60 protein-coding genes (2 of these 60 cut by a window edge) are annotated in these 56,291 nt (G+C 61.9%); 30 read left to right on the forward strand and 30 right to left on the reverse strand.

The window, feature by feature from the left end:
* Positions 1-709 carry the 5' portion of a tRNA (N6-isopentenyl adenosine(37)-C2)-methylthiotransferase MiaB gene (gene miaB / locus H8S34_RS04630; RefSeq protein ID WP_243207910.1) on the reverse strand. 695 nt of this gene lie to the left of the window's left edge, so 709 of the gene's 1,404 nt are visible here — the first part of the coding sequence; its start codon is at positions 707-709; its stop codon lies off the left edge, out of view.
* Between the two features lie 190 nt (positions 710-899).
* On the opposite strand from miaB, the gene H8S34_RS04635 reads away from it, so the two are divergent.
* The 6 genes from H8S34_RS04635 to H8S34_RS04660 are packed head-to-tail and all read left to right on the forward strand — an operon-like array spanning position 900 to position 6,453.
* Positions 900-1,967 carry an alanine racemase gene (locus tag H8S34_RS04635; protein ID WP_186963175.1) on the forward strand — a complete coding sequence of 356 codons (1,068 nt, stop codon included), beginning with the start codon at positions 900-902 and terminating at the stop codon, positions 1,965-1,967.
* Between the two features lie 30 nt (positions 1,968-1,997).
* Positions 1,998-2,441, forward strand: coding sequence for a D-aminoacyl-tRNA deacylase (gene dtd, locus H8S34_RS04640; RefSeq protein ID WP_101692490.1), 444 nt, complete (start codon positions 1,998-2,000; stop codon positions 2,439-2,441).
* 26 nt (positions 2,442-2,467) lie between these two features.
* Complete coding sequence (locus H8S34_RS04645) at positions 2,468-3,079, forward strand: MBL fold metallo-hydrolase (protein ID WP_186963176.1); 612 nt, start codon at positions 2,468-2,470, stop codon at positions 3,077-3,079.
* Positions 3,080-3,118: 39 nt separating this feature from the next.
* Positions 3,119-4,615 carry a coproporphyrinogen dehydrogenase HemZ gene (gene hemZ / locus H8S34_RS04650; RefSeq protein ID WP_101692492.1) on the forward strand — a complete coding sequence of 499 codons (1,497 nt, stop codon included), beginning with the start codon at positions 3,119-3,121 and terminating at the stop codon, positions 4,613-4,615.
* Positions 4,616-4,636: 21 nt separating this feature from the next.
* On the forward strand, positions 4,637-5,584 hold the full coding sequence (locus tag H8S34_RS04655) for a uridine kinase family protein (protein ID WP_186963177.1): 948 nt from the start codon (positions 4,637-4,639) through the stop codon (positions 5,582-5,584).
* 44 nt (positions 5,585-5,628) lie between these two features.
* Positions 5,629-6,453, forward strand: a complete 825-nt coding sequence (locus tag H8S34_RS04660; protein ID WP_101692494.1) for an Mrp/NBP35 family ATP-binding protein — start codon at positions 5,629-5,631, stop codon at positions 6,451-6,453.
* Positions 6,454-6,532: 79 nt separating this feature from the next.
* Here H8S34_RS04660 and H8S34_RS04665 read toward each other — a convergent pair whose 3' ends face one another.
* The 4 genes from H8S34_RS04665 to H8S34_RS04680 form a co-directional block, all read right to left on the reverse strand.
* Positions 6,533-7,990, reverse strand: coding sequence for a M20/M25/M40 family metallo-hydrolase (locus tag H8S34_RS04665; protein ID WP_186963178.1), 1,458 nt, complete (start codon positions 7,988-7,990; stop codon positions 6,533-6,535).
* Positions 7,991-8,021: 31 nt separating this feature from the next.
* Complete coding sequence (locus H8S34_RS04670) at positions 8,022-8,582, reverse strand: MntP/YtaF family protein (RefSeq protein ID WP_101692496.1); 561 nt, start codon at positions 8,580-8,582, stop codon at positions 8,022-8,024.
* 107 nt (positions 8,583-8,689) lie between these two features.
* Positions 8,690-9,106 carry a hypothetical protein gene (locus H8S34_RS04675; protein WP_186963179.1) on the reverse strand — a complete coding sequence of 139 codons (417 nt, stop codon included), beginning with the start codon at positions 9,104-9,106 and terminating at the stop codon, positions 8,690-8,692.
* Between the two features lie 233 nt (positions 9,107-9,339).
* A complete protein-coding gene (locus H8S34_RS04680) occupies positions 9,340-11,106 on the reverse strand; it encodes an ABC transporter ATP-binding protein (RefSeq protein ID WP_186963180.1) in 1,767 nt (588 codons plus the stop codon).
* A gap of 156 nt (positions 11,107-11,262) precedes the next feature.
* Between H8S34_RS04680 and H8S34_RS04685 the strand changes: the two genes are divergently transcribed.
* Positions 11,263-12,201: an AEC family transporter gene (locus H8S34_RS04685; RefSeq protein ID WP_186963181.1), complete on the forward strand. Its 939-nt coding sequence runs from the start codon at positions 11,263-11,265 to the stop codon at positions 12,199-12,201.
* A gap of 57 nt (positions 12,202-12,258) precedes the next feature.
* Here H8S34_RS04685 and H8S34_RS04690 read toward each other — a convergent pair whose 3' ends face one another.
* A complete protein-coding gene (locus H8S34_RS04690) occupies positions 12,259-12,546 on the reverse strand; it encodes a DUF1294 domain-containing protein (RefSeq protein ID WP_101692500.1) in 288 nt (95 codons plus the stop codon).
* Between the two features lie 137 nt (positions 12,547-12,683).
* On the opposite strand from H8S34_RS04690, the gene H8S34_RS04695 reads away from it, so the two are divergent.
* Together H8S34_RS04695 and H8S34_RS04700 are read left to right on the forward strand one after the other, a co-directional pair.
* Positions 12,684-13,769: an S-layer homology domain-containing protein gene (locus H8S34_RS04695; protein ID WP_186963182.1), complete on the forward strand. Its 1,086-nt coding sequence runs from the start codon at positions 12,684-12,686 to the stop codon at positions 13,767-13,769.
* Positions 13,770-13,975: 206 nt separating this feature from the next.
* The gene (locus tag H8S34_RS04700; protein WP_186963183.1) at positions 13,976-14,422 is read left to right on the forward strand and encodes a hypothetical protein; all 447 of its coding nucleotides are present in this window, start codon (positions 13,976-13,978) and stop codon (positions 14,420-14,422) included.
* A 50-nt stretch (positions 14,423-14,472) separates the two neighbouring features.
* On the opposite strand, the gene H8S34_RS04705 is transcribed toward H8S34_RS04700, so the two are convergent.
* From H8S34_RS04705 to H8S34_RS04750, 10 genes are all read right to left on the reverse strand, one after another.
* Complete coding sequence (locus tag H8S34_RS04705) at positions 14,473-16,338, reverse strand: DEAD/DEAH box helicase (RefSeq protein ID WP_186963184.1); 1,866 nt, start codon at positions 16,336-16,338, stop codon at positions 14,473-14,475.
* Between the two features lie 173 nt (positions 16,339-16,511).
* Positions 16,512-16,670: a hypothetical protein gene (locus tag H8S34_RS04710; RefSeq protein ID WP_180956819.1), complete on the reverse strand. Its 159-nt coding sequence runs from the start codon at positions 16,668-16,670 to the stop codon at positions 16,512-16,514.
* 56 nt (positions 16,671-16,726) lie between these two features.
* Positions 16,727-17,569: a hypothetical protein gene (locus H8S34_RS04715; protein WP_186963185.1), complete on the reverse strand. Its 843-nt coding sequence runs from the start codon at positions 17,567-17,569 to the stop codon at positions 16,727-16,729.
* 206 nt (positions 17,570-17,775) lie between these two features.
* On the reverse strand, positions 17,776-18,465 hold the full coding sequence (locus H8S34_RS04720) for a methenyltetrahydromethanopterin cyclohydrolase (RefSeq protein WP_186963186.1): 690 nt from the start codon (positions 18,463-18,465) through the stop codon (positions 17,776-17,778).
* Between the two features lie 15 nt (positions 18,466-18,480).
* The gene (locus H8S34_RS04725) at positions 18,481-19,443 is read right to left on the reverse strand and encodes a methenyltetrahydromethanopterin cyclohydrolase (protein WP_186963187.1); all 963 of its coding nucleotides are present in this window, start codon (positions 19,441-19,443) and stop codon (positions 18,481-18,483) included.
* A 209-nt stretch (positions 19,444-19,652) separates the two neighbouring features.
* A complete protein-coding gene (locus H8S34_RS04730) occupies positions 19,653-20,405 on the reverse strand; it encodes a GntR family transcriptional regulator (RefSeq protein ID WP_186963188.1) in 753 nt (250 codons plus the stop codon).
* 17 nt (positions 20,406-20,422) lie between these two features.
* Positions 20,423-20,926: a shikimate kinase gene (locus tag H8S34_RS04735; RefSeq protein ID WP_101692508.1), complete on the reverse strand. Its 504-nt coding sequence runs from the start codon at positions 20,924-20,926 to the stop codon at positions 20,423-20,425.
* A 19-nt stretch (positions 20,927-20,945) separates the two neighbouring features.
* The gene (locus H8S34_RS04740; protein ID WP_101692509.1) at positions 20,946-22,331 is read right to left on the reverse strand and encodes an MATE family efflux transporter; all 1,386 of its coding nucleotides are present in this window, start codon (positions 22,329-22,331) and stop codon (positions 20,946-20,948) included.
* Between the two features lie 5 nt (positions 22,332-22,336).
* Positions 22,337-22,921 (reverse strand): HD domain-containing protein, encoded by a 585-nt coding sequence (locus H8S34_RS04745; RefSeq protein WP_186963189.1) that lies wholly within the window; start codon positions 22,919-22,921, stop codon positions 22,337-22,339.
* A 143-nt stretch (positions 22,922-23,064) separates the two neighbouring features.
* Positions 23,065-23,907, reverse strand: a complete 843-nt coding sequence (locus tag H8S34_RS04750; RefSeq protein ID WP_186963190.1) for a DegV family protein — start codon at positions 23,905-23,907, stop codon at positions 23,065-23,067.
* A 286-nt stretch (positions 23,908-24,193) separates the two neighbouring features.
* Between H8S34_RS04750 and spoIIP the strand changes: the two genes are divergently transcribed.
* The 4 genes from spoIIP (at position 24,194) to H8S34_RS04770 (ending at position 28,899) form a co-directional block, all read left to right on the forward strand.
* On the forward strand, positions 24,194-25,369 hold the full coding sequence (gene spoIIP, locus H8S34_RS04755; protein WP_186963191.1) for a stage II sporulation protein P: 1,176 nt from the start codon (positions 24,194-24,196) through the stop codon (positions 25,367-25,369).
* Between the two features lie 90 nt (positions 25,370-25,459).
* On the forward strand, positions 25,460-26,638 hold the full coding sequence (ytvI, locus tag H8S34_RS04760) for a sporulation integral membrane protein YtvI (protein ID WP_180956820.1): 1,179 nt from the start codon (positions 25,460-25,462) through the stop codon (positions 26,636-26,638).
* A gap of 79 nt (positions 26,639-26,717) precedes the next feature.
* Complete coding sequence (locus H8S34_RS04765; protein WP_101692514.1) at positions 26,718-28,085, forward strand: S1C family serine protease; 1,368 nt, start codon at positions 26,718-26,720, stop codon at positions 28,083-28,085.
* A gap of 307 nt (positions 28,086-28,392) precedes the next feature.
* The gene (locus tag H8S34_RS04770; RefSeq protein ID WP_101692515.1) at positions 28,393-28,899 is read left to right on the forward strand and encodes a CarD family transcriptional regulator; all 507 of its coding nucleotides are present in this window, start codon (positions 28,393-28,395) and stop codon (positions 28,897-28,899) included.
* Positions 28,900-28,961: 62 nt separating this feature from the next.
* Here the strand turns inward: H8S34_RS04770 and H8S34_RS04775 are convergent, their stop codons facing one another.
* The 7 genes from H8S34_RS04775 to lexA are packed head-to-tail and all read right to left on the reverse strand — an operon-like array spanning position 28,962 to position 33,343.
* Complete coding sequence (locus tag H8S34_RS04775; RefSeq protein WP_101692516.1) at positions 28,962-30,200, reverse strand: uroporphyrinogen decarboxylase family protein; 1,239 nt, start codon at positions 30,198-30,200, stop codon at positions 28,962-28,964.
* 13 nt (positions 30,201-30,213) lie between these two features.
* Positions 30,214-30,423, reverse strand: a complete 210-nt coding sequence (locus H8S34_RS04780; protein ID WP_186963250.1) for a DUF896 domain-containing protein — start codon at positions 30,421-30,423, stop codon at positions 30,214-30,216.
* A gap of 42 nt (positions 30,424-30,465) precedes the next feature.
* The gene (locus tag H8S34_RS04785) at positions 30,466-31,272 is read right to left on the reverse strand and encodes a YlmH family RNA-binding protein (RefSeq protein ID WP_186963192.1); all 807 of its coding nucleotides are present in this window, start codon (positions 31,270-31,272) and stop codon (positions 30,466-30,468) included.
* Positions 31,269-32,027 (reverse strand): exodeoxyribonuclease III, encoded by a 759-nt coding sequence (locus H8S34_RS04790; protein WP_101692518.1) that lies wholly within the window; start codon positions 32,025-32,027, stop codon positions 31,269-31,271. Before H8S34_RS04790 ends, H8S34_RS04785 begins: the two co-directional genes overlap by 4 nt.
* Before the next feature lie 3 nt (positions 32,028-32,030).
* Entirely contained in the window at positions 32,031-32,267 is a 237-nt protein-coding gene (locus H8S34_RS04795; protein WP_101692519.1) for a permease of phosphate ABC transporter, read from the reverse strand.
* Positions 32,264-32,722, reverse strand: coding sequence for a methylated-DNA--[protein]-cysteine S-methyltransferase (locus tag H8S34_RS04800; protein WP_101692520.1), 459 nt, complete (start codon positions 32,720-32,722; stop codon positions 32,264-32,266). Before H8S34_RS04800 ends, H8S34_RS04795 begins: the two co-directional genes overlap by 4 nt.
* Before the next feature lie 3 nt (positions 32,723-32,725).
* On the reverse strand, positions 32,726-33,343 hold the full coding sequence (lexA, locus tag H8S34_RS04805) for a transcriptional repressor LexA (protein ID WP_101692521.1): 618 nt from the start codon (positions 33,341-33,343) through the stop codon (positions 32,726-32,728).
* Between the two features lie 267 nt (positions 33,344-33,610).
* On the opposite strand from lexA, the gene H8S34_RS04810 reads away from it, so the two are divergent.
* The 5 genes from H8S34_RS04810 (at position 33,611) to ychF (ending at position 39,761) form a co-directional block, all read left to right on the forward strand.
* A complete protein-coding gene (locus H8S34_RS04810; protein WP_145996852.1) occupies positions 33,611-34,081 on the forward strand; it encodes a MarR family winged helix-turn-helix transcriptional regulator in 471 nt (156 codons plus the stop codon).
* Between the two features lie 21 nt (positions 34,082-34,102).
* Positions 34,103-35,878 (forward strand): ABC transporter ATP-binding protein, encoded by a 1,776-nt coding sequence (locus H8S34_RS04815; RefSeq protein WP_186963193.1) that lies wholly within the window; start codon positions 34,103-34,105, stop codon positions 35,876-35,878.
* On the forward strand, positions 35,878-38,052 hold the full coding sequence (locus tag H8S34_RS04820) for an ABC transporter ATP-binding protein (RefSeq protein WP_101692524.1): 2,175 nt from the start codon (positions 35,878-35,880) through the stop codon (positions 38,050-38,052). The genes H8S34_RS04815 and H8S34_RS04820 overlap by 1 nt, the downstream gene beginning before the upstream one ends.
* 172 nt (positions 38,053-38,224) lie before the next feature.
* Positions 38,225-38,539: a hypothetical protein gene (locus H8S34_RS04825; protein WP_101692525.1), complete on the forward strand. Its 315-nt coding sequence runs from the start codon at positions 38,225-38,227 to the stop codon at positions 38,537-38,539.
* Positions 38,540-38,669: 130 nt separating this feature from the next.
* Complete coding sequence (ychF, locus tag H8S34_RS04830; RefSeq protein WP_186963194.1) at positions 38,670-39,761, forward strand: redox-regulated ATPase YchF; 1,092 nt, start codon at positions 38,670-38,672, stop codon at positions 39,759-39,761.
* Between the two features lie 474 nt (positions 39,762-40,235).
* On the opposite strand, the gene H8S34_RS04835 is transcribed toward ychF, so the two are convergent.
* The gene (locus H8S34_RS04835) at positions 40,236-40,901 is read right to left on the reverse strand and encodes a Crp/Fnr family transcriptional regulator (protein WP_186963195.1); all 666 of its coding nucleotides are present in this window, start codon (positions 40,899-40,901) and stop codon (positions 40,236-40,238) included.
* 112 nt (positions 40,902-41,013) lie between these two features.
* Between H8S34_RS04835 and H8S34_RS04840 the strand changes: the two genes are divergently transcribed.
* Entirely contained in the window at positions 41,014-41,721 is a 708-nt protein-coding gene (locus H8S34_RS04840; RefSeq protein ID WP_186963196.1) for an ATP-binding protein, read from the forward strand.
* Between the two features lie 105 nt (positions 41,722-41,826).
* Entirely contained in the window at positions 41,827-42,084 is a 258-nt protein-coding gene (gene spoIIID / locus H8S34_RS04845) for a sporulation transcriptional regulator SpoIIID (protein WP_101692558.1), read from the forward strand.
* A gap of 64 nt (positions 42,085-42,148) precedes the next feature.
* On the opposite strand, the gene H8S34_RS04850 is transcribed toward spoIIID, so the two are convergent.
* The 6 genes from H8S34_RS04850 to rpmH form a co-directional block, all read right to left on the reverse strand.
* The gene (locus H8S34_RS04850) at positions 42,149-42,490 is read right to left on the reverse strand and encodes a hypothetical protein (RefSeq protein WP_186963197.1); all 342 of its coding nucleotides are present in this window, start codon (positions 42,488-42,490) and stop codon (positions 42,149-42,151) included.
* A gap of 251 nt (positions 42,491-42,741) precedes the next feature.
* Positions 42,742-43,515, reverse strand: a complete 774-nt coding sequence (gene jag, locus H8S34_RS04855) for an RNA-binding cell elongation regulator Jag/EloR (protein ID WP_186963198.1) — start codon at positions 43,513-43,515, stop codon at positions 42,742-42,744.
* 3 nt (positions 43,516-43,518) lie between these two features.
* Complete coding sequence (locus H8S34_RS04860; protein WP_101692561.1) at positions 43,519-44,952, reverse strand: YidC/Oxa1 family membrane protein insertase; 1,434 nt, start codon at positions 44,950-44,952, stop codon at positions 43,519-43,521.
* 69 nt (positions 44,953-45,021) lie between these two features.
* Positions 45,022-45,240 (reverse strand): membrane protein insertion efficiency factor YidD, encoded by a 219-nt coding sequence (gene yidD, locus H8S34_RS04865; RefSeq protein WP_101692562.1) that lies wholly within the window; start codon positions 45,238-45,240, stop codon positions 45,022-45,024.
* The gene (gene rnpA / locus H8S34_RS04870) at positions 45,237-45,584 is read right to left on the reverse strand and encodes a ribonuclease P protein component (RefSeq protein ID WP_101692563.1); all 348 of its coding nucleotides are present in this window, start codon (positions 45,582-45,584) and stop codon (positions 45,237-45,239) included. Before rnpA ends, yidD begins: the two co-directional genes overlap by 4 nt.
* 144 nt (positions 45,585-45,728) lie before the next feature.
* The gene (gene rpmH / locus H8S34_RS04875; protein WP_087261554.1) at positions 45,729-45,863 is read right to left on the reverse strand and encodes a 50S ribosomal protein L34; all 135 of its coding nucleotides are present in this window, start codon (positions 45,861-45,863) and stop codon (positions 45,729-45,731) included.
* 394 nt (positions 45,864-46,257) lie between these two features.
* On the opposite strand from rpmH, the gene dnaA reads away from it, so the two are divergent.
* The 10 genes from dnaA to rnhA form a co-directional block, all read left to right on the forward strand.
* Positions 46,258-47,586, forward strand: a complete 1,329-nt coding sequence (gene dnaA / locus H8S34_RS04880; protein WP_101692564.1) for a chromosomal replication initiator protein DnaA — start codon at positions 46,258-46,260, stop codon at positions 47,584-47,586.
* Positions 47,587-47,907: 321 nt separating this feature from the next.
* A complete protein-coding gene (dnaN, locus tag H8S34_RS04885) occupies positions 47,908-49,020 on the forward strand; it encodes a DNA polymerase III subunit beta (protein ID WP_186963199.1) in 1,113 nt (370 codons plus the stop codon).
* A gap of 59 nt (positions 49,021-49,079) precedes the next feature.
* Entirely contained in the window at positions 49,080-49,292 is a 213-nt protein-coding gene (locus tag H8S34_RS04890; RefSeq protein ID WP_101692566.1) for an RNA-binding S4 domain-containing protein, read from the forward strand.
* Positions 49,289-50,395, forward strand: a complete 1,107-nt coding sequence (recF, locus tag H8S34_RS04895; RefSeq protein WP_186963200.1) for a DNA replication/repair protein RecF — start codon at positions 49,289-49,291, stop codon at positions 50,393-50,395. The genes H8S34_RS04890 and recF overlap by 4 nt, the downstream gene beginning before the upstream one ends.
* Positions 50,396-50,421: 26 nt before the next feature.
* Positions 50,422-50,745: a Tat pathway signal protein gene (locus H8S34_RS04900; RefSeq protein ID WP_101692568.1), complete on the forward strand. Its 324-nt coding sequence runs from the start codon at positions 50,422-50,424 to the stop codon at positions 50,743-50,745.
* Between the two features lie 4 nt (positions 50,746-50,749).
* Positions 50,750-51,016: an extracellular matrix regulator RemB gene (gene remB / locus H8S34_RS04905; RefSeq protein ID WP_101692569.1), complete on the forward strand. Its 267-nt coding sequence runs from the start codon at positions 50,750-50,752 to the stop codon at positions 51,014-51,016.
* A 123-nt stretch (positions 51,017-51,139) separates the two neighbouring features.
* Positions 51,140-53,083, forward strand: a complete 1,944-nt coding sequence (gene gyrB, locus H8S34_RS04910; RefSeq protein WP_101692570.1) for a DNA topoisomerase (ATP-hydrolyzing) subunit B — start codon at positions 51,140-51,142, stop codon at positions 53,081-53,083.
* Between the two features lie 67 nt (positions 53,084-53,150).
* Complete coding sequence (gene gyrA / locus H8S34_RS04915) at positions 53,151-55,703, forward strand: DNA gyrase subunit A (RefSeq protein ID WP_279287836.1); 2,553 nt, start codon at positions 53,151-53,153, stop codon at positions 55,701-55,703.
* A gap of 6 nt (positions 55,704-55,709) precedes the next feature.
* Positions 55,710-56,108 (forward strand): SHOCT domain-containing protein, encoded by a 399-nt coding sequence (locus H8S34_RS04920; protein ID WP_101692571.1) that lies wholly within the window; start codon positions 55,710-55,712, stop codon positions 56,106-56,108.
* 11 nt (positions 56,109-56,119) lie between these two features.
* Positions 56,120-56,291 carry the 5' end (the start) of a ribonuclease HI gene (rnhA, locus tag H8S34_RS04925; RefSeq protein WP_101692572.1) on the forward strand. 266 nt of this gene lie beyond the right edge of the window, so the window shows 172 of its 438 coding nt (coding positions 1-172); its start codon is at positions 56,120-56,122; its stop codon lies beyond the right edge, outside the window.

Raw genomic sequence — 56,291 nt, forward strand, 5'->3', positions numbered from 1 at the left:
AGTTGACGTTCTGGCCCAGCAGAGTGATGTCCTTGTAGCCCTCGGCCACCAGGCCCCGGATCTCCTCCAGAATGACCTGGGGACGGCGGCTGCGCTCCCGGCCCCGGACATAGGGGACGATGCAGTAGGTGCAGAAGTTGTTGCACCCGTACATGATGGAGACCCAGGCTTTCACGCCGCCCTGACGCACCACCGGGATGCCCTCGGCGATGGAACCGGCCTCGTCGGTGTGCTCAAAGACCCGCTTGCCGGTGGCCCGGAAGCGCCACAGCAGCTCCGGGAAGCGCCACAGGGCGTGGGGTCCAAAGAGGAGGTCCACCTGGCGGTAGGACTCCCGCACCTTTTTGGCCACATGCTCCTCCTGGGCCATGCAGCCGCACAGGCAGATGATCTGGTTGGGGTTGGCCCGCTTGGTGTGGGTGAGGGCCCCCACGTTGCCCAGCACGCGCTGCTCGGCGTGCTCCCGGATGGCGCAGGTGTTCACCAGCACCAGGTCGGCCTTGTGCTCGTCATCGGTAAAGCCGTAGCCCATCTCGCTCAGGTAGCCCCGCAGACGCTCGGAGTCGGCCTCGTTCTGCTGGCAGCCATAGGTGTCCACCATGGCCAGAGGGGTGTGGTCCATCTGGGCATTCATGGCGTGGATCTTCATGCAGTAGTCCATCTGCACCGCGATCTGCTCGGCGGTGATCTGTGTCGTCTCTCGCTTCAAGTCGGTTCCTCCGCTTTCTGTTTGTCCAAAGGGTATTATCAAGAAATTGTACCACTTTTCCGGGCAAAACACAAGGTTTCCCTCCCGCTTCCGCCCTGCTTTTCATTGACGATAGATGGGGGAGGCGTTATAATGAAAGTTAACCTGTCCCCTGCGGGGGAACATGACCGAGACAAGCGAGGCGAGGGCTGTGAAAACACTGGTTTTGGAGAAAAAAGCCCTGAAACACAATATTGCCGTGGTGAAAGAGCGGGCGGGCAGCGCCGCCATCTACGGGGTCCTCACGGGGGACGGCGGCGGCGCGGGTACCGCGGAGCTGGCCCGCTTTCTCCGGGAGGAGGGCGTCCGCCGCTTTGCCGTGTCCGAGCCAGAGGAGGCCGAGGCCGTGCGCAAGGCCGGTCTGGTGGATGAGGAGATCCTCATGCTCCGCGCCACCACCGACCGGGAGGAGCTGGACCGCCTGCTGGACCTGAATGTGGTGTGCACCGTGGGCTCGATGGACACCGGCCTCGCCCTCAACAGCGCGGCGGAGGCCCGCTCCACCGTGGCCGAGGCCCACATCCAGGTGGATACCGGCCTGGGCTTCGGCGGCTTCCTGGCCGGGGAGCCGGAGAAGATCGTAAACATCTACCGGAATCTGCCCAACGTGGCCCTCTCGGGCATTTATACCCAGGTCCACTCCATCCACGCCGACGGGCACAACGCCGCCGAGCAGCTCAAGCAGTTCCACCGGGTGGTGGAGGCGGTACACCAGGCCGGCTTTGAGACCGGGATCGTCCACGCCGCCGGCTCCTACGCCCTGATGCATTACGATTTTGCCCGGATGGACGCGGTGCGGGCCGGGTCGGTCCTGCTGGGCCGCTGCCGCCGCCGGCGGGGAGACGGCCTGCTCCGGGTGGGCTACGGCGAGGCCGGCATTGAGGAGACTCGCTGGGTCCCCAAGGACTACACCGTGGGCAACGAGTCCACCGTCCGTCTCCACCGCCCCACCCGGATCGCCGTGATCCCGGTGGGCCATCAGAACGGCTTCGGGGTCTCCCGGGGGCGGGATGCAGGACTCCTGGCCACCCTGCGCCGCTGGTGGCGGGCCCGCCACATCACCGTGCGGGTCAACGGGCAGAAGGCCCGAGTCCTGGGCCGCATCGGCGCCATCGAGACCCTGGTGGACGTGACCGACCTCAAGTGCTCGGCCGGCGATCTGGTCTACTTTGACATTGACCCCATGTATGCCCGGGGCATGAAGCGAGAATACCGGTAGCTTTATACGATACAGATAAAGGATGATAGTATGCGCGCAGTTGTGACACGAGTGAAAAACGCCTCCGTCGAGATCGACGGCCGGGTCAACGGCTCCATCGATCAGGGTTTCCTGGTCCTGCTGGGTGTGGGCCCCAACGACACGGAGGCCCAGGCCGCTAAGATGGCCGATAAGGTCTGCGGCCTGCGGGTCTTTGAGGACGAGAACGGCAAGATGAACCGCAATCTGGAGGCGGTGGGGGGAAGCCTTCTGGTGGTCTCCCAGTTTACCCTCTACGCTGACACCAAGAGCCGCCGGCCCGGCTTCACTGGGGCCGCCAAGCCCGACATCGCCGTCCCTCTCTACGAGAAGTTCATGGCCGAGTGCGAAGGCAGAGGGTTTCACGTGGAACATGGCGAATTCGGCGCGGATATGCAAGTGTTCTCTCAGAACGACGGCCCCGTCACTATTCTCTTTGACACCGACCACATGTAATACGATCTCTGACTGAGGTGATTTCCATGGTAATCAAGACCATTTTGCTCCCCGCCGTGTCCACCAACTGCTATCTGGTGGCCGATGAGGCCAGCAAGCGCTGCGCCATCGTCGATCCCGGCGATCCCGATCCCCGCATCCTGTCCACCGTCCGTGCAGAGGGGTGGCAGGTACAGTGCATCCTCCTGACCCACGCCCACTATGACCACACCATGGGTGTGCCCGCCCTGCGGCAGGAGCTGCCCGGCGTGCCCGTCTACGTCCACCCCGGCGACGCGGAGATGCCCAAGCCCTTTTTCCGCATCGAGGAGATGGGGGGGCTGACCTTCTACCAGGACGGAGACCACGTGCAGGTGGGCGGGGTGGACCTGGAGGTCCTCCACACCCCCGGCCACACCCAGGGCTCGGTGGTCCTGCGGGCGGGGGATACCCTGCTCACCGGCGACACCCTCTTCAAGGGCTCCATGGGCCGTACCGACCTGCCCGGGGGAAGCTATGACGCGATGCGCGCCTCCCTCCGCCGCCTAGGCGGACTGGAGGGGGACCTGACCGTCCTGCCCGGCCACATGGACCCCTCCACGCTGGACCATGAGCGCAAATACAACTACTATCTGAAGGAGGCGATGAAGGAAGACTGACTCTGTTTCCCGGGAAACAAAGTCCCTTCCGTCCCTCATATGCATCTGACCTTACAAGGACATGACTACCGATATGCCGCCGAGCAGATGATGCTCACCCTCTTTCCGGAGGAGCGGCCCGACTATACCCCCGCCCCCGAGGGGGCAAACGCAGTTCTCCTCACCCTTACCCCTCAGGGGGACACCCTGCACGCCCGGGCCGTCCTGCGCTGGCAGGGGAAGGAGACCGTGGGGGAGGACTCCGCCCCGGTCCCCGGTGGGGAAGATCCCCTGGTCCGGGACCGGGTGTGCCAGCGTATCCTGAAGCTGGCCTTCTACCGGGCCGGGGTGACCGTCCTGGGCCACGAGCCCCCCTGGGGGGCCCTCACCGGCGTGCGCCCGGTCAAGATCCCCACCCGCGCCATGGAGCGGGGAGCCACACCCCAGGAGGCCGAGCGTGAGCTGCGGGAGACCTACCGGGTCTCCCCGGGCCGGGCCGCCCTGGCCCTGGACTGCGCCCAGGCCAGCCTGCGGGCCAAGCAGAGCTTGCGGGAGGACGAGGTCTCCCTCTACATCGGCATTCCCTTCTGTCCCACCCGGTGCGCCTACTGCTCCTTTGTCTCGGCCGACGTGGGCCGGACCCTCAAGCTCCTCTCGCCCTTTCTGGAGGTCCTCCTCCAGGAGGTGGACGCCACGGCGGAGGAACTGCGCCGGGCCGGGTACGCCGTGCGCTCCCTCTACGTGGGGGGCGGCACCCCCACCACCCTGAGCGCCCCTCAGCTGGATCTGCTGCTGGGCCGGGTGGAGGAGCGCTTTGACCTCTCCCGCTGTACGGAATACACGGTGGAGGCGGGGCGGCCCGACACCATCACCGCGGAAAAGCTCGCCGTCCTGCGCCGCCGGGGGGTACAGCGGGTGTCGGTCAATCCCCAGACCATGCAGGACGCCGTCCTCGCCGCTATGGGGCGGGCCCACACCGCCGCCGACATCCTGCGCTCCTTTGAGCTGGTGCGCGCCTCGGGCATCCCCTGCGTGAACATGGATCTTATCGCCGGGCTGCCCCAGGACACGCCGGAGGGCTTCCGCGCCTCCCTGGACCAGGTCCTGGCGCTGGATCCGGAGAATGTGACCGTCCACACTCTGGCCCTCAAGAAGGGCTCCCGCCTGATGGGGGACGGCACGGAGGAGAGCCCCGTTCTCCCCACGGCGGAGGATGTGGACGCCATGCTCTCCTACGCGTGGAAGACCCTGCGCGCCCATGGGCAGGTGCCCTACTATCTCTACCGGCAGAAATACATGTCCGGCTCCTTTGAAAATGTGGGCTGGGCCAAGCCGGGCTGGGAAAGTCTCTACAATATCTGCATGATGGAGGAGCTCCACACCATACTATCTCTTGGAGGGGGCGGCGTGACCAAGCTGGTCCACCCCCGCACCGGGCGCATCGAGCGCATCGCCAATCCGAAATATCCCCACGAGTACGTGGACAGTCTGGAAAAGCTTCTGCGCGGCAAACATCAGGCCGCCGACTTCCTGCTCCAACTGCGTCAGGGGGAGTGATCCCCCCGGAAAGGAGGCTTTATGGCCTATTCCCTCACGGAGATTCGGACGCGCACCCGACACGATCCCGCCGCCTTTCTGGCCGAGTGTGACGAGGCCTACCAGGAACGCATCCGCCATGCGGCCGACGTCATCGTCCAGCGCATGGAGAAGAGCCCCATCGTGCTCCTCTCCGGCCCGTCGGGCTCCGGCAAGACCACCTCCGCCCTCAAGCTGGAGGAGGAGCTGGAGCGCCGGGGTGTGAACACCCACACGGTCTCGCTGGACAATTACTTTCATCCCCCCAGCCATCCCGCCGCGCCCCGCACCCCGGAGGGGGGCATCGACTTTGAATCCCCCCAGCTGCTGGACATGGCCCTGCTGGACGAGACCTTCACCCGCCTCTCCCGGGGGGAAGAGGTCACCATCCCCCGGTTTGAGTTCTCCCGCCAGATGCGCAACGACGCCAAGGGCTGGCCCCTCCACCTCCGGGACAACGAGGTGGCCATCTTTGAGGGCATCCACGCGTTGAACGACGACATCGCCGGGCGCCACCCGGAGGCCACCGCCCTCTATGTCTCAGCCCGCTCCAACGTGCTGGAGGACGGGGCGGTCCGCTTCAAGGGCACCTGGATGCGCATTACCCGCCGGGCCGTGCGGGACTGCAACTTCCGGGGCACCGACCTCACCGACACCCTGTCCATGTGGCACAACGTCCGCCGGGGAGAGAAGCGGTATATTTCCCCCTACAAGGGCCGGGCCCACATCGTGGTGGACTCCTCACTGCCCTATGAGGCGGCGGTCTTCGCCAATTACGCCGCCCCGCTGGCCCAGGCTCTGGAGAGTCTGCCCCCCAGCAATCCCCGCTGGAAGGAGCTCCACGACCTGCTGGATGCTTTCCGGTGGTTTGAGCCCATCGACCCTGCGCTGGTCCCGCCCAGCTCCCTCATCCGGGAGTTTATCGGCGGCGGGACCTACCGATACAAGTGATCCCCATTTACCTGGAGAAATACAAGAAAGAAGGAACATGACCCATGTCTGAATGCACCCACAACTGCTCCTCCTGCGGCGAGAGCTGCTCGGAGCGCACCAGCCCCCAGAGCTTTCAGGTCCCGTCCCATGAGCTCTCCCACGTCAAGAAGGTCATTGCCGTGGTCAGCGGAAAGGGCGGCGTCGGCAAGAGCCTGGTGACCTCCTCTCTGGCCTGCGCCATGGCCGGCCTGGGCAAGAAGGTCGGCATCCTGGACGCCGACATCACCGGCCCCTCCATCCCCAAGGCCTTCGGCATCCACACCCGGGCCGCGGGCAGCGAGCTGGGCATCTACCCCGAGACCTCCAAGGGCGGGGTGGAGGTGATGAGCCTCAACCTCCTCACCGAGAATGAGACCGACCCCGTCATCTGGCGCGGCCCGGTCATTGCCGGCACTGTCAAGCAGTTCTGGACCGACGTCATCTGGGGCGAGCTGGACTATCTCTTCGTGGATATGCCTCCCGGAACCGGTGACGTGCCCCTGACTGTGTTCCAGTCCCTGCCCGTGGACGGGATCATCATGGTCACCTCTCCCCAGGATCTGGTGAGCATGATCGTCACCAAGGCCGTCAAGATGGCCGAGATGATGCACATTCCCGTGCTGGGCCTGGTGGAGAACTACAGCTACTTCCAGTGCCCCGACTGCGGCAAGCAGCACGCCATCTTCGGCGAGAGCCACATCGACGCCGTGGCCACTGAGCACGGCCTGAAGGTGCTGGCCCGTCTGCCCATCGATCCCAAGCTGGCCGCCGCCTGCGACCAGGGCGAGATTGAGTCCTTCCAGCCCAACTACCTCTCCGAGGTGGCCGGGATGCTCACCCAGATGTAAAAGCCCCTCTTTTTCAAGAAAAGCCGCGGCCCGCGATCGTATGATCGCGGGCCGCAGTTCTATTTTTATCGTGTTTGTTTTAAATCCCGGCCAGCACACCGGCCAGGGTGGTGGCGTAATCGGGCAGGGTGTCCAGAGGGGCCCGCTCATCCACCGAGTGGGCGTCCAGGATGTCGGGACCCGCGCTCACCATCACCATGCCGGGGGCCTTTTCTCCCAGGACGGAGGGCTCCAGCCCCACATGGACGGCGGTTACTTCCATTTCCCGCCCCACGGCCTCCTGATAGCTCTGACAGAGCACCTGGATCAGGCGGCTCTGAGGATCGCCCGGCCAGCCGGGGTAGTAGGAGACCTCCCGCAGGGCAAAGCCCGCCTGGGCCGCCGCCGCGTCGTGCATGGGGAAGAGAATTGCTTCCTCCTCCCGCCGGGCGCAGCGGATGAAGGCCAGCACTGCCGCTTCCTCCCCCCGGAGCTGGACGGCCGCCACATTGGCCGATGCCCCCACCACATTCGGAAAGGCCGGGTGCATGGCGTATACCCCGTGGAAGAGCCCCGCGGCCAGGCCGCACACCGCCCGGATGGTCTCGTCGCTCCACACCTGCTCCGGACAGGGCACAGGCTCTACTTCCACCCGGGCATGGGGGTCGCTTTCGCCGTAACGCCGGGTAATCTCCGCCCTCAGGGCGGCCACCCGCTCCTGTAAAAGCCCCTCCTGTCCGGCCGGAAGGACCAGCACCGCCTGGGCCGAGGCGGGAATGGCGTTGTGGGCCGAGCCGCCGGAGAACTCGGCTACCTCCCAGTCCGCCGCCCGATCCTGGAGGAAGGACGCCAGGGTCTGCACCGCGTTGAGCCGTCCCCGGTGGATGTCGTCCCCCGAGTGGCCTCCCGTGCCGCCGGTCAGAGCAATGTGCCAGCCCTCCGTCCCGGCGGCAGCTCGCCGCTCCAGGGTACGGACATAGGTCTCCCGCCGGCCCCCGGCCGAACCGGCAATGGCCCGGCCGAAGTGGAACCCATCCGTGTTCAATAGGCCGTAGGCCCCCGCCAGCCAACTGGGGTCCACCTGGGCCGCCCCCTTGAGGCCCACCTCCTCACTGACCGTGAACAGGAGGCGCAGGGGGCCGTGCTCCACGCCCTGCGCCAGCAGGTAGAGGACCACGGCGTTCCCCAAATTATTGTCCGCCCCCAGGGTGGAATTGCCGTCGGTGCGCACAAAGCCGTCCCGCACCACCACCCGGGGCGGGTCTCTGCGGGGATCAAACCCGCTGCCCGGGCGGACGGTGCACACCATGTCCATGTGTCCCTGGAGGATGAGAAGGGGAGACTCCTCCCGGCCGGGCGTGGCGGGCACGTCAGCCATCACGTTCCCCGCCCGGTCCCGGACGGGTGAGAGGCCCAGTCCCTCCAGCCGCTCCACCAGATAACGGCTCTCCGCCTCCTCCTGCCCGGACCCGTGGGGCCGGGCGGAGAGGCCCTGAAATTCCTCCAAAATACCCGCAATGACGGCCTCCCGGCCGCCCAAGTACTCCAATCTTGTCATATGTAGCCGTCCTTTCTATGGTCCCCCTGCCTCAGAGCAGGACCTCCCAGGCGCCCAGCAGTACCAGCAGGCCGCCCGAGAGGGGTAGGGCATACCGCCCCAGCAGCCGCTCCGCCGCACCGCAGCCCAGCCGGTGTCCCAGGGGAAGGGCCACCAGTGTCACCAGAAAATTGCTTCCCGCCGCCGCCAGGGTGGGGATCCCGGCCGCGCCGGCTGCCACGCCCGCACCCGCGTTGTTTACTGCCAGCGCGGCCGCCAGCGAGACCCAACCCGCCAGCCCGGGCGACGACGGCTCTTCTTCCGCCGTCTCGGTGCGCCCCCGCAGGTAATCCAGTAAAAACCAGCATCCAATGCCCACCAGGGCCAGCCCGCCCAGCACTTCCGCCGTCTCCGGGGGGAGCACTGCGGTGGCCGCGTTCCCCAGCAGCAGCGAGAGGGCTGTGATGAGGGTGGTCACCCCCGCCAGCACCAGCGAGGGCCCCGGCGAGATGGAGAGCCCGCGCCCCCCATAGGCTGCCGCCAGCAGCACCGTGTCCAAATTACAGGCCAGCGCAAAACAAATCGCGCCGGTCAACGCCGTCCATAGCTTCATATCGAGCCTCCTTTTCCCCCATCCTATGGAAGGTTGGGGAAAAGGGTGCTCTGTTGTTCTCTTAATGCGGCTCTACCCGAAATTCCACCTGGGTCAGATATGGCCCATTACGGTGTATCTTCCCGGTCCTCCTGGGAGCGGAGCAGCCGCAGGGAAAAGTTTCCCTTATAACTGTTCCCCTCGATCCGGACGATCAGGTCCTTTTTTCCACACACATCCACACAAAAAGAGGCATCCTCCAGTTCCGACCAGCAGTAGAGCACGGTCCCGTCCCGTTCCCGCAATTCCAGGTCCAAATTTCCGGCCTGCGTCTTTACCTGGACCACCAGCACATCATAGCCCCCCGCGGCCGGCCGGAAGCGGCGCCACAACAGCCCAGAAAAATAAGAATACCGCCCTGTCCATCGGTCCCGCCAGCCCCAGCAGCCGCCTACGCACAGAGAGGCGCCGCCGCTCAGGACCCCGACCCGCCAGAGCACCAGCAGCACTGCGGCAACCACCCCAACGCTCAGTACCCATTCCATTTCTTTTCCTCCCCCTTGGCTTTACACCTTCTGTAAGGTCTATCATCGAATCTGTTCCATAGGCTTTATGATACCCTGTACCGCACCAAACCGCAAGGAGCAAGCCTTTCCTTTTGGCCCCTTCCGCAGCACATAGGCCCTGTCCTAGCAGAAAGAGAATACCGGAGCCGCACGGATTTTCCGTGCGGCTCCGGCCGTTTTTCTATGGATTTTACCCCAGGGAAGCGGCCGGTTTACTCGGCCGCCACCGCCCGCTGGGCCTCATAGAGGGCGGCATACCGGCCACCCCGGGCCAGCAGCTCCTCATGGGTGCCCTCCTCGGCAATGCCGCAGCCGTCGATCACCAGAATACGGTTGGCGCTGCGGATGGTGGAGAGGCGGTGGGCGATGATGAGGGTGGTGCGCCCCTTGGCCAGCTCGTCAAAGGCCGACTGGATGCGGTGCTCCGTGACACTGTCCAGGGCGGACGTGGCCTCATCCAGAATCAGGATGGGGGGATTTTTCAGGAAGATACGGGCGATGGAGATACGCTGCTTCTGTCCGCCCGAGAGCATGACGCCCCGCTCACCCACATAGGTGTTGAGGCCGTCGGGCATCTCCAGAATGTCCTCATAGATCTCAGCCCGGCGGGCGGCCTCGATGACCTCCTCCTCGGTGGCGTCGGGCCGTCCGTAGCGGATGTTGTCGTAGATGGTCCCCGCAAAGAGGAACACATCCTGCTGTACGATGCCGATGTTCTCCCGCAGGGAGCGCTGCTGAAGCTCGCGCACGTCCCAGCCGTCCAGGAGGATGCGCCCCTCAGTCACGTCGTAGAAGCGGGGGATGAGCTGGCACAGGGTGGACTTTCCGCCGCCGGAGGGGCCCACCACCGCCACGGTCTCCCCGGGATGGACGTGGAGGGAGACTCCCTCCAGCACGGCGGGGGAGGTGCTCTCGTACCGGAAGGTGACGTCCTCCACCCGGATGTCGCCCGCCACCGGGGCGGAGGCACCCAGCTCCACCGCGTCGGGGGCGTCTTGGATCTCAGGCTCCAGCCGCATGAGGTCCACAAAGCGCTTGAATCCGGCGGTGCCCTGCATGAGCATCTCCATAAAGGCCGACAGCTTGCGGATGGGGCTGATAAAGGTGGTCACATAGAGGGAGAAGGTGGTCAGTGTGATGAAGTCCATCTCCCCCTGCATGATGAGGATGCCGCCGTAGGCGATGACCAGCACCGGCAGGATGCCCATGGCAAACTCCATTCCGGAGAAATAGATGGCCATCGTGCGGTAATAGCCCCGCTTGGCGTTGCGGTAGCGGTCGTTGGCCGCCTCAAACTTGGCCCGCTCGGTGTCCTCATTGGCAAAGGCCTTGGCGGTGCGCATACCCGAGATGCAGGACTCCACCTCGCCGTTGATGCCTGCCAGCTTCTGCTTGACCTGGGTGGAGGAGCGCATCATCCGCTTGCGCTGGAACACGGAGAACAGCAGGAAGACCGGCACCACCACAAAGACGGCCAGCGCCAGCTTCCACTGCATGTTCAGCATCACCACAAAGGCCCCCAGCAGGGTCACGGCCGAGATGAACATATCCTCGGGGCCGTGGTGGGCCAGCTCGGCGATCTCAAAGAGATCGCCGGTGACCCGGCTCATCAGGTGGCCGGTGCGGTTCTTGTCATAGAAGGAAAAGGAGAGGGTCTGCATATGGGCAAAGAGGTCCCGGCGGATGTCGGCCTCAATACGCACGCCCATCAGGTGGCCCCAATAGGTGACGATAAAGCTCAGCCCGGCCTTGAGCACATAGGCCAGGATGAGGATGGCCATGACGGCAAAAAAGGTGGCGAACAGCCGGTCGGGCAGCAGGGTCTGCATGGCCCAGCGGGATACCTGGGGGAAGGACAGATCCACCGCGGCAATGCCCAGGGCACAGATCATATCCAGCAGGAAGAGGGCCATATGGGGCCTGTAATAGGACGCGAACAGGCTCAGATACCCCCGTTCCCGGAATGCTTTGGGTGACATGATATTCCTCCTCATTCTCAATTGAATCGAAATCAGTATAGGACAAGGGGGGATATTTTGTCAATTTTGAGTGGACTTTTTATTTACAAATGCTGGTCCAAAACAGTATAATAAAATTTGCGTGAATTTTTAGGTATCTCATAGGAGGAGATCTGCTTGAGCAGCTTTTTTCAAAATCTGTTGATCGTCATTGGACAGGTGGGGACGCTTTTTCTGCTGATGAGCGTTGGCTATCTGCTGGCCAAACTGGGAAAGCTCACCCCCGAGGCGCTGCCCCAGCTCTCATTCCTTTTGCTGTATGTGGTGACGCCCTGTATCATCATTGACTCCCTCCAGGTGGAATATGACCCGGCGCTGCTGCACGACATGGTCTTTTCCTTTGGTCTGGTCATCCTCAGTTATCTGGTCCTGGCTCTGCTCTGCCAGTGCTTTTTCCGCCGGCAGGACTTGGACCGTCGGGACACTCTCCGTTTTGCCGTCATCTTCGGCAACACCGGCTTTATGGGCTTCCCCCTCATGTCCGCCATCTTGGGGGACGGAAGCCTGGTGTACTCCATGCCGGTCTTTGTGGCCTTCAACCTGCTGGTGTGGACCTACGGCGTCTACCTTATGGGCGGCCCCAGCCGCTTCTCGGTGAAAAAGGTCCTGCTCAGCCCGCCCATCCTGGGCATTCTCATTGCGCTGCCCCTCTTCTTTGCGGAGATCCGCCTGCCCTCCCCGGTAGGCAATACCATCGGCTATCTGGCCGATCTGAACACCCCTCTGGCCATGCTGGTTATCGGCGCTCAGATGGCGGCCGCCGACCTGCCCGCCACCTTCCGCAACACCCGGCTCTACCTGGGCGCCGTCATCAAGCTGGTGGTGGCTCCCGTCCTGACGGCCCTGATCCTGCTGCCCTTCCACCTTAACCCCATCAGCTTTGTCGCCGTGGTGATCCTGTCCGGTGTGCCCACGGCCGGCGTCACGGCCATGTTTGCCGAGCAGTTTGACCGGGACACCGAGAGCGCGGCTCAGATCGTCACCCTCTCCACGCTCCTCTCCATCATTACCCTTCCGGTAGTGGCCGTTGTAGCGGAGCGGATCGCCGGTCTCTAAGGCCCAGCCCCAGAACCACATCAAAAAAGCGGGTCTGCATCAGCAGACCCGCTTTTTTTACCCGCCGCCGGGGAGGGGGCGTCCCAGTGCCAGCCAGAGGGCCAGCCCTCCCTGAAGTATCAGGATGGCAGGGAGTCCGTAACGAAAGTACCAGTGCTTGGTCTTGTGCCGGAAGACCTGCATCCCCACGATCCCGCCCAGGGCGCCCCCCAGAAGGGCCAGAAGGAAAAAGGTCCGCTCCCGCACCCGCCACTCGCCCCGCCGGGCCCGCCGTTTATCCCAGCCCATCAGGGCAAATTCCACCAGATTGACTAACACCAGGGCGGCCAGTACTGCGCGCCACATAGGCATTCCTCCTTTGGCCGACAGTATACCCGCTTTTTTCTCCCCGGTCAATTCCGTATTGGGGGGAACTTTTTCCCCGCCCCGCCGTCTAATGGGGCAGAACACATTCTGACACACTCTCTAGGAGGCGTTTTATCATGGCTCACACCCTGTTCCGCCGTCTGGCCCCTCTGGGCCTGGCGCTCACCCTCGCCGTCCCCGCGCTGGCCGCCGGGATGGACACCTTTGTCCCGGACGGGACCTATCCGGGCTTTTCCGACGTATCCGCCGGGGCCTGGTATGCCGCCGACGTGGAGCAGGCCGTGAAGCTGGGCCTGATGAAGGGCAAGGGAGACGGCCGCTTTGATCCCCAGGGCCAGCTCTCCGCTGCCGAGGCCATCACCATGGCCGCCCAGGTCCATTCCGCCTACACCGGGCAGAACTTTACCCCCGGCGGCTCCCCTTGGTATGAGAACGCGGTGGACTACGCCGAGGAAAACGGCCTCATCCTGCGCAAGGAGTTCTCCGATTACAGCGCGCCCATCACCCGCTCGGATATGGCAGGTATCTTTGCCTACGCCTTGCCGGCGGAGGAGCTCCCCCGGATCAACCGGGTGGCCTCCATCCCCGATGTGACCTCCTCCACCGCCCACGCCGGGGCTATTTATCTCCTCTATAACGCCGGGGTACTGGCCGGAACGGGGGATGGCACCTTCTCCCCGGATGCCCCCATCGACCGCTCCAGCGCCGCCGCCATCCTCAACCGTCTGGCCCTGCCGGAGAGCCGGGTGACCTCCGCCCTGGACACCCCCGTCGACGGGACCACCGTGGAAAATACCGACGGCGCCTTCCGCCTCACCTTCGGCGCGGGGAACTGGGAAGAGGTCCAGCAGGACGGAGCTGCCGGTCTCACCTTCACCGACCAGAACGGCACGCTGAAGGCCCTCTCCTTTGCCAAATCCGGCCAGAATGCCGCCACGCTGACTGACTTCTCGGTCTCCCGGCTCACCGCGCTGCGGGACGCCCTGGGCGGTGTGGAGCTGCTGGAGCAGCCCGACGTCATCCTCTTCCGGGGTCTGCCCGCTGTATTCTATCGTTATCAGGAGGGAACGACTGTGTACACCGTGTTTTCCGTGGAAAACTCCAATTCCTATGTAGAGCTCACCCTGGCCGCCCCGGCCGGGTCGGAGGACGCCTATCCCGCCCTGCTCCACACCGCTTACACGCTGGATCTGGCGCTGTAAGAAAGCGTGATATTTCTGCTGAAATAGCCGGCCCCCGCGTCTCAAGACGCGGGGGCCGGTATCACTTTGAAACCGGGCTGTTTTTTCCTTTCAAATATGCTACAATGAACCTATTCCAAGAAAGCAGGTGATCCCCATGGTGTGAGGTGTGGACGTCTGTTTTTACCTACCTGCACTGTATTTGATCGGATTGGAGTACGTTTGTTATGAAAGGAATCACTCGCAAGCGGATCTGGATCTTTGCGGGGGTACTTGCACTGTGCATCCTGGCCCTGCTTTTCCTTCTCTTTCGTCCCCGCACGACAGCCAGTCTCCTGCCCTCTCACGGGAGCGGGCTGACCTACGGCGAAGTGATCCGGACGGCAAAGGGTCTCCGCAGCGAGTCCCTCATCTGTACGCCCGCCCAGCTGGAGGACTTGGAAAACTGGTTTGCCCACAGCACGCTGCGCTGGTCCACGCCCGACGGCGGACAGTTCCAGCCCTATGAGAGCGCCGGCTATACATTGACTCTGGCCACCAGGGAAAAGTCCTATACCATGATCCTCTCTGACCTGGGCACGTTAAGCTATGACGGGCAAATCTATAAAGTCACCGACGGCCTGGAGGAGTTTTTGACCCTGTTTTCCTTTGCGGAGCCGTCAGAAAACGCTTAAACAAGAAGCCGCCCTGCGCCACATGTGGCGCAGGGCGGCTTCTATCCATTTCAATCGTCGCTCAGATAGTAGGGCTTCATGAGGCTGGAGGAGAGCTCGGTGGAGTCCTTCACTCCATCGGTGCGCAGCTCCACCTCGCGGGGACGGCCGGGGCCCTTGCCGCGGCCATTGCGCTTCTTTTTCCCGCCGCCCAGCACGTCCAGGGCCTTGGCCGGCATGCTCTTCTTCTGGGCGGGGCGGGCCTGCTTCTCCTCCTTGGGGGAGTGGGACGGGCGCTTCTCCTGCCCGTTCTCCTCTCCCGCGGGGCGGGGAGACTTGCTCCGGCGGGCTGGGCGCTCCTTGCGGGGCTGCTCCTTGCTCTGGAACATCCGGGGCCGGGGGGCCAGCAGGCGGGCGGTGGCGTCCATAATGACATCTCCGGCCAGGGGATCGGTATGGTGGAACTCCTCCTCCCGGCGGTTCCCGCTCTCCCGGACAGGACGGGCGGGCGCGGTGGCGGTGAGCGCCTCCTCCAGAGTAGCGCTGGCACGGTAGCCGCGGGCACGCTTCTTCCGGGCCGGAGTCTGCTCCTCCGAAACCGTCGGGGCGGGACGCTCTCCCTTCTTTTTGGGGGCAGGAGCGGGCTCTGCCGCCTGGGCCTTCTGGGCGGCCTTGGCCTTGCGCTCTTCGGCGGCGGCCTTGTTGGCCGCGTCCCGGGCACGGCGGCGCTCCTTGGCGGCCGCCCGGGCCTCGGCATCCTCCGGATTCACCGGGCGCCCCTTCTTGTCCCGGGGCAGAGGCTCAAAGACCTCCATGGGCCAGGCGTGATCCTCCACCACCGGGATGGAGCGGCCCATGAGCTTTTCGATGCCCTTGAGCTCATCCTTCTCATTGATGTCGCAGAAGGAGACGGCGGTGCCGCCGTGACCGGCCCGGCCGGTACGGCCGATGCGGTGGACATAGGTCTCGGGCACATCGGGGAGGTTGTAGTTGAACACGTGGGAGAGCTCCTCGATGTCCAGGCCCCGAGCGGCGATGTCGGTGGCCACCAGCACCTTGACCCGGCCGCTCTTGAAGTCGGAGAGGGCCTGCTGCCGGGCGGTCTGGCTCTTGTTGCCGTGGATGGCGGCGGCGGTGATGCCGCTCTTCTGGAGATCTCCGGCCACTTTGTTGGCCCCATGCTTGGTGCGGGTAAAAACCAGGGCGTTCTTCACATTGCCCGCCATGAGCAGGGAGGAGAGAAGCTTGGTCTTATTGCCCCGGTCCACATAGTAGAGCTTCTGGTCGATGACCTCCACCGGGGAGGAGACCGGGTCCACCGCTACCCGGGCCGGGTCGTGAAGGAGGGAGTCCACCAGCTCGGTGATCTCGGCGGGCATGGTGGCCGAGAAGAAGAGGGTCTGCTTGCGCGGGGGAAGCCACTTGAGGATCTTCTTCACATCGTGGATAAAGCCCATATCCAGCATCCGGTCGGCCTCGTCCAGAACAAAGATCTCCAGGCCGGAGAAGTCCAGCAGCTTCTGCTGGTAGAGGTCGGCCAGACGGCCGGGGGTGGCCACCAGGATGTCCACACCCTTGCGCAGCCGCTCCACCTGGGGAGCCTGGCCAACGCCGCCGAAGATCACGGTGGAGCGCAGCTTCAGATGCTTGCCGTAGGCCTCAAAGCTCTCCTGGATCTGGAGCGCCAGCTCCCGGGTGGGGGTGAGAATCAGGGCACGGATGGGCCGGCCCTGGATGGACTCGGCGTTGAGCCGCTGGAGGATGGGGGTGGCAAAGGCGCAGGTCTTGCCGGTGCCGGTCTGGGCGCAGCCCAGTACGTCCCGCCCGGTGAGGGCCGGCGGGATGGCCTTTTCCTGGATGGGGGAGGGGCGCTCATACCCCAGTTCGGCCAGGGCCCCCAGGATGGGCTCAATGAGGCCGAGTTCACGGAATGTCATGTGTCTCGAAATCCTTTGCAATTTATTCTCTCCAGAGCGCTGTGCTGCCCCGGTACGCACCTGCGCCCGCCGGACAAGACCAGCGGGCGCAGATGTGGAAAGTCTATGACTCAGTATATCACATTTTAAGGGAATTACAAGGGAATTCCGCCTGAAACACTCTCCTGCGGCCTCTATTCCAATGAATCGCATAAATCCGAGATCTTGACCACCAGATACATCAGCACAATGGCAAAGATCCCCACCGCAGTGAAGAGAAGGACGCCTTCAAAAGACGCGTTCAGGAGATACCAGCCGTTGCGCAGGACCGTCAAGATCAATACGATCGACAACAGCCATAACATCACGTTCTTCATCACTGTCTCCCATGTATGTGAAACAAAACCTGTTAGGCCGGGAGCATCTGCGCATGTGTATCATTTGCTTTTACCAGATATGTCGTCGGCGTGATTGAAATACTTGGCCCATTAATCTCCATACCAATATCTATACCAACACTTCCTGTAAATGCCCGGTCCCAATAGCCGCAAAAACCATAGGCATCAATTATATTTATATCTTGTAATGTAGTAAACAGAAATGTCATAGTTACATCACACTTTGTACTAAATGCGCTTATTCCAAAGTCAAATCCATATCCTTGATTTTTAAATGGCGCAGTAAATTCATCGAATCTATCCGTTTGTCCTGTTAGGGTATTTGTTTGCCATTTTGTCATCACTTCACTGCCGCTGATAGGACTACAAAGACTATTGAGTCCCCCTGCGATATATGCCTTATGCGATGTAGTGCCACCAACTTGATCCAACTCATTTGTAATAATTTCTACTTTATTTACTAATGAATACCGCTTTAATCCTCCCGAATTATCAACATACAAAACTTCAGTCGTCATTTTATGCCAGGTTCCAGACTCTTCATCCGGGTTTACCAATCGACTCTCGTCTTTATTTCCGCTTTCGATTCTTTCTTTCACTACCTCATACTCTTGTTCGCTAATTTCCACTAAAACTTCTGGAACTATAGTTTCTGAGTCTTCATTTATATTATTTGGTGTTGATAGCTGTTCAACTTTAAAATATTTTGTGTCAGATGCAGAATCCATTATATGAATATCTGCATATAACTCCTTCTTTTCTAATGGAAATTGAGAATACGTCTCTTCTGAAATACCTAATCTCTCAAGTTCAGGGTTATTAAGAAAGGTCTTTACTTGTAGTTGCTGAAACAACGCTTAAAGAGCTAATAATGGCAGTAATAAGAATACTAGCAATAAGGTGTTTTTTCATAACTATACCTCAAACCTATCCTCATAAACGCCATACCTTCGAACTTATTCCCAATTTTAGTTGCATTATACACCTCCTTTTTGTTCATTATAACATATTCAAATCCATCTTACAACCGCTTCCTAAATTAAATTGAATGACAGCTTTTTTAGGAAGCCGGCATCCGTCCCACCGCGCCATAGGTCTTTCCGTCCTCCAGGCAGTGCAGGCGCAGGCGGAAATCCCCCCAATTCCGGGCCAGTGTCTCCAGGTCGGCGCGCGCGCTCCGGACCCAGATGCTGCACACGCCGTGGGCGGCGATGGCGGCGCGGTGGGCGGCACGGACCGCCTCTCCGTCCAGAGAGGGGAGCACCACCGGGCAGCAGCTCCAGCCCCACAGGATCTCCTCCTGGGGCACACCCTGCTCCAGGAGATAGGATACCGCCCGGGGCACTGCCGCAGCGGCCTCCACCACCACGGCGCACAGGCTGGCCGGAACGGCCAGCACCACATTGCCCCGCGCTCCGCCGGCATTTTCCCCATAGGCCAGCGCCCAGGCGCCGTCCGCCTCCTGCAGGCCCACCAGCCCCTCACGGGAGGTAAAGCTCTCCGAGGCCAGCACCGGGTCGTCGCACAGGATCTCCACAGTGGGGACCTGCTCCTCGCCCAGCCTCTGCTGGGACACGTTTACGATGGCTTTCCCGCCATAGAGTCCCTCGGTCAGCGTCCGGGCGGAACTCCATCCGCCGGGGACCTCTTTCCCGGCGTCCAGAACGCTGCCCTCCAGGCGGCAGTGGTTGGCGGGGCTGTTCTCACACAGCACGGCAAAGGCCGCGCGGGCACACTCCAAGCTGGTCATATTCGTCACCTCACATCAGATTCCGAGAAAGCTCCGCTCCAGCGTGTCATAACCCAGACGGCCGGAGGAGAAGGCATGTCCCGTGCGGAGATTGTGGAAATTGATCTTGCAGGGGGCGTCCCAGTCCCGGGGGACATGGGCCCAGTTGTGCCCGCTGCGGGCAAAAAGCTCCTCAAAGGAGACGCCGTAGATGTCCTGGTTCTTGTCAAAGGTCAGATCGGGGAGGATGCGCTCAATCTCCTCATCGGTGCAGTCCACCCAGAGATTGGTCTCCTGCCCATAGATCAGGCAGTCGTTGACCCGGCCGTAGGCCACATACTCGTCGGCCACCGCTCCGAAGATGGGGGCACTCCCCGAGGCCTGCACCACACAATCCGTATTAAAGCCCCGGTCCAGCAGGGTGGGGAAGGTCTGCTCCACGTTGCGGGCGCAGACCTGTACCGCTCCGGCCAGAGTCCCGGTCCGGGCGGCCAGCAGATAGAGGCCCGAGGGATCAATGCCGATCTCCCCGGCCAGCTGGGTGGTCATCTCCTCTCCAGGCAGTTCTGTGGTCTGGAGATGGGCCACCGCCCGGGCGGTACAGGGGTCCCGGTAGGGCGTGGCGCGGGCATAGGCATCCATGCCCCCGATGGCCCGGAAGGGGCCGGAGAAAGTGGTGCGCACCCCATGGTAGTTCATCACATAGATGGCGTCGTGGCAGGAGAGCTCGGCCACCGCGGGACGGTCCACCGTAATGGTGGCGGCGGGGACCAGATGCTCCCCGATCCACATGGTGGTAAAGTCCAGCCGGCCCAGACCGCCCAGGCAGCTCTCGGTAAAGAGCTTGCCCGCACGCCAGCCCGCCTTTTCCTCCACGCCCATGTCGATGACCGTGGCGCCGTTGGCCAGGGTGTAGGCCCGCACCTGGAGCTGTTCCTGGTGGGGAAGGATCTCCTCCTCCACCATGGCCAGGGCCCGTTGATTGATGGAAAAATCCAAATGAAAACCTCCTTTTTGATCCGGGGTCCTTTTGGTTCTTCTATTAGTAGTATTATTCTACTATCGAGATAGTACCACACCTATCCGTTGTTATCAATATCAAATCATCTTATTTTAAAATTGAATTTGTATAGTTTGTCTATTCCATGTCAAAAAAGGACCGCGCCCCCTGCTTCCAGGGAACGCGGTCTTCCTGATTCCAATTTGATTTACCAGCCCTTGCGCAGCACCTTGAGGGGCAGATACCCCTTGCGGTAATAGGATACCGCATGGCACACGATCTCCAGATCCCGGGAGTAGACAATGTCGTCCATCACCAGGAAGAGCTCTTCCGGTCCCACATGGAAGAGCTTCTGCAGGGCCTCGTCCGCCTGCATCACGTCGAAGGTGGACATGCTGTATGCCACCGACACACCGCAGCACTCCTTGAGGAAGAAAAAGCAGTTTTCCTCCCGCAGAACCTCAAACTGCTCCCGGTATCCGGCGGCGATCTTGCCCTCTACATGGTCATTGGCAAAGGCCACCGGGGTGTCGTCGGCATAAAAGAGCTTTCCCACCTCCAGATAGGAGTCGGAGTTCTGCTCCAGCCCGGAGTCCTTGTCCTCCACAAAGCGCAGGGAAGTCACCTCATACCGGGGCTGACACCCCATTCGGGTGATCATCCGGATCAGACCCGGGTCGGTATCCATCCGGCACTCCCGGGCCACTTTGGGGTTGGCCAGGGTCCCCTTGCTGCGCTGACGGGTGACCAGCCCCATCTCCTCCAGCGAGGCCAATACATCCCGCAGAGCATTGCGGCTCACGCCCAGACGCTGGGCCAGCTGATCTTCACTGGGCAGCTTGAAGGGCTGGTCTGTTTCGTAGCCGCGGATGAAGTCAATGAGCGCCAACTTGGTCTTATAGGACAATTCCGCACTGTCCACCGGCGAAATGTGCAGTCCCTTCCGTGTACGCTCTTCCATATGGCTCCTCCTTTCGCTCACGCGCAGCCGATCAGGGCCTGAAGCACCGCGGCCAGGGTCTCCTCCAGGGAACCTTTATCACCGTCCACGATGATGTCGGCGTATTTCTCATACAGCGGGGTGCGGTACTCGTAGATGTCCCGCAGTGTCTCGCCCGGCTGGAAGGCGATCCCCCGGGAGCCCATGTTGTGGATGCGCTCCTCCAGCACTTCGCAGGGGATGCGCAGATAGATCACCTTGCCCAAGCTCTTCAGGTGCTCGATCCCCCGGGCCCGGCAGATGACACTCCCACCCGGGGCGATGACGGTGCGCTCACAGTCCACCGAGCAGATGGCATCGGCCTCCAGATCCAGAAATTCCTCCGTGCCGTGGGCGTCAAGCACCTCCTGGAGCAGCGCGCCCTCCCGCTTTTGAATGAGCAGGTCAGTGTCCAGGAAATCAAAGCCCAGGGTCTTGGCCAGAAGCACCCCCACGGTGCTCTTCCCCGAGCCGGGCATACCGATCAGCGTGATGTTGTTCATGGCAGGAAATCCTCCTTTTTTATACCGTCTTGGGTCCGTGGGTCTCCTGGGCCCGGCGGCGCAGGATGCGGGGGAAGCGCCACAGGAAGATGAGACCCGTGGTGGTGGCAGCCAGCACGTCGGCGGCGGGTTCCGCCACAAAGACGCCCAGCACCTTATCCGTAAAGAAGTTGGGCAGGATAAAGATCAGGGGAATGAGCAGGATGATTTTGCGCAGCAGAGCCAGGAAGAGGGAGACCTTGGCCTCTCCCAGAGCCACAAAGGTCTGCTGGCAGGAGAACTGGATGCCCAGCATGAACATACCGGCGGCATACACCCGCAGAGTCCACACCGCAATGCTCACCAGCTCTGGCTCGTCGTTGAAGATGGATACAAAGACCTGGGGGAAGAGCTCGATGGCGCCCCAGGCAGCCGTACTGAAGGCCAGCGAGGAGAAGAAGAGCAGGCGGAAGGTCTTTTTCACCCGGTCGATCTGTCCCGCGCCGTAGTTAAAGCCCACAATGGGCTGGGCCCCCTGGGAGAGCCCCTGGAAGAGCATGCTGAAAATCTGCATGATGCTGGAGCAGATAGTCATGGCGCCCACGGCAGGGTCCCCGCCGAAGGCCTTGAGGGAGGAGTTGAAGGAGATGTTCACCAGACTCTCGGTGGACTGCATGATGAAAGGGGAGACCCCCACCGCCAGCACCGGGGCCAGCACCCGGCCATCCAGGCGGAAGTAGCGGCGCTGGAAGCGCAGCCGGGTCCGCTTTCCGCTGAGGAAGCGCAGCACCCACACCGCCGAGACGGCCTGGGCGGTAATAGTGGCCAGGGCCGCGCCCTGTACACCCATCCCGAATCCAAAGATAAAAATGGGGTCCAGTACGATGTTGGTGACCGCTCCGATGAGGACCGTGGCCATGGAGACGGTGGAAAATCCCTGGGAGATAATGAAAAAGTTCAATCCCAGGGAGATCTCCACAAAAATGGTGCCCCACAGGTAGATGGTGAGGTAGTCCGAGGCGTAACTCAGGGTATTCTCCGTGGCTCCGAAGAGGAGGAGCATGGGCTCCCGCACCACCTGGAAGCCCACCGTTACCAGGATGGAGAGCAGGACCAGCAGGGCGGTACAGCTGCCCAGGATGGCGTTTGCCTCCTCCATCTTGCCCTCTCCCATGCGCACCACCGCCCGGGAGCCGCCGCCCATACCCACCAGGGTGGAGATGGCCGAGACGAACATGATGACCGGGAAGCAGATGCCCAGTCCTGTGAGGGCCAGGTCACCCACCCCCTCAATGTGGCCGATGTACATCCGGTCCACGATGTTGTACAGGGCATTGACCAGCTGGGCCGTCACCGCCGGCACGGCCAGACGCACCAGCAGCGGGCCGATGGGATCTCTGCCCAGATCGTTTTCACGCTTTGCCACAGGAATTACGCCTCCTCATTTTCCAGGAAATACGTGGCCTCCATATCGGCCACGCTCAGGGCAAAGGCCAGGGGGTACTGCTGGAGGGCCTGCCCCACCAGCCGGGCGTCCTCTCCGCCCGAAAATCCCATGTGCCAGCGGATGGCCATGGCCTCCTCCCGGGTGAGACGCATGAAGCCGCTGAGAATATAGACCGACTTCTCCCCGTGTCCATAGGGCAGGTTATCCTCGTAGAAGAAGGTGGGGACCGCCTGCCACTTGCCGTCGGGTCCCTTGACGTTTCGGGTGCCCGTCTTATAGCAGCCGATCTTGCACACGTCGTGGAGCAGGGCGGCGATGGCGATGCTCTCCTCCCCGTACTCCAGACCGTAGAGCTCTTTGACCCGCTCCCGCTCCAGATACTCCCGCAGGCAGTGATACACGTTCACGCTGTGGTCACACAGGCCGCCCACATAGGCCCCGTGGAATTTGGCCGACGCAGGGGAGGTGAAAAAGTCGCTCTTATTCTGAAGATAATCCAGCAGGGCCTCGCTGCCCTCCCGGTGGATATGTGTGGTGAAGAGTTCGATGAATTCCTCCTGTGCACTCATATTGGTTCCTCCTTTGGGACGCAAAGATGGGCCATAAAACGGCCATATGAAAGATATTATAGCACAGTTTTCCCCATCTGTCATTTGCGGACAAAAGCGGATGGCCTTCCCAGGGCGGGAAGGCCATCCGCTGTGTTTCTCTCTTACTTCCGGACAAAATAGGCGATGCCGGTGGCGCCAGGGCCGGCGTGGGTACCCACCACGGCGCCGATGTCACTGGGGAGCACGGTCATCCCCTGGGTCTCCGCGGCAAAATAGGCCATGCAGTCGGCCATGGCCTGGGGCGCGTTGGAGTGGCCGAAGGCCACCGGCAGCGTGGTGTCAATGGGCTCCTTCTCCTCCATCCACTTACGGATGAACTGGAAGCCCGCCTTTCTGCCCCGGCATTTGCCCACTGAGATGACCAGGCCGTCCTCAATGGTGATGATGGGGCTGATGCCCAGCAGGCCGCCCACCACAGCGGTGGCGCCCGAGATCCGCCCGCCCATCTTCAGGTACTTGAGGGTGTCCACCACAGCCAGGAGCCGCACCCGTCCGGCCAGCTCCTCCACCTGTCCCTTCAGCTCGGACAGGGAGAACCCCTTGTCCCGGAGCAGACAGGCGGCCTCCACCAGAAGGCCCATGCCGAAGGTGACGGTCTGGGCGTCCACCACGGCGATGTTGCTCTCATCCACGATGCCCCGGGCGATCATGGCGGACTGGTAGGTGCCCGACATGGCGCTGGAGATCAGAATGGCCAGCACCTGATCCCCGTTTTCGGTCAGCCGCTCAAAGGTCTGGATAAAGGTCTCGGGGGGGATCTGGGCGGTGGTGGGCAGGGTGTCCACCTGCTCCAGCCGGGCATAAAATTCCTCTTTTGTGATTTCCACGCCGTCCTGGAAGGCCTCTTCGCCAAAGAGGACCGTGAGGGGGAGAATCTCCACCCCCAGCTCCGCCGCGCGGGCAGGGGAGAGGTCGCTGGTACTGTCCGTCAAAATCCGTATCATCTTCCAAACTTCCTTTCAAACACACGATCAAAGCCGGGGAACCATGCCGGGTATCCCCCTCCACAGAGGGCTGTCCCCTGGAAAAATACCTGTTTTCTTGCCATCGCGCCCGGGTAAGCCGGTAAACGTGGCAAACTGGTCCGCCTTATTATATCGGAAAGCGTCCAAATGTCAAGGCGCAGGGCATCCGGAAGCTTTTTCCGGGACAGGCATATCCCTCTGCCCGGGCGCATATGCTTGACCAACCATTTCGTCCCCCCCCACCGAAGAGAAAGGATGATGTCTCATGCGTACACACAGCCGCATTCTCTGGTCCCGCCTGTTCCGGCGCTGCGCCGCCTTCTTTCTGGCCACCCTGGCAGTATGGGCCCTCCTGGCCGGGACAGGCTGGGGGCTGGCCGCCGGGAGTCTGGACGCCCTCACCTCCAGTCCGCTCTTTGTCTCCGCCGCCCTCCAGGCCGAGCTGGGGAATGTGGAGACTGGAACCACGATGGACGAGCTGGACTTCTGGCAGCGTCTGGTGGTGGATCAGTCGGCGCTGCTGCGCCAGGGCGCTGGGATCGACGACACCGATCCCCTGGCCGCTCAGCCCACCCCTTCCGCCGCGCCCGCGCCCTCTGCCACGCCCCCCCTGGAGGAGGAAGAGCCACCCGCAGTCACCGCCGCGCCCGGGGACATTGTGGAGCGCACCCTGGTCCCCACCAGCACCGACGGATATGCCTATGCCGACGGCCTGTATCTCTATAACCGGACCAACCTGTCCGTCGATCTAGCTGCGGCCGCCTCGGCCCCCATCAAGGCCCAGCTCCCCCAGCAGGGTCCCCAAATCCTCATCATACATACCCATGCCACCGAGGCCTACACTCCGGACGGCAGCGACGTCTACACCCCCAGTGACCAGAATTCCCGTACCCTGGACGAAAACTACAATATGATCCGGGTGGGAAATGAGATGGAGCGGGTCTTTACCGAAATGGGCCTTTCCGTGCTCCACGACAAGGGCGTCTATGACTATCCCGCCTACAATGGGGCCTATTCCCGCTCGGGGGCCGCCATCCAGAAGTATCTCGCCCAGTATCCCTCCATCCAGCTGGTGCTGGACGTCCATCGGGACGCTCTGGTGGGGAGCGACAACACAGTGTACAAGGCCGTGACCAAGGTAGACGGCGTCAAGACCGCTCAGGTCATGCTGGTGCTGGGCAGCGGCTCCACCCACCCCAACTGGATGGAAAATCTGGCCCTTGCCGCCCGCATCCAGCGGAGCATGGACACCCTCTATCCCACGCTGGCCCGTCCCATGACCCTGCGCAGCTCGGTCTACAACCAAAATCTAACTCCCGGCTCCCTGTTGGTGGAGGTGGGTACCCATGGCAATACCTTGCAAGAGGCCCTCAATGGCGCCCGCTGCTTTGCCCGGGCCGCAGGCCAGGTCTTTCTGAATCTCACCCCATCCGGCAGCTGACGCAAAAAAATTTACAGATTCCTCTCCTTTCTTCGCCGAATCCATGCTATACTGCTCTCATATACACCAACAGAAATGGGAGGTCTTTCCATGGAAGATCAAGAACTCTCCTGGCGGGAGCGGGGCCGGCTCTGGATGCGCCTTGGCATCCGGCTATTGCTCACCCTGCTTGTACTGGCCGCGCTGGCCCTGGCGGGGCCAGCCCTGCTGTCCCTCTTTATGCCCTTTGTACTGGCCTTTGTGGTGGCCTGGCTCCTCAATCCCCTGGTGCGAGGAATCCAGCGGCGGCTGGGGATCTCCCGTAAATTTCTCTCCCTGGTGCTCATTCTTCTGATCCTGGCGGTGGCGGGGGGCGTACTGGTGGCCTTTATCTGGAACATCGCCCAGGAGATTATCTCCCTCTATGAGGACTGGAGCTCCATCTCCACCGCGCTTCAGGAGGCGCTCTCCTCTCTGGATCACGCCTTCTCCCGCTTTATGTCCCTGATTCCGGCCGATATCCGTACCGCCAGCGACGCCTATCTGGAGAGCCTCTTTACCTGGCTCCAGGGGGCTGTGACCACCGCCCTGGGCAGCTCGGCGGCTTATGCCACCCGGATCGCCAAGCAGGTCCCCTCCTTTGCAGTGGGCACTGTGGTCTTTTTGATGGGCTCCTATTACCTGACGGCCGACTATCCCCACATCCGCTATCTGGTCTCCAAGCGCTTTACCGGCCGTTCCCGCCACTTTTTGCAGGAGGTGCGGCAGGCCGCCCTCTCCGCCTTCGGCGGCTATGTGAAGGCCGAGTTTATCCTCTCGGTGGGCGTCTTTTTCATTCTGCTGGCGGGCTTTACCATCATTGGACAGCCCTATACGCTGCTGCTGGCCTTTCTTCTGGCCATTATGGACTTTATCCCCATCATCGGCGCGGGCACCGTCATGGTGCCCTGGGCGGTGGTGGACCTGGCCCTGGGGAATCTTCGGGAGTCCATTGAGCTCATGGTAATCTGGGGCCTGATCGCGCTCTTCCGCCGGGTAGGAGAGCCCAAGGTGGTGGGTGATCAGACCGGGCTTCCCCCCGTGGTCTCCCTGATCAGCATCTATGTGGGCATGCAGCTGGCCGGCGTGCTGGGGATGATCCTGGGCCCGGTGGTCTGTATGGTGGTACTCAACATCTGCCGGCTGGGGATTTTCAACCCCGTGCTGGAGGACATCCGCCTGGCAGCCGCTGATCTCTCCGCCTTTTTGAAGCACCGTCCAGGCGGGGATACGAATTCAAAAAACGTGTAAAGTTTCTTCACGCTTTGGACATATTTTGTGGGTATCCTAAGAGCAGTTCAAGAGAGAACCCTCAAAAGGAGCGAGTGTTATGTTTGACAATCAGGAATTTCGTCCCCAGTCCGATGGACCGGATACCAATCCCATAGAGACCACCCAGTTCCACGTACACAGCGACCCCTGGGATACCGGCTCCCAGCCCCCCAAGCCGCCCCGCAAGAAAGGCGGCATGGCCGGAAAAGTCGTGGCCCTCGGCCTGTGCTGCGCCCTGGTCGGCGGTCTGGTGGGCGGCGGAAGCGCCTGGTACATCTCCCGCTCTTCCAACAATACCGTCCTCTATGAGGGCGGGAATCACCCCACCGTCAATGTAGATACCACCAGCGTCAAGTCGGGCGAGGCCATGACCCCCGCCCAGCTCTATGCCGCCAATGTGGATGCCTGTGTGGGTATCACCACTGAGGTCAACACCAATGTCTACGGCTATGTGGTACAGGGCGCCGCCGCCGGTTCCGGCTTCGTGATCTCCTCGGACGGCTATATCGTCACCAACTACCACGTCATCAAGGACGCCACCTCCATCAAGGTCGCCTTTGTGGACGGCCAGACCTATGACGCCAAGCTGGTGGGCGGCGAGGCCGAGAACGATGTGGCCGTGCTCAAGATCGAGGCCACCGGCCTCCACGCGCTCACCCTGGGCGATTCCGACTCCCTGGTGGTGGGTGAGCCGGTCTACACCATCGGCAACCCCCTGGGTGAGCTGACCTGGTCCCTCACCGACGGCCTGGTCTCGGCCAAGGACCGCTCGGTCACCACCAGCGAGGGGCAGACCATGAATATGCTCCAGACCAACACCGCCATCAACTCCGGTAACTCCGGCGGCCCCCTCTTCAACGCCTACGGGGAAGTGGTGGGCATCACCTCCGCCAAGCTCTCCAGCAACGGTGACTCCTCGGAGGCCAGCATCGAGGGTCTGGGCTTCGCGATCCCCATCAACGATGTGCGCAGCATGATCACCGACATCATTGAGCACGGCTATGTCACCGGAAAGCCCAATGTGGGCATCCTGATGACCGATGTGCCCGACTACGCCACCAAGTACGGCGTGCCCGCCGGTGCCTCGGTGGAGGCCGTCCTCGAGGGCTCCTGCGCTGAGAAGGCCGGCATCCAGAAGGGCGACATCATCTGCGCTGTGGACGGCACGGAGGTGGATTCCAGCACCGCGCTGAAGGACGCCGTGCGGGATAAAAAGGCCGGCGATACCGTCACCTTCACCATTTACCGCGACGGGGAGAAGCAGGACCTCTCCGTGGTCCTGGATGAGGACAACCAGGAGCGGCAGAACGCCCTGAGCGACCTGCAGGAAGAGCTTAGCCAGGAGAAGCTGGAGGCCTCTCAGCAGCAACAGCAGTCCCAGCAGAACAACGGCTACTACAATTGGCCCTTTGGTTTCGGCTATTGATCCAACTGGATATTTCCCCTCTTTCTCAAGTCAGGCGGTCCGGTCAAAGCAGCAGACCGGGCCGCCTGTTCTATTCTGCGGTGTCCCCTGCGCCGCATGCTTTTCCGCAGAAAAAGTTTTCTTTTTTATGATCTGTTCTATTTTTATTTCTATCTTATTTTTGTGTATATTATGCTGTATATGACTTATTTTCCGTCATTATAAAAATAAAAAGTTTTTATATTTTTATTTTTTCTTCATTTAATATAGAAAAGTATCTCCATTCTGTGGTATACTATATGATATTAATAGAAGAGGAGGCCAACTCATGTATCCCGTTGGATCGTTGCTTGTGTACGGCCGGAACGGCGTCTGCCGTGTCCGGGAGATCGCCACAAGGCCCGGCAATGGAGAGGCCCCTGAGCGGCTCTATTACACGCTCAAGCCGCTCTATACCACCGAGACCATCATCATCCCTGTGGACACCAAGGTCGCGCTGCGCCCTGTGCTGACCCGGGGGCAGGCCGAGGAACTGGTGCGCAGCATTCCCTCCATCGAGACTGAGGCCATCCGCATCACCAGTCTCCCCGCCCTGTCCCGCTATTATCAGGATGCCTATCAGACCTCCGACTGTGTGGAGCTCCTCCGCCTCATCAAGAGCATTCATGAGAAAAACCGCTCGGCCACCGACAACGGGCGCAAGCCCGGCAAGCTGGATGAGCGCTATCTCCGTCTGGCCGAAGATCAGCTCTACGGTGAGCTGTGCGTCGCCCTGGATTTGGAACGGGAAGAGGTCCCGTCCTATATCCGCGAGGTGCTGGCCAGCGCCTCCTGATCCGCCGCACATGCAGAAAGCCCCGCTCTCGTTTTCGAGAGCGGGGCTTTTTTGTTCCGGGCTCAATAGCGCCCATACTGGAGGGTGGTGTCAAACCACGCCTCCAGATTCTCCTCTTTGTAGTGGTCCAGCACGATGGAGCAGTCCATCAGGAAGCCGCCGCCGGGGGCACAGGTGTCCAGCAGGCGCCGGGTCTCGTCCACCACCTCGTGGGGCTTGCCGTAGAGCAGGAGGGAGGTGGGGAGGTTGCCGCAGATGCAGGCGGTGTCGCCCAGCACTGCCTTGGCCCGGGCGATGTCCACCTGCTCAAACATGTAGATGACCTTGCCCCGGGGGACCTCCCGCAGGACTTCCAGGCGGGTGTCATACTTGCCTTCGCAGAACACATAGGGAATCATGCCGCAGTCGATGATCTCCTCCATCACCCGCCGCAGGGAGGGCCAGTAGAAGGTGCGGTAATCCTCCAGGCTCATGAAGTCGTCCGTACCGCCGTGGAGGGGCATAAAGCAGTACTTGGAGCCGGTGTTCTTCAGGCGGCGCACGTTCTGCAGGGCGTACTCCGTCATGATGTCGATGGCCGCCGTCACCTTCTCCGGGATCTCATAGAGGTCCATGGGCACATTCAAAAAGCCCCGGATGTTGTCGGCCAGCATGTCATAGGGGGCGTTCTGCCCCGCCAGCGCACCCAGAGGGGTCTGACAGGCCAGGGCGGTCTCCCGCAGGAGGGCGGAGTTCCGCTGCCACTCCACCGCCTGCTCTCCGGCGAACATGAGGGTCAGAAGGGCCTGCCGGACCTCCGGATCGGCAAAGGCCGCCATGGATGCATAGTGACCGAACTCCACCACCTCGTGGAAGTTCAGCTTGGCCAGCCCCGCCAGCTTCTTGTGCTTGCGGGGAAAGACCTTGGTCATGCAGAAGTGAGAGGGGTCCCGGAGGAACTCGTCGTACTCGTCCTCCTCCATATAGGTGCCGTCCACGATCTGGAAACCCTGGTTCAGGGGCACGCCGCAGGTGGCGCCCGGCCAGCGGATGGCGGTGGTCCCCAGGGTCTCCATCATGGGGATGGGGTAGCCCGAGCCGGCCCAGAACAGGTCGCAGGGATAGGTCTGCAAAAATTTCTCCACACCAGGCCGGAGGAGCCGGGCGTCGTTGAGAGCCTCATACCGGTCAATGCCGGCGGTCTGGGCGTAGGCCATGCCAATCTTAGGGGCCATGGGGACCCGGTCGCCCTCCCGCAGGGCGACGGCCGCGTCCACCCGGGCGATGCGCTGTTCCAGGTTATTTTCCGTTGTCAATGCCATGGGGGTGCTCCTCTCAGTCATCCTTGTGTGTGACCCGGTGCTTGGTGCCATCGGGCTCTACGATATAGGTATTCTCCAGCTGGCCCACCAGGTTGGCCCGCACCGAGGCGATATAGGCCCGGCGGAGGATGTCACGCTCCTCCACCTCCGCGGGGGTGAGGCCCTCCGGCGTCTTCGCCTTGCGGGCCAGCTCGTTGATCCGGTCAATCTGCGCTTGTGTAATCATAAGGGATGTTCCTTTCTTCGTTGGGTTGGCGGGAGGGGATTACAGATAGCGCTCCAGCACCACCATGATCCGGCCTTTTTTGGAACGGCCGCCCAGCTCCCGGACGGCGGCCTTGCCCAGTCCCCGGCAGGAGAGCACGTCCCCTTCTTCCACCGCCTTGTCGGCCTTGGTGCACTCCCGGTGGTTGAGCTGTACCCGCCCTGCGGAGATAAAGTCCGCCGCCTTGCTCCGGGAGGTGGAAAAGGCGCAGGCTACCAGGGCGTCCAGCCGGGGGGTGGCTACCGTGTCCCGGATGGTCTTGATGCGCACCTCCGGCGGAGAAATCTGGGAGAGGGAAATGGGTCCCGTCTTGAGGCGGGTCCGCCCGGCGCTGTCCAGATGGAGGAGCAGGTAGTCCGCCAGCTCTTCCAGCACCAGCACGTCACAGCTCTCCGGCCCTACTAGCAGGTCGCCCACCTTCTCCCGGGTGATCCCCTGGCCCAGGATGGCCCCCAGGATGTCCCGGTGGGTAATCCCTCCGTCGGCGTTGTAGGTACAGCGCAGGGCCTTCACCGGCCCCTCATCCGCCATGGCCAGGGCCAGGGCATCCTCCGGCTCCTGCCAGTCGGGGAGGAAGAGACAGATGGTCCGCTCCGCCCCCGGGTACCCGCCGAAGAACAGGTGAGGGGGATGGCCGTTGGCCGCGATCAAGTTTTCCACACTGACCCGCTCCGATGGGGATAAAAAGCCGGTGGCCGCCGGGATGTTCTTGCGCCGGGCGGTCTCCAGCTTATCCAGGGCCCGGGCCAGGAGGAGCCGCTCCTCCCCGTCCCGGGCCAGCTTGTCCAGTTGTTCGGTCTTGGTCATGGCTCTCTCAGCTCCAGCTCCACGGGGCAGTGGTCGCTGCCCATCACCTCAGGCAGGATGCGGCTGTCGGCGATCCGCTCCCGCAGGCGGTCGGAGACGATAAAATAGTCGATTCTCCAACCCGCGTTCTTTTCCCGGGCATGGTACATATAGGACCACCAGGAGTAGGCCCCCGTCACCTCGGGATAGAGCCAGCGGAAGGTATCGGTAAAGCCGGCGGAGAGCAGCTCGGTCATCTTACCCCGCTCCTCATCGGTAAAACCGGCGTTGCCCCGGTTGGATTTGAAGTTTTTCAGGTCGATGTCCTGATGGGCCACATTCAGGTCTCCGCAGAGGATGACCGGCTTTTGCCCGTCCAATCCTTTCAGATAAGCGCGGAAGGCGTCCTCCCACTCCATGCGGTAGGCAAGGCGGGTCAGCTCCCTCTGGGCGTTAGGGGTATAGCAGCACACCAGGAAGAAGTCCTCGTACTCGGCGGTGATGACCCGCCCCTCCGTGTCGTGCTCCGGCATGCCGATGCCGTAGGTGACAGAAAGCGGCTCCTTCCGGGTAAACACGGCGGTACCGGAATAGCCCTTTTTCTCCGCCGAGTTCCAGTACTGATGATAGCCCGGCAGCTCCAGTTCAATCTGATGGGGCTGGAGCTTGGTCTCCTGCAGGCAGACCACATCCGCGTCCGCCTGGTGGAAAAAGTCCAGAAAGCCCTTGCCCAGGCAGGCGCGCAGTCCGTTGACGTTCCAGGAAATCAGTTTCAAAGATCAGTCCTCCCGCCCGCTCAGGGCACGGCCCAGGTGGGGCAGAAAACGCAGCACCAGGGGAATATAGGCGGCCACAAAGAGGACCGCCGCCCCCAGCGCGGCCCACTTGCGCCCCCGCTTGGGAACGGCCAGGCCCAGCAGCATTCCCATGGCGCACAGGCAGAACTTGACCAGGGCCATGTCTCTCCAGTCCATCTCGGCAATACAGGCATTTCCGGCTTCCAGCAGACGTTTCATCGTGCTCCCTCCAGTTCCAGTAGTTTTTCTTTCAGGTCCAGCCCCCCGCCGTAGCCGGTGAGCTTCCCCGATGCGCCGATTACTCGGTGGCAGGGGATGAAAATGGGCAGGGGATTGCGGTGATTGGCCTGCCCTACGGCCCGCACCGCCTTGGGCTTTCCGATCCCGGCGGCCACCTGGGCATAGGAGCGGGTCTCGCCGTAGGGGATGCGCCTCAGCTCGGCCCAGACGGCCTGCTGAAAGGGGGTTCCCATGGGGTCCAGGGGCAGGTCAAAGGAGCGCCGCTCCCCCCGCAGATAGGCCAGGATCTCGTCACGGCCCTTCGAGAGCAGGGGCGTCTCCCGGCTGACCAGGCGCGGGATCCCCTCTCCGGGGAGGAAGAGGCGAGTCAGCGCGCCGCTCTCCTCCGCCAGGGCCATCTGCCCCAACGGCGTATCAAACACCAGGAATTCCATGGCTTAATACCGCCGCACCACGGCCACTACTTTCCCCAGGATCTGGGCAAAGGTGCCATCAATGGGCTCGTAGTCCGGGTTCTCCGGCATGAGCCAGGTCTTTCCATCCTTCCGGCGGAGGGTCTTGACCGTGGCCTCATCCTCAAAGAGGGCCACCACGATCTCGCCGCTGCGGCACTCCTGCTGCCGGTGGACCACCACCAGGTCCCCGGGGAGGATGCCCGCACGGAGCATGGATTCTCCCCGCACCCGCAGGGCAAAATACTCCCCGGCGCGGCCGCCGGTATCAAAGGTGAGATAATCCTCCACGCACTCCTCGGCCAGAATGGGCGCGCCGGCCGCCACATTGCCCACCACGGGCACCCGGTCGGGCCGGGGATCCAGCTCCTCCAGGACCGGATGGGCGGGCGCGCCCACCACGGTGATGGCCCGGGTCTTGCCCTCGGCCTTCGTGATGAGTCCCGCCCCTTCCAGTCCTTTCAGGTGGAAGTGGACGGTGGAGGGGGACTTGAGTCCCACTTCTTCGCCGATCTCCCGCACCGACGGGGGATACCCGTGCTCGGCCTGGAAGGCGATGATAAATTCATAAATCTGCTGTTGCTTGGGGGAAAGCGCCTTCATGGCAGGTCCCTCCTGTTCTATTCGACTGCTCCCCGCACCGATGCGGGGAGAACCTAAATCCTTATCTGGTGCTATTTTATCATACCCCCACCCAAAACGCAAACGTGCGTTCTAAGCGTCTCGGTTTGGGCAGCCCTTTGGTTGTCATAAAATTTTTACAATTTTTTGGTTGACAAATCGATTTTGCCTCCGTAAAATAAGTAAGCCCCCTAATCATTAGTATGCTGATGATCTGGGACTCTTTCACCGGACGGGAGGTGATCTCGATTGAAACCCAACTGTAAAATGCCTGGTATCCTGTTTCACGCCCTGCACCGGGCCCATCAGAAACGGGCTCAGGCACAGCTCAACGCCGGCGGTCTGGAGGATCTGGGTTCTCCTCCCATGCTCTTTCTGATCCGCCACTGGAGCGAGCAGGGGAAGCTGGCCTCTCAGAAAGAATTGGCCGATGCCCTGCACGTCACGCCGGCCACCGTGGCCATGTCCCTCAAATCCCTGGAGCGGAGCGGATATGTGGAAAAGAGGGGAGACCCCTCCGACCAGCGGTGCAAGCGGATCGCGATCACCCCAAAGGGGAGCCGGGCCGTTGAGCAGTGCTTTACGATCCTGGGGCAGGTGGATGAGCAGATGTTCGACGGGTTCTCCCCCGAAGAACAGGAGCAGCTCAACAGCTACCACCGCCGGATGCTCCGCAACCTCCGCGGCAGTGATTTTCAAGGCCCGGATGACTTCTGTTAGGAAAGGATGGAACAAGAAGGTATGTTTCGAAAACTGCTTCCATACCTGGGTGAGTACAAGAAATACGCCATACTCACCCCGCTGATGGCGATCCTGGAGGTGGCCTGCGAACTGGCTCTCCCCCGGCTCATGGCCGCCATCGTGGATGTAGGCATTGTCAATCAGGATCTGGCCTACATTCTTCAGACCGGCCTGGGTATGCTGATCCTGGCCATGTTCAGCATGACCTGCGGCATGTTCTGCGCCAAATTCGCCGCAATCAGCGCCCAGGGCTTTGGCGCCAATCTGCGCCGTGGCCTCTTCAATCAGATCCAGGAATTTTCCTTTGCCGACATTGACCGCTTCTCCTCGGCCTCCCTCATCACCCGCACCACCAACGACGTCAACGCCATTCAGATGATGGTGGCTATGGCCCTGCGGATGCTGGTGCGGGCCGTGGTGATGCTGGTGGCCGCTCTCGCGGTGGCTATCACCATCAATGCCCAGCTCACCCTGGTGATGGCGGTCATCATTCCGCTGATGGCGCTGGCCATCGGCCTGCTCATGCGCACGTGCAGCAAGCTCTTTGACCGCATGCAGCGGCGCATCGACGCCCTCAACAACACCACCCAGGAGAACCTGGTGGCCATCCGGGTGGTGAAGGCCTTCGTGCGGCAGGTCCATGAGAAGGCCAAGTTCAAGAAATCCAATGACGAGCTGACGGCCGCCACCATGAAGGTGGATATGACCGTGGTCCTCATCCTGCCCATCATGACTCTGAGCATGAACGCGGCCACCACCGCCGTGCTCTACATCGGCGGCGGCCAGGTCATGGGCGGCACCATGCTCATCGGCGATCTGAGCTCCTTTATCACCTACATCTTCCAGATCCTGATGAGCGTCATGATGCTCTCCATGAGTCTGCTCCAGCTCTCCCGCGCCATCGCCTGCGCCCGGCGTATCGACGAGGTGCTGGAGACCCGTCCCTCCATTCGGGACGGCGCCCGGCGGCCTCTGCCTGCGGGCTATGTGCCCAAGGCGGAAGAGCGGGACCTCTATCTGGAGGCTCCCCGGGGCGAGGTGGAGTTCCGCAACGTTTCCTTCAAGTATCAGGCCCAGGGCTCGGGCGACGACGTACTGGAGGACCTGAACTTCCAGGTCAAACCGGGTGAGTTCCTGGCCATCGTGGGCGGCACCGGTACCGGCAAGTCCTCTCTGGTCAACCTGATCCCCCGGTTCTACGATGTGACCGAGGGCGCGGTGCTGGTGGACGGCGTGGATGTGCGCGAATATCCTCTGGATGAGCTGCGCGCCCGGATCGGCATGGTGCTCCAGAAAAACGTGCTCTTCTCGGGTACCATCCGGGAGAACCTCCTGTGGGGCCGTCCCGACGCCACCGAGGAGGAGATGATCCAGGCCGCCAAGAACGCCCAGGCCTACGACTTTGTCATGAACCTGCCCGACGGCTTTGACACCATGCTGGACCAGGGCGGCACCAATGTCTCGGGCGGTCAGAAGCAGCGGCTGTGTATTGCCCGGGCCATGCTGCGCCATCCCTCCATCCTGATCCTGGACGACTCCACCTCCGCCGTGGACTCGGCCACCGAGGGTCTCATCCGTGCCTCCTTTAAGGAAAACCTGGCGGGCACCACCGTGATCATCATTGCCCAGCGCATCTCCTCGGTGCAGTATGCCGACCGGATCCTGGTCCTGGATGACGGCCGGATCAACGGCATCGGCACCCATGAGGAGCTCATGGCCACAAACCAGATCTATCAGGAGATCTATCAGTCTCAGCAGGAAGGAGTGAAGGAGTAATGGCCAATACACACGGCGCGCCCCGGCGGGGCCCGGGAGCTCACGGCGGCTTTGAAAAGCCCAAGGACCTGAAGCGGACGGTCTCCCGCCTGCTGGGCTACCTTACCAAGCGGAAGTGGCCCCTTTTTCTGGTGCTGGTGTGCCTGCTGCTCTCGGTAGGCACCAACATTGGCGGCTCCACCTTCATCAACCTCATCATCATCAACAACATCGCCTACGGCGGCTATACCGGCCCCATGGACCTCCTTGTGGATATCCTCAAGCTGGTTGGCATCTATCTGGTGGGCGTGGTGGCGGTCTACGCCCAGTCGGCCATCATGGTCCAGCTGGCCCAGCGGGGCACCAACCGCCTGCGCAAAGACCTCTTTGACCACCTCCAGACCCTTCCGCTGTCCTACTTCGACAAGCACACCCATGGCGAGCTCATGAGCCGCTTCACCAACGACGCCGACTATGTCCAGATGGCTCTGGAGCAAAGTCTGGTCTCCCTGGTCTCCAGTGCTATCATGTTCGTGGGCATCGTGGTGGTCATGCTGGTGGTGAGCCCGCTGCTCTTCCTGGTATCTGTTCTGACTCTGGGCTCCACCTTCCTGGTCTTCAAGGTCTTCGGCGGACGCAGCCGCCGGTATTACAAGAAGCAGCAGGATGCCCTGGGTGATGTCAACGGCAACATCCAGGAGATGATCGAGGGCCTCAAGGTGGTCAAGGCCTTTACCCATGAGGAGCAGGCCAAGGAGCAGTTCCAGGGCCTCAATGAGACCTACCGGGATGCGGCTACCAACGCCAGCTTCTATTCCACCGCAGTCATGCCCATCTCCATGAACATCATGAACGTGGGCTATGCCCTGACCGCCGCTTTCGGCGGCGTGCTCTCCCTGCTGGCCGGGTTCAAGCTGGGCTCCTTTACCCTGTATCTGGGCTACTGCCGTCAGGTGGGCCAGCCTCTGAGCCAGATCTCCCAGCAGCTGACCACCATTCTCTCCGCCCTGGCGGGCGCCGAGCGCATCTTTGACGCCATGGACGCCCAGCCCGAGGAGGACCAGGGCGTGGTCACCCTGGTCCCGGCCGAGAAGGACGCCAACGGCACTCTCTCTGCTCACACCGGCTCCGGCCATCCCCACACCTGGGCCTGGAAGACGCCCCGCACCGCCGCCATGTCCCTGGTTCCCGTCCTCCGGGAAGAGGGGAACCTCATCGAGCTGGGGCAGGCCGTCCGGGCAGGAGAGGGGCTCAAGCTCCTGCCCCCCCATCAGGATTCGGAGGAGAGCCTCTGGGTGCGGGTGGAGGCCGATGGGGCTCTTACTCCCATCGCCGACCTGTCACTGCTCTCTGCACACGGCTGGGCCTGGAAATACGCCGATCCCAACGGTAAGACCACCCTCCACCTCATCCGGGGCACGGTGCGCAATGTGCCCGGCGAGGACTACTACCTCACCGAGCTCAAGGGCGCGGTCCGCTTCACCGATGTGGACTTCTCCTATGTGCCCGGAAAGCGCATCCTGAAAAAGATCAATGTCTACGCCAACCCCGGCCAGAAGATCGCCTTCGTGGGCTCCACCGGCGCGGGCAAGACTACCATCACCAACCTCATCAACCGGTTTTATGAGATCGAAGGCGGCATGATCACCTTTGACGGCATCAACGTCCAGTCCATCCGGAAGGACGATCTCCGCCACGCCCTGGGCGCGGTGCTCCAGGATACCCACCTCTTCACCGGCACCATCATGGACAACATCCGCTATGGCCGGCTGGACGCCACCGATGAGGAGTGCATTGAGGCCGCCAAGATTGCCAATGCCCACTCCTTCATCCGCCGCCTGCCTGACGGGTACAACACCTTCGTCACCGGCGACGGCGGCAACCTGAGCCAGGGCCAGCGGCAGCTGCTGGCCATTGCCCGGGCGGCGGTGGCCGATCCCCCGGTCATGATCCTGGACGAGGCCACCTCCTCCATCGACACCCGGACCGAGGCCCTCATCGCCCAGGGTATGGACGCCCTGATGGAGGGCCGCACCGTCTTCGTCATCGCCCACCGCCTCTCCACCGTGCGCAATTCCGACTGCATCGTGGTCATCGAGCACGGCGAGATCGAGGAGAAGGGCTCCCACGAGGAGCTTCTGGAGCAGAAGGGACGCTACTACCAGCTCTACACTGGACAGTTCCAGCTCTCCTGAGCCGATCTTTTTTCCGGCCCCCGGTACGGGGGCCGGATTTTTATTTACACGAGCAAGCCTCCATGATAAAATTTGACAAAAGGAGGGGCTTCCCATGCATTGATGGTATGTTTCACCGCAGATATCGTCCATTTATGTGGTATGTATAGGTCGGTTGAAGGAGGTGGCCCCTGTGAGTAAGCGGACCATCGGATATATCGTCTACTATGTCCTCTTTGCACTCTTCGCCATTTACGGCACCGTGAAGCACTGGCCCATGCAGATCTTTGTGGCCATCATCCTACTGGTGGAGATCCTCTGCTGTTTGGGCGGAGATAATGCAGTGAGCAGTTTGGGTTATCACACACGTGCTCCCTCCACGACTGCCTCTATGGACCCCAAACCAAAGCGGGACTTTTCCAGTCTGCCCTTTGTCTCCTCTCTGTTGATCCTCCTGCCGCCCATCCTGTATTTTGTGATTTACACGGTGGTGTGGTGCCTGCTGTAAGGGGTTTGGCGGCCCCCGGCTCTCTGAGAGAGCCGGGGGCTTTTTTGCACGCAGCCTTGTGTTTTGCCCCGGTATCCAGTATAATAGATAGGCTAATTTCGTATTTTCACACCGAAAGGACGTCTTTGATATGAAGCTCGGCATCGTGGGTCTCCCCAACGTGGGCAAATCGACCCTCTTCAACGCCATCACCAACGCCGGCGCGGAGAGCGCCAACTACCCCTTCTGCACCATCGACCCCAACGTGGGCGTGGTGGCCGTGCCCGACGCGCGGCTGGACTGGCTCTCGGACTTCTACAAGCCCAAAAAGACTACCCCCGCCGTCATCGAGTTCGTGGACATCGCCGGCCTCGTGAAGGGCGCCTCCCGGGGCGAAGGCCTGGGCAACAAGTTCCTGGCCAATATCCGGGAGACCAACGCCATTGTCCATGTGGTGCGCTGCTTTGACGACGAGAACGTCATCCACGTGGAGGGCTCCACCGATCCCGTCCGCGACATCGGCATCATCGACATCGAGCTCATCATGGCCGACGTGGAGATGGTGGAGCGGCGCATCGACAAGGCCCAGAAGGCCGCCAAGAGCGATAAGAAGTTCCTCCACGAGGTGGAGCTCTTCACCGCCCTGCGGGACTGGATGAACGACGGCAACTCTGCCCGCTCCTTCCAGTGTGACGAGGAGGACCGGGCCATCATCGCCACCAGCGAGCTGCTCTCTCTCAAGCCCATTATCTACGCCGCCAACCTGGATGAGGACGGCTTTGCCGACTACCAGAATGTCTCCTACTACAAGCAGGTGGAGGAGATCGCCGCCAAGGAGGGGGCCCAGGTTATCCCCGTGTGCGCCAAGCTGGAGGCCGAGATCGCCGAGCTGGACGGGGAAGAGAAGGCCATGTTCCTGGAGGATATGGGTATCCAGGAGTCCGGTCTAGACCGCCTCATCAAGGCCAGCTACACCCTGCTGGGCCTTATCTCCTTCCTCACCGCCGGTGAGGACGAGTGCCGTGCCTGGACCATCACCAACGGCACCAAGGCCCCCCAGGCCGCCGGTAAGATCCACACCGATTTCGAACGTGGCTTCATCCGCGCCGAGGTGGTGGCCTTTGAGGACCTGAAGGCCAACGGCTCCATGAACGCCGCCAAGGAGAAGGGCCTGGTCCGTTCCGAGGGCAAGGAGTATGTCATGCACGACGGCGACATCGTTCTCTTCCGCTTCAACGTGTAAGTGTAAAAACAAGTAACCCCCGGGGTACGGAGATTTTCCGTGCCCCGGGGGTTTTTATAATGGGAAGTCCGCCTGTTCGGCGGGCATCACCTGCCCGGTGGGGGCACCGCTTTCTTTTCCGTAAGAAAGCGGTGGGAAAGAACGGGCCGGGGGATGCTTCCCCCGGCACCCCCTCAAAAGTACGCCCCGATGGGCTGGGCTTAAGTCTCTGCGATTGCAAAGGTCGGTTGTGCCAAAGGCAATGGCGTTTGCCTATGAGGTACCTGGTGAGCCTCGTAGTAAACTGGGTGCTCTTTCCCGACGGCAGTCGAAGTCGCGGGTGCACTGAGGAGGAGGTCCGGAGGGGGAATCGTCCTCGTTCCCCCTCCGGCGTTTTCTTTCCCCCCTCTTTCTTTTTGAAAAGAAAGAGGGGTTCCCGCCGAACAGGCGGCCCGCGCAGCGAGCGCAGCAAATGCCCCCGCCTAGTAGGCGTAATTACGGCTCTTCCTTCAACTCAAAGAGGTTCTTGTGAAAGTCCAGGATCCCCTCCCGACGCATTTTCCCCAGCTCAGCGGAGAGGGCACTGCGGTCCACGGCCAGGTAGTCGGCCAGCCCCTGCCGGTCAAAGGGAATGGCAAAGCGGGCTGTTCCCGCCCGCTGGGCCTGCCAGGACAAATAGGCGAGGACCTTGCTGCGGGTGGTGCGCTGGGAGACCTGGTCGATCTTGCTGCTGAGCAGACGGTTTTTCTGGGCCAGCACGCCCACCAGATTGTGGATCAGCCGGGCGTGGAAGGGGCAGGAGGAGGGACACACCGTCAGAATCCGCTCCACATCCAGGAAGACGATCTCGCTCTCCTCCACCGCCTGGACGCTGACCCCCAGGGGCTCCTCCCCGCAGGCGTAGGCCTCTCCAAAAAGGTCGCCGGGCCCGGCCTGCCCCTGGATGCTCCGGTTGCCCCAGAAGTCGTCCCGCAGGATGTGTACTGCTCCAGAGCGCACCACGCCCACCTCCCGTACAGCGCGGCCCTCCTCCCAGATCATACACCCCTTTTCATAGTGTGCCGACCGGGCCTGGAGACAGTTCCACATAGCCGAGAGCTCCCCGGCGGACACGCCCCGGAAGAGGGGACAGGGGAGAAGGGATGCTGCCAATGATTCCATAATTACCTCCGTTGGATTTCCAACCGCTTTTTTTCTCTTACCATAGTATACTCAGAGCACAAAGTCAAGAAAAAGGCGGCGAAGCCGCCCATCGCTGAGGGAGGAAATCACTATGGTCCGCAAGATCATTCACATCGACGAGGAGGCCTGCAACGGCTGCGGAGCCTGCGCCAAGGCCTGCCACGAGGGGGCCATCGGCATGGTAAACGGCAAGGCCCGCCTGCTGCGGGACGACTACTGCGACGGTCTGGGGGACTGCCTGCCCGCCTGTCCCGTCAATGCTATCACCTTTGTGGAGCGGGAAGCCGTCCCCTACGACCAGGCCGCTGTTCTGGCTCGGCAGGCGGCCGCCAAGGCCGCCCAGTCTGCACCCCTGCCCGGTGGCTGTCCCGGCAGCGCCGCCCGGTCCCTCTCCCGTCCGGCTCGGACGGCCGCGCCTGCTCCCGCCCAGCAGGAGAGTGAGCTCATGCAGTGGCCGGTCCAGATCAAGCTGGTCCCCACCCGGGCCCCCTGGCTGGACGGGGCCAAGCTCCTGGTGGCCGCCGACTGCACTGCCTACGCCTACGCCAACTTCCACCGGGACTTCATCCGTGGAAAAATTACCCTGGTGGGCTGTCCCAAGCTGGACAGCGTGGATTACAGCGAAAAGCTCACCGAAATTCTGGCCAACAACGACATCCAGAGCGTCACCGTGGTGCGCATGGAGGTCCCCTGCTGCGGCGGGATCGAACTGGCGGTCAAGCAGGCCCTCCAGCGCAGCGGCAAATTTCTCCCCTGGCAGGTGGTGACCATCTCCACCCAGGGCGAGATCCTGCCCTGATCTCTCCGCACGTTTCCAAAAACGCTTCCTGGTTTTCCACATACTCCCCGCTCCTTTCACATATAGTTAGCTGTGCATCTGCAAGCGCAGAGGAGTTGTTGCTATGTGAAGGGAAACATGGAAGAGCGGGCCGTACAGCTGGCCTTGTACATCATCGAGCATAAGGCCACTGTCCGTGCCGCCGCCCAGAAGTTTGGCATCAGCAAATCCACGGTACACAAGGACCTGAGCGAACGTCTGCCCGGGTTTAACCGGCCGCTCTACCACCAGGTCAAGCGCGTGCTGGACGAGAACAAGGCCCAGCGGCACATCCGGGGAGGAATTGCCACCCGGGAGAAGTACCGCCACGCCCACCAAGTATGAACACCAGAAAGAACGCCGCCGGCATCTGCCGGCGGCGTTCTCTTGTTCCGTATGGTCTTCTCTTTTACAGGCAGCACAGCAGCACGCCCACCGTCAGACACAGGATGGCCCCGGTGGCGCACAGATCCAGCACCAGGCCTACCCGCTCACTCCACGGGCGGCTGCGGGCCGGTATTTCCTCCCGCATGGGGGTGGGCAGAGAAGGGGCCTCCTCGGGCTCTGAGGCGCACTCCAGCTGGCGGCGGTAGGCCGCCAGGTCCACCACCTTCCCGTCAGGAGACGGGGCGCAGGAGGGGGTGCGGGACCGCCGGGTAAAACATACCCGATCCCCGCCGCTGGCCTGCTCCTCTACCCCGCGAAAGACCGTCACATAGCGGGCATCCATACTCAGATAGGTTGTCTCCATACCGATCCCTCCTGCGTGGCCCTTGCGCGCTGCCCCGGTCCTCCGTCTGTCCCGGGCGGGGCCTTTTCCTTTTGGACGCGGCAGCGGGGCACTTTGTTCCCCTTTGGCAAAAAGAACTTTTGTTCGACAAGATTATACAACATACGTTCGATTCTTGCAAGAGGGATTTCCCCGGTATTGTCCACTTTTTTCTGCTTACCTGTGGAAAAGGCGGGACCCGAAACGGGTCCCGCCTCTTGCTGCAAATTTACTTACCGGTGCTCGCCCCGGCTGTAAGCCACCACGGTACGGCGGTTGGGCTCAGTGCCCACCGAGTAGGTGGTGATGTCGGGGTAGTCCTGAAGCGCAGTGTGGATCACATGGCGCTCATAGGCGTTCATGGGCTCCAGAGTGACGTTGCGGCGGTACTTGACCACCTTACCGGCCACCTTGTTGGCCAGACGCTCCAGAGATTCCTCCCGCTTGGCACGGTAGTGCTCGGCATCCAGATGGATGCGTACCCGCTTGTTCAGGCCGCGGTTGACGGCATAGACGGTGAGCTGCTGGATGGCGTCCAGGGTCTCACCCCGGCGGCCGATGAGGGCCCCCAGGTTGTGGCCCACCAGCTCCACTTGGTAGTTGCCGCGCTCGTCCAGCTCGATGCGGGGCGTGGCCTCCGCACCCATATGGGCCAGCAGGCCGGTGAGGAAGCTGTGGATCCGCTCGGCCGCCTCATCGCCGCTCAGGTCGGCAGCAGGCTCCGCCGCGGGGACAGGCTCAGCCACAGGCTCAGGCTGTACCGGGGCAGCGGCCGGGACCACCTCTTCCACGGGAGGAGCGGAAACCACGGGGGCCTCCTCTACCTCGTCCGGGGCCTCATAGGTCACTTTCACCTTGGCAGGGCAGCTGCCGATGCCCAGAAAACCGGACTTGGCCCGCTCCAGGACCTCCACCGAGACATCGTCCCGGTCCAGGCCCAGCTTGGCCAGGGCCGCCTCTACGGCGGCCTCCTCCGTCTTGCCGGTGCTCTCAATCCATTTCAGCACGGCTTATCCCTCCTTGCTGTCGTCTTCCGGGGAAGTCTCCTCCTCGGACTCCGGGGCATAGGGCGCCTCGGCCACATCGTCTGCGGACTCATTTTCCACCGCGGGAGTCTCCGGTGTGGAAATCTTGGGCTCCTCCACAGGCGTCACAGGTTTCTCTTCTTCCACCACGGGAGTCTGTACCGGCTCCTCAGCCTTCTTTTTGCGGCCGAAGAGGGACTTCTTCTCCTCCTGGGTGTCCTGGGCCTGCTTGGCGTTGTCCCAGTCCCGGTCGGGATCGTGGTAGGGGGTGGGGCCGTCGGGGCTGAAGCGGTTGGGGTCATAGGCCCGGCCACGGGCATAGGAGCGCAGTCCGATGCCGCTGACCGAGATGACGGCGGTATCCTTGTTGTCCTTTTCCATGGACTCCAGGATTTCCTTCTTCTTCTTGCCCTTGGCGTGCTTAGCCTCTTCGATGCGGCGGGCCCGCTCCTCCGCGGCCAGGCGCTTGCGCTCCTTTTCCTCTTCCTTCTCCAGGCGCTCCCGCTCGGCTGCCTTGGCGGCGGCCTCCTCGTAGTCCTTCTTGAGCATCTTGCCGCAGATGAACTCCTGCACCATGGAGAGCAGGTTCTGGATGATCCAGTAGAGACACAGGGCCGCGGGCATGGAGAAGCCGATCCACAGGGAGATCAGAGGCATGGTGATGAGCATGGTCTTCATGGTGGGGTTGTTCTGGGCGTCGGCCGACTGCTTGTTCACCGCGTTGGTCTTCTGGGAGATCAGGGAGAAGATGAAGCCCGACACCGCGGAGATTACGGGCAGCAGGAACAGGGCAAAGCCCCCGCTGATGGTCCAGAACTTGAGCTGGGGCACCAGAGCCAGGTTGAAGATGCCCAGGAAGTCAAAGTTGATGGGGAAGATATTGGCGCCCTCCCCGGCCACGGCCTGGACCGCCGCCATGTTTTCCGGGGTAATGAGGGAGGACAGGTACAGCTGATGATAGCCGCCGTTGTTGAAGGCTTCGCCGGCGGTCTTGATCCAGTTCTGGTCAAAGGCCACCTGGCCCCAGTTGAGCACATCGGCGATGGCGCTCAGATTGTCTACATCCACGTTCATCAGGTAGACCAGAGGCTCGCGGATGATGGAGTAGAGGGGCAGCAGGATGAACAGGGGGATAAAGGACCACAGGCAGCCGCCCATGGGGTTGACCTTTTCCCGCTCATAGAGCTTTTGTACCTCTGCGTTGTAGCGTTCCCGGTCCTTGCCGTACTGCTTTTGCAGCTTCTGCATCTGACCGGAGAGCATGTTCATCTGGATCATGCTCTTCTTGCCCTTGAGCTGGAAGGGGAAGAGGATGATCTTCACCACCAGCGCAAAGAGGATGAGGGCAAGGCCGTAGCTGCCCGTCATCTGATAAAACGTGTTAAGCACCCATACAAAGGGGGAGAGGAGAATTTTCATGTGTCAGCCTCCAAAGTGATAGTCACGCGCGGGATGGGGGCGCTGGGATACATTTGGAAGACAAACGGCTCAGGGAACGGGGTCATACTGGATGCTCTTCTGCCGGTGAAAGGGATGACATTTCAAAATCCGGCGCAGGGCAAGCCAGCCCCCCCTGCACGCGCCGTACTTCTCCACCGCCTCCAGGGCATAGGCCGAGCAGGTGGGGATAAACCGGCAGCAGGGGGGACGCAGCGGGGAAATGTTAGCGCGGTAAAAGCGGATCAGGGCCAAAAGGAGACCCTTCATACGCTCTCCCTCCGGACCAGTCCCAGCTTATCCATGGTCTTGAGAAGCTGCCGCTCGATCTCCCGATAACGGGCAAAGGAGGCACGCACCCGCGCCACCACCACGATGTCATAGCCCACCTGGAACTGCCCCTCATGGAGCCGGTAGGCCTCCCGGATGCGGCGGCGGGTCCGGTTGCGGACCACCGCCTTGCCCACCTTGGTCCCCACGGTCAGGCCCAGCCGGTTCTTCCCCAGCTTGTTCCGGCGGCAGTACACCGCCACACAGGGCGAGACCGCCGACTTTCCCTTGCTGTAGAGCCGACGGAATTCGTGGTTCAATTTGAGCGAGACGGTATCTTTCACGGCGCTTCCCCTTTTTTCTTTCCCGGGGAAGGGAGGACCAGCCTCTTTTCCCCATGATGCTACGCAGGGGCGGTGGGATGAAACTCCCCCGCCCCTTGTTATGACGCTATGCCGTTTGTTTCCCGGAGCGCGAGCTGTTCCAGCTTAGTGGGACAGACGGGCGCGGCCCTTGGCGCGGCGACGAGCCAGCACCTTGCGGCCATTCGCGGTGGCCATGCGCTTACGGAAGCCGTGCACTTTGGAGCGCTGGCGCTTCTTGGGCTGATAGGTACGAACCATTTCCGGTACACCTCCTGTACTTATTCTGGCAGGTTTTCCACCTGCCCGCCACAACGGCCGGATTCCGGCCGCGGTCGTCAAAAGGAAAAATGCTTTACACCAGATAAGGACATGGTGCAATCTGTATTATAGCGTATGAAGAAATGCCCTGTCAACACCATTTTTCTGTCTTTTTGGGCTTCATTTTTTCCACTTTTCCACATCCACGCTATATCTTGTACCCGCTGATCCAGTTTTCCACAACCCTATTTATTATTTTAAAGGTATATGTGGAAAACTCGTTGCCTTGCTGCGGTTTGTCTGGTATAATAAAATGTCAACATATAGAATTGGGGAAATGGACCCTTCCGGCCTCCGGGCCCTCCCATTTCTCCCCCAAGGGGTGGTCTTACTCATGAATTCTCCAGCGGACGTCTGGGCTAAAATACTCTCCCTCATGGAGGCGGACATGACCGCCACCACCATCAACACCTGGTTCGACGACGCCAAGGCCGTCTCCCTGGACGCCAACCGCTTCGTCCTCCACACACCCTCCAATTTCAAGCGGGACATCATCCTCTCCCGCTATCTTCCCTCCATCAAAAAGGCCCTCCACGAGCTCTTTTCCTCCGAATTTGACGTGGTGGTCTTGGGCGAGGGCGAGCTGCAGGAGTTCACCGAGACCGCCAAGCCGGTGGACGACGGCTCCTTCATGCCCGGCACCGAGGACTATACCTTTGAGCGCTTCGTCGTGGGCTCTTCCAATAAATTTGCCCACGCCGCCGCCCTGGCCGTGGCCGAAAACCCCGCCCACAGCTATAACCCCCTCTTCATCTACGGGGAATCCGGTCTGGGCAAGACCCACCTGCTCTACGCCATCGCCCACCGGATCCACCAGAACCACCCGGACTTCCGGGTCATCTACCTGAAGGGGGACACCTTCACCAACGAGCTGGTCCAAGCCATCCGGGAGGGCCGCAACGAGGAATTCCGGGAGAAATACCGCTCTGCCGACGTCTTCCTCATGGACGACGTGCAGTTCATCGCCGGACGGGAGTCTACCCAGGAGGAGATGTTCCACACCTTCAACACCCTCTATGAGGCCGGACGCCAGATCGTCTTTACCGCAGACCGTCCCCCCAAGGAGATGCTGCGCCTGGACGACCGGCTGCGCACCCGGTTCGAGTGGGGCCTGCCCGTGGACATCCAGCCCCCCGACTACGAGACCCGGGTGGCCATCATCAAAAACAAGGCCATCCGCCGGGGCATGAACCTGCCCGAGCCCGTCCTCCAGTATATCGCGGACAACATCACCTCCAATGTACGCCAGATCGAGGGCACCGTCAACAAAATCCTGGCCTTCCAGGAGCTGATGGGGGAGAGCGTGGACGTGGACACCGTCATCCGCGCCGTCCGGGACATGTGCAAGGACAAGGCCGATTTTCTCCCCTCTCCCGATGTCATCATCGAAGAGGTGTGCAAGTTCTATAACATCGAAAACGACGCCCTCCGGGGACAGGGCCGCACCAAGGACACCGCGCTCGCCCGGCAGATCGCCATGTACCAGATCCGCCGCATGACCAATCTCTCCCTCAAGGAGATCGGTAAGGAATTTGAGGGCCGGGACCACACCACCGTCATGCACTCCATCGACCGGGTGGAAAAACTCATGAAGACTAACCCCGAGGTGGCCGAGATCATCAAAGATCTCAACTCCAATATCAACGCCCGCTACGACAATTAAAGCCCCCTTTTCCACCCCGCAGACCCACTGTGTGGAGGGAGCGGCGGCCCGCCGCCGCGGCGATTTTCCACTTTTCCACATCTCCACCGCAAATTGTGGGCTTGTGGACAATTCCCTGTGGAAAACCTGCGGCCGCCCAAAAGGAGTGTGGAAAGCCCCCTTTTTTATCCACACCCCCTGTGGACGGGCAAATCTTAGCGCCGCAAGCAAAACATCCACTTTTCCACATAATTTTCCCCTACTGCTATTACTACGAACTTATTACCCTCTCCTTTTCTCCCCATCGGAGGCCAGGAGCACCGAAACGGAGGTCCCATCTCAATGAAATTCTCCTGCGAAAAAGCCCTTCTTCAGGCAGCCATCAGCACAACGTCACGTGCTGTGTCTCCAAAGAGCTCCATTCCAGCTCTGGAAGGTATCCTGTTAGAAGCCGATCAGGAACTCAGACTCACCGGCTACAATCTGGAAACCGGTATCCGCACCACCGTACCCGCCGAAATCCGCGCCAAGGGTACCCTCGTCCTGGGGGCGCGTCTTTTCGGGGAGATCATTCGTAAGCTCCCCGACGACATTGTAGAATTTACCGCCGAGCACTACATGGTCAACATCAAATGCGGCATGAGCGAATTCAACATTCTGGGCACCGACCCGGAAGAATTTCCAGAACTTCCCACTGTTGAGTACCAAAACTCCCTGGAAATTGGGCAAAATAAGCTAAAATCCATGATTTCCCAGACCCTCTTTGCCGTCAGCGACAACGAGAGCCGCCCCATCCACACCGGCTCCCTCTTTGAAGTGGGCCAGGACGGCCTCACCATCGTATCGGTGGACGGTTACCGGTTGGCCCTGCGGCACGAGAGCATCGAAAAAAAGGAAGGAGCGGAAGAATTTTCCTTTGTTGTGCCCGGCGCCGCCCTCTCTGAGGTGGAAAAAATCTGCTCCGATGTGGAAGAACCGGCCTCGATCACCCAGGGTGCCCGCCATGTCATGTTCAAAGTGGGGGAGACCATGCTGGTCTCCCGCCGGTTGGAGGGCGAATTCCTGGCCTACCGCCAGGCCATCCCCCGCAACAATTCCATCAAGGTAGAGGGAGACACCCGTGCCCTCCTCTCCTCCATCGACCGTGTCTCCCTCATCATCAGTGATAAACTAAAAAGCCCACTTCGCTGCGTTTTTGAGCAAAATATGCTGAAAATCAGTACAAAAACGGCCATTGGAGACGCAGCCGACCAGTGCCCCATCGACGGGGACGGCGGCGGTCTGGAGATCGGCTTCAACAACCGCTATCTCATGGACGCCCTGAAGGCGGCCCCCGCCGACCGGGTCCGGCTGGAGCTGACCACCAGCGTGTCCCCCTGCGTCATCCTGCCCGCCGAGGGAGAAGAAAACTTTCTGTATATGGTCCTGCCCGTCCGCCTGAAGGCCGGGGAGTAAGGGAGAGCCGCACGGGGACGCATAATTATGCAGTCCCGTGCAGGAGAAAGGAAGCACACATGCAAGAAAAGGAAGTAGCCATTACCACTGAATTCATCAAACTGGAGGCCTTTCTCAAGTTTGCCGGGGCCGTGTCCACCGGTGGAGAGGCCAAGAACCTGATCCAGGACAGCCTGGTGCGGGTCAACGGCGAGGTCTGCACCATGCGGGGCAAGAAGCTGCGTCCCGGTGACACCGTGGAGCTGCGGAACGACCGGCTGACCGTGCGATGATGGTCCGCACCCTGGAGCTGGAGGGGTTTCGCAATTACCGCTCCTTTTCCGCCGACTTCGCCCCGGGCGTCAACGTGATCTACGGGGAGAACGCCCAGGGCAAGACCAATCTGCTGGAGGCGGTACGCTACCTCTCCGGGGCGCCCTCTCACCGGGCCAGGAGCGAGGGGGAGCTCATCGGCTTCGACGTTCCCTCCGCCCGCATCTGCGCCCAGCTGGAGAGCCGGGGGCGGGACTTCAAGGTGGAGGTACAGCTGACCCGGGGCCGGCGCCGGCGGATGACCTCCAACGGCGTGCGGCTCAAGACGGCGGGGGAGCTGTCCGAGCGGCTGCACACCGTGCTCTTCTGTCCGGAGGACCTGATGCTCATCCGGGCCGGGAGCGCCGAGCGCAGGCGTTTTCTGGACCAGTCCCTCTGTCAGCTGCGCCCCCGGTATGCCGCCGCCCTGGCCGAGTATAACCGTCTCCACGAGCACAAGCGGCGCATCCTCCGGGACTGGGAGGAGAAGCCCTCTCTCCTGGACCTGCTGCCCGAGTTCAATGACCGCATGGCCCGCTGCGGGGCGATTCTGATCCACTACCGGGCCCATTTTATCCGCAAGCTGGCCCAGTTTGCCGCCCCCATCCACGCGGAATTCTCGGGGGAGCGGGAGAAGATGACCCTCTCCTATGAGACGGTCAAGACGGTGGCGGACCCCCTGATCCCCACCCGGGAGATCTATCCCAGGCTGCTGGAGCACCAGGAGAGCCACCGCCGGGCCGAGCTGGAGAGCCGCACCTGTCTCTCCGGGCCCCACAAGGACGACCTGCTGGTCTCCATCGACGGGCGCAGCGCCAAGCAGTTTGCCTCTCAGGGACAGACCCGCACCGCGGCCCTCTCCCTCAAGCTGGCCGAGCGGGAGCTCCACCAGGAGGACATGGGGGAGTGGCCAGTGCTGCTGCTGGACGATGTGCTCTCCGAGCTGGACCAGCGCCGGCGGGACTTCGTGCTCCGGCGCATCCGGGGCGGACAGGTCTTCATCACCTGCTGTGAGGAGGAGGCTCTGGACGGCCTGGGGGAGGGGAGGACCTTCCACATCCGCGCCGGCGCGCTGGCCGACTAGCCCTCGCCGGGAGAGAGGAACGCAATATGATCCTAGTGCTCTTTACGCTGCTGCCCCTGCTGCTGGGGGCGGCGCTGGAATATACCGTCTGCCGCCTCACCATGCGGGAGACGGGACGGGGATGGCGTCTGCTGCGGCTCTTACGCCTCCTTCCGCCCCTCGGGCTGCTGGGGATCGCCTGGGCCATCGGGGCGGGGCGCTGGCGCCTCTGGCAGAGCCAGCAGGTCTCCCCATTGACCCAGATCATTCTGTTTCCCGGCGTGCCCGCCCTCTTTGCCCTGCTGGGTATGGCGCTGGGCTGGCGGATCTTCCGCCGCCGCTGGAGTCCCCGAATTGTAGAGGAGGAATAGCGCCGTGTATCTGCATCTGGGCCAGTCCGTGGTGGTCCCCTTCCGGGACGTGGTGGGGATCTTTGATCTGGACAACACCACCGCCTCTCACCGCACCCGCAGTTTCCTCACCCGGGCCGAGAAGGAGGGACGGGTGGTCAACGTGTCCGAGGATCTGCCCAAGTCCTTCGTGCTCTGCGTGGGGAGGGACGGCAGGCGGACCGTCTACATCTCCCAGCTCTCGCCGGCCACACTGCTGCGCCGGGCCGAGAGCAATACCTTTGATACCTGAGGTCCGTTCTGCCCCCAACGGGGCGGCGCGCCCCTTTTATCCGGAAGCGCGATTCCGGGGAGCTCTCCCGGAAGCGCTTCCCGTGTTTTGTTATTTCCCATCCCAAACTGGAGGTTTTACATTATGTCTGAAGAACTGGAACTGAATTCGACCCAGGTGGACCACGAGTACACCGGCTCCGAGATCCAGGTCCTGGAGGGTCTGGAGGCGGTGCGCAAGCGCCCGGGCATGTATATCGGCTCCACCTCCTCCTCCGGCCTGCACCATCTGGTGTACGAGATCGTGGACAACGCCATCGACGAGGCCCTGGCCGGCTACTGTGACGATATCTCGGTCACCATCCAGGAGGGGGACGTGATCCGCGTCACCGACAACGGCCGCGGTATCCCCGTGGATGTCCAGCCCCAGACCGGCAAGCCCGCCCTGGAGGTGGTGTTCACCATCCTGCACGCCGGCGGCAAGTTCGGCGGCGGCGGCTACAAGGTCTCGGGCGGCCTGCACGGCGTGGGTGCCAGCGTGGTCAACGCCCTCTCGGAGTGGCTGGAGGTCCAGGTCCACAAGGACGGCAAGATCTATGAGATGAAGTTCTCCCGGGGCCATGTGACCCAGGACATGACCGTAGTGGGGGAGACCGACCGCCACGGCACAGTGGTCACCTTCAAGCCCGACCCCGAGATGTTCGAGGACACGGTGTACGACTACGATATCCTCCACACCCGCATGCGGGAGGAGGCCTTCCTCAACGCCGGCGTGCGCATCCGCACCGCGGACGAGCGTCCCGGGCAGGAGCAGGAAGACACCATGCACTACGCCGGCGGTATCCGGGAGTTTGTGACCTACATCAACCGGAACAAGACCCCCCTCCACGGTGATGTGATCTACATTGCCGGCCAGAAGGACGACGCCATGGCCGAGGTGGCCTTCCAGTACAACGACGGCTACAACGAGAACATCGTCTCCTTCGCCAACAACGTCCACACCCCGGAGGGCGGCATGCACGAGACCGGCTTCAAGACCGCTCTGACCCGGGTGCTCAACAACTACGGCCTGCAGAAGGGCATCCTGAAAAACGACGACAAGGTCTCCGGCGAGGACTGCCGCGAGGGCATCACCTGCGTCATCTCGGTCAAGCTTACCAACGCCCAGTTTGAGGGCCAGACCAAGGCCAAGCTGGGCAACAGCGAGATCCGTACCCTGGTGGACTCCATCGTCTCGGACCGCCTGGCCGAGTACCTGGAGGAGAACCCCGCCGTGGGCAAGATCATCCTGGAGAAGGCCATGACCGCCAACCGGGCCCGGGAGGCTGCCCGCCGCGCCCGGGAGAACATCCGCCGGAAGAACGCTCTGGACGGGGCCACCCTCCCCGGCAAGCTGGCCGACTGCTATGAGCGGGACGCCTCTCTCACTGAGATCTACATCGTCGAGGGTGACTCGGCCGGCGGCAGCGCCAAGCAGGGCCGGGACTCCCGCTTCCAGGCCATCCTTCCCCTGTGGGGCAAGATGCTCAACGTGGAGAAGGCCCGGGCCGACAAGGTCTACGGAAACGACAAGCTCACCCCCGTCATCACCGCCCTGGGCGCCGGCATCGGGGAGGACTTTGACGCTGAGAAGCTCCGCTACCACAAGGTGGTCATCATGGCCGATGCCGACGTGGACGGCGCCCACATCCGCACGCTGCTGCTGACCTTCTTCTTCCGCTTCATGCGCCCCCTTATCGACAAGGGCTATGTGTACGCCGCTGTGCCCCCCCTGTACAAGCTGGTGCGGGGCAAGACCACCCGTGTGGCCTTCTCCGATGAGGAGCGGGATGCCATCTCCGCTGAGATGCGGGGCGGCAATCCCAACGTGAAGGTGGAGATCAGCCGCTTCAAGGGCCTGGGCGAGATGGACCCCCATGAGCTGTGGGAGACCACCATGAACCCCCAGACCCGTACCCTCAAGCGCATCACTATGGCAGACGCCGTCAAGGCCGACGAGATCTTCACCCTCCTCATGGGCGAGAAGGTGGAGCCCCGCCGGGAGTATATCGAGCGCAATGCCAGCAAGGCCATGAACCTGGACTACTGATGCCCAGCCCGGCGGGGAGCGGAAAGCCCCGCCGGAACCATCTATCTCTTGAACGGAGTTGAGCTTTTTGGCGAGCAATAACGATTATCAGACCAAAGATATCACCTTTCCCGATCAGAAGATCGTGGAGATCAATCTGGAGCATGAGATGCAGGACGCGTACATCGAGTACGCCATGTCGGTCATCGTGGGCCGGGCCCTGCCCGACGTGCGGGACGGCCTCAAGCCTGTCCACCGGCGCATTCTCTACTCCATGTATGAGAGCGGCCTGACCAGCGACAAGGCCTTCAAGAAGTCGGCCACCTGCGTGGGCGACGTGCTGGGTAAGTACCACCCCCACGGCGACCAGAGCGTCTATGACGCCCTGGTCCGTCTGGCCCAGGACTTCTCCATGCGCTATCCTCTGGTGGACGGCCACGGAAACTTCGGCTCGGTGGACGGCGATCCCCCGGCCGCCTACCGTTACACCGAGGCCCGCATGGCAAAGATCGCAAACGAGATGCTGCGGGACATCGAGAAGGAGACCGTGGACTGGGACCCCAACTTTGACGAGTCCCTGAAGGAACCCCGGGTCATCCCCTCCCGCTTCCCCAACCTTCTGGTGAACGGCTCCTCCGGCATCGCCGTGGGCATGACCACCAACATCCCGCCCCACAACCTGCGGGAGGTTATCGACGCCACCATCTGCGTGCTGGACAACCCCGAGGCCGAGCTGGACGACCTCATGGAGCACATCAAGGGCCCCGACTTCCCCACCAAGGGCATCATCATGGGCCGCAGCGGCATCCGGGCGGCCTACGCCACCGGTAAGGGCCACATCCGGGTGCGCGCCCGCACCGAGATGGAGGAGTTCGGCAACAACCGTACCCGCATCATCGTGACCGAGCTGCCCTATCAGGTGAACAAATCCCGCCTGGTGGAGAATATCGCCGACCAAGTCCACGACAAGCGTCTGGAGGGAATCTCCGGCCTGCGGGACGAGTCGGACGGCAAGAAGGGCATGCGCATCGTCATCGAGCTCAAGAAGGATGCCAATCCCCAGGTGGTGCTCAACCGGCTCTTTGCCCAGACCCAGATGCAGACCACCTTTGCCATCGTCATGCTGGCTCTGGTCAACAACCAGAAGCAGCCCAAGATCCTCACCCTACGCCAGATCCTGGACGAGTACATCGCCTTCCAGGAGGAGGTCATCACCCGGCGCACCATCTTTGACCGCCGCAAAGCGGAGGAGCGGGCCCATCTCCTCAAGGGCCTGCTCATTGCCCAGGACAACATCGACGAGGTCATCCGCATCATCCGCTCCCGGTACGATGACGCTAAGGAGAAGCTGATGGAGCGGTTCGGCCTGGACGAGGTCCAGGCCCAGGCCATCCTGGATATGCAGCTCAAGCGGCTCCAGGGCCTGGAGAAGGAGAAGCTGGAGGCCGAGTACGCCGAGCTCATGAAGAAGATCGCCTATTATAACGAGCTGCTCTCCAACGAGCAGATGCTCCGGGGCGTCCTCAAGGAGGAGCTCACCGAGATCCGCAACAAGTACGGCGACGAGCGCAAGACCGAGATCGGCTTCGTGGAGGACGACATCGACATCGAGGACCTGATCGAGGAGGAGGAGTGCGTCTTTACCCTCACCTCCGCCGGTTACATCAAGCGTCTGCCCGCCTCCACTTACCGGGCTCAGCGCCGGGGCGGCAAGGGCATCTCGGCCCAGACCCTCAAGGAGGAGGACATGGTGGAGACCGTGTTCACCGCCTCCACCCACGATTTCATCCTCTTCTTCACCAACAAGGGCCGGGTCCACCGGAAGAAGGGCTATCAGATCCCGGAGGCGGGCCGCACCGCCAAGGGCACCAACATCGTCAATGTCCTGCCCGTGGAGAGCGACGAGAAGGTCACCGCCATGATTCACCTGCGGGAGTTCCCGGAGGACCGCTATCTGGTCATGGTGACCCGCAACGGCACCGTCAAGCGGCTCCAGCTCTCCTCCATCAACACCGCCCGCAAGGCGGGCATCCGCTGCATCACCCTGGACGAGGGGGACGAGCTCATCGCCGTGCGGGAGACCGACGGGGAGCAGGCCGTGCTCATCGTCACCCACGAGGGTATGGCCATCTGCTTCAAGGAGACCGACGTGCGCTGCATGGGCCGGGACGCCTACGGCGTGCGCGGCATCAAGCTGCGGGACGGGGACTATGTGGTGGCGGCCGCCCGGGCCAAGCGGGACCACCAGGTGCTCATGATCACCGAGAACGGCTTTGGCAAGCGCACCGAGATGGACGAGTATATCCGCGCTGACGGACCCCAGAACCGCGGCGGCTACGGCCTGAAGGGCTACCAAGTCACCGACAAGACCGGACCCATCGCGGCCATGAAGGTGGTCAACGAGAATGACGACATCCTCATCATCTCGGACGACGGCACCATCATCCGCACCCATGCCGTGGGCATCAACGTCTATTCCCGTACCGCCCAGGGCGTGAAGGTCATGAATCTGAGCGAGGGTGTGAAGGTCATCTCCATCGCCCGCACCGAGCGGGAAGAGGAGGAGGAGACCGTTCTCCCGCCTGCCGGTGAGGAGGGCGAGAGCACTCCGAAGGCCGCTCCCCAGGAGACGGAGGAGTAATCGGATATGCGTGAAAAGAAGACCATGAGCCGGGGGGCCAAGCAGGCCCTGGTGGAAGGGCTCATCATGGCGGTGCTGGCCGTACTGGGCGCCATCTACGGCGTGCCTAAGCTGGGAATGTTCGGCGTGGTGTGGGTGGTGGCCGCCGGGGCCATTGCCCTGGTGGACCTCTACCGGGCCCTCATCAAGAGCCGCCGGGTGGGACGGAATGCGCCCACTGCCCCGGCCGCTGCAAAGCCCGCCGCGCCTCAGGCCGCCCCCGTGGAGCCTTCCGCTCCGCCCGTCCCGGAACAGCCGGAGCAGGCGGAGGAGCGCCTGCGCAAGCTCCAGTCCCTCCGGGACGAGGGGCTCATCACCCCGGAGGAGTATGAGCAGAAGCGGCAGGAGGTCCTCCGGGATCTGTAAGAGGAGTTTTCATGAAGCAAGTGACCATCTATACGGACGGAGCCTGTTCCGGAAATCCCGGACCGGGCGGGTGGGGGGCCATCCTCCAGTATGGCCCCCACAGGAAGGAGCTCTCCGGCGGTGAGGCCCAGACCACCAACAACCGCATGGAGCTCACCGGAGTCATCACGGCCCTCCAGGCGC

The sequence above is a fragment of the Pseudoflavonifractor hominis genome, assembly GCF_014288125.1.
GTDB lineage: Bacteria > Bacillota > Clostridia > Oscillospirales > Oscillospiraceae > Pseudoflavonifractor_A > Pseudoflavonifractor_A gallinarum.

Bases quoted from the DNA above. Each gene is read 5' to 3' on its own strand.
- H8S34_RS04835 (WP_186963195.1), bottom strand. From the start codon at position 40,901: ATGGAATCATTGGCAGCATCCCTTCTCCCCTGTCCCCTCTTCCGGGGC.
- H8S34_RS04665 (WP_186963178.1), bottom strand. From the start codon at position 7,990: ATGACAAGATTGGAGTACTTGGGCGGCCGGGAGGCCGTCATTGCGGGT.
- spoIIP (WP_186963191.1), top strand. From the start codon at position 24,194: ATGCGTACACACAGCCGCATTCTCTGGTCCCGCCTGTTCCGGCGCTGC.
- H8S34_RS04720 (WP_186963186.1), bottom strand. From the start codon at position 18,465: ATGACCAGCTTGGAGTGTGCCCGCGCGGCCTTTGCCGTGCTGTGTGAG.
- H8S34_RS04890 (WP_101692566.1), top strand. From the start codon at position 49,080: ATGCAAGAAAAGGAAGTAGCCATTACCACTGAATTCATCAAACTGGAG.
- H8S34_RS04690 (WP_101692500.1), bottom strand. From the start codon at position 12,546: ATGTGGCGCGCAGTACTGGCCGCCCTGGTGTTAGTCAATCTGGTGGAA.
- H8S34_RS04730 (WP_186963188.1), bottom strand. From the start codon at position 20,405: ATGGAAGAGCGTACACGGAAGGGACTGCACATTTCGCCGGTGGACAGT.
- hemZ (WP_101692492.1), top strand. From the start codon at position 3,119: ATGCATCTGACCTTACAAGGACATGACTACCGATATGCCGCCGAGCAG.
- H8S34_RS04765 (WP_101692514.1), top strand. From the start codon at position 26,718: ATGTTTGACAATCAGGAATTTCGTCCCCAGTCCGATGGACCGGATACC.
- H8S34_RS04655 (WP_186963177.1), top strand. From the start codon at position 4,637: ATGGCCTATTCCCTCACGGAGATTCGGACGCGCACCCGACACGATCCC.
- dnaN (WP_186963199.1), top strand. From the start codon at position 47,908: ATGAAATTCTCCTGCGAAAAAGCCCTTCTTCAGGCAGCCATCAGCACA.
- H8S34_RS04700 (WP_186963183.1), top strand. From the start codon at position 13,976: ATGAAAGGAATCACTCGCAAGCGGATCTGGATCTTTGCGGGGGTACTT.
- H8S34_RS04775 (WP_101692516.1), bottom strand. From the start codon at position 30,200: ATGGCATTGACAACGGAAAATAACCTGGAACAGCGCATCGCCCGGGTG.
- H8S34_RS04815 (WP_186963193.1), top strand. From the start codon at position 34,103: ATGTTTCGAAAACTGCTTCCATACCTGGGTGAGTACAAGAAATACGCC.
- lexA (WP_101692521.1), bottom strand. From the start codon at position 33,343: ATGAAGGCGCTTTCCCCCAAGCAACAGCAGATTTATGAATTTATCATC.
- H8S34_RS04660 (WP_101692494.1), top strand. From the start codon at position 5,629: ATGTCTGAATGCACCCACAACTGCTCCTCCTGCGGCGAGAGCTGCTCG.
- H8S34_RS04750 (WP_186963190.1), bottom strand. From the start codon at position 23,907: ATGATACGGATTTTGACGGACAGTACCAGCGACCTCTCCCCTGCCCGC.
- rpmH (WP_087261554.1), bottom strand. From the start codon at position 45,863: ATGGTTCGTACCTATCAGCCCAAGAAGCGCCAGCGCTCCAAAGTGCAC.
- H8S34_RS04795 (WP_101692519.1), bottom strand. From the start codon at position 32,267: ATGAAACGTCTGCTGGAAGCCGGAAATGCCTGTATTGCCGAGATGGAC.
- dtd (WP_101692490.1), top strand. From the start codon at position 1,998: ATGCGCGCAGTTGTGACACGAGTGAAAAACGCCTCCGTCGAGATCGAC.
- H8S34_RS04705 (WP_186963184.1), bottom strand. From the start codon at position 16,338: ATGACATTCCGTGAACTCGGCCTCATTGAGCCCATCCTGGGGGCCCTG.
- recF (WP_186963200.1), top strand. From the start codon at position 49,289: ATGATGGTCCGCACCCTGGAGCTGGAGGGGTTTCGCAATTACCGCTCC.
- H8S34_RS04745 (WP_186963189.1), bottom strand. From the start codon at position 22,921: ATGAGTGCACAGGAGGAATTCATCGAACTCTTCACCACACATATCCAC.
- H8S34_RS04785 (WP_186963192.1), bottom strand. From the start codon at position 31,272: ATGACCAAGACCGAACAACTGGACAAGCTGGCCCGGGACGGGGAGGAG.
- H8S34_RS04680 (WP_186963180.1), bottom strand. From the start codon at position 11,106: ATGTCACCCAAAGCATTCCGGGAACGGGGGTATCTGAGCCTGTTCGCG.
- ychF (WP_186963194.1), top strand. From the start codon at position 38,670: ATGAAGCTCGGCATCGTGGGTCTCCCCAACGTGGGCAAATCGACCCTC.
- H8S34_RS04770 (WP_101692515.1), top strand. From the start codon at position 28,393: ATGTATCCCGTTGGATCGTTGCTTGTGTACGGCCGGAACGGCGTCTGC.
- H8S34_RS04800 (WP_101692520.1), bottom strand. From the start codon at position 32,722: ATGGAATTCCTGGTGTTTGATACGCCGTTGGGGCAGATGGCCCTGGCG.
- H8S34_RS04675 (WP_186963179.1), bottom strand. From the start codon at position 9,106: ATGGAATGGGTACTGAGCGTTGGGGTGGTTGCCGCAGTGCTGCTGGTG.
- H8S34_RS04860 (WP_101692561.1), bottom strand. From the start codon at position 44,952: ATGAAAATTCTCCTCTCCCCCTTTGTATGGGTGCTTAACACGTTTTAT.
- H8S34_RS04920 (WP_101692571.1), top strand. From the start codon at position 55,710: ATGCGTGAAAAGAAGACCATGAGCCGGGGGGCCAAGCAGGCCCTGGTG.
- H8S34_RS04695 (WP_186963182.1), top strand. From the start codon at position 12,684: ATGGCTCACACCCTGTTCCGCCGTCTGGCCCCTCTGGGCCTGGCGCTC.
- H8S34_RS04900 (WP_101692568.1), top strand. From the start codon at position 50,422: ATGATCCTAGTGCTCTTTACGCTGCTGCCCCTGCTGCTGGGGGCGGCG.
- H8S34_RS04735 (WP_101692508.1), bottom strand. From the start codon at position 20,926: ATGAACAACATCACGCTGATCGGTATGCCCGGCTCGGGGAAGAGCACC.
- gyrB (WP_101692570.1), top strand. From the start codon at position 51,140: ATGTCTGAAGAACTGGAACTGAATTCGACCCAGGTGGACCACGAGTAC.
- yidD (WP_101692562.1), bottom strand. From the start codon at position 45,240: ATGAAGGGTCTCCTTTTGGCCCTGATCCGCTTTTACCGCGCTAACATT.
- H8S34_RS04840 (WP_186963196.1), top strand. From the start codon at position 41,014: ATGGTCCGCAAGATCATTCACATCGACGAGGAGGCCTGCAACGGCTGC.
- ytvI (WP_180956820.1), top strand. From the start codon at position 25,460: ATGGAAGATCAAGAACTCTCCTGGCGGGAGCGGGGCCGGCTCTGGATG.
- H8S34_RS04850 (WP_186963197.1), bottom strand. From the start codon at position 42,490: ATGGAGACAACCTATCTGAGTATGGATGCCCGCTATGTGACGGTCTTT.
- H8S34_RS04645 (WP_186963176.1), top strand. From the start codon at position 2,468: ATGGTAATCAAGACCATTTTGCTCCCCGCCGTGTCCACCAACTGCTAT.
- H8S34_RS04670 (WP_101692496.1), bottom strand. From the start codon at position 8,582: ATGAAGCTATGGACGGCGTTGACCGGCGCGATTTGTTTTGCGCTGGCC.
- H8S34_RS04820 (WP_101692524.1), top strand. From the start codon at position 35,878: ATGGCCAATACACACGGCGCGCCCCGGCGGGGCCCGGGAGCTCACGGC.
- dnaA (WP_101692564.1), top strand. From the start codon at position 46,258: ATGAATTCTCCAGCGGACGTCTGGGCTAAAATACTCTCCCTCATGGAG.